The organism is Shewanella pneumatophori (assembly GCF_023283895.1).
GTDB lineage: Bacteria > Pseudomonadota > Gammaproteobacteria > Enterobacterales > Shewanellaceae > Shewanella > Shewanella pneumatophori.
The window spans coordinates 1-57,671 of sequence record NZ_JAKILB010000011.1; the positions used below are offsets into that span (position 1 = coordinate 1).

Genomic DNA, 57,671 nt, shown 5'->3' on the forward strand with positions numbered 1-57,671 from the left:
TTCCTATTAGTGTAACTTTCATATTGGACACCTTTTGTTAGTTATTGAACGCACAAATTCAATATGGCGCAAATGACGCCGGTTTAACAAGAGGTGTCCATCCCATCATCCTTGTAAGCTCGGCCATGACGTCCATGTCATGGACGGTCACGGCCGCATCTACACTGAGTTAGCCAAGCATCATCCTGATGATTCTGAGTAATGGCTATAAGATTAGTTCACTATCCTTATCTGTCGCTAATTCGCTCCTATCCCTTTTATGTACTTTATGTATGTTGACCCCTTTATGTATGTTCAAAACCTGCCTCGGAATTATCATTTAGGCTGGAGCCTAGTGACTTTCCTTCCTGCGTGAACATTGCACTTTATGCAATTTTGAAGGTTCTTTGTTTCACTCAGGCAAAGAAACAAGGAATCTGTTCTCTCCATGTTGTAACTAATTGTTAACAAGCTAGTTTGCTGTTAGTCTTGAGTGATTAAAGTATTGGCGACCTGTTCTTATTAAGACCGTTCTTATTCGGAATTCAGCCGAATATACTGTTATGTACACAAGGAAGGTTATGTATTCTTATTTACCAAATGTAAATTTGTCCGATTCACCAATATCAAGCCAATTTAAGCTTAAAGGAGTATCAACTTTCCACGAAGCCTGTGATTTTATTTGGAGATTGCCTTACGGTCGCACTAACCACCAAGATTTGATAGCAGTCTTGAGTGAACGGAAAGGAACATGTAGCTCAAAGCACAGGCTACTAAAAGCATTGGTGGATGAACTGGATATTGAAGGTGTTGAGCTAAAAGTCGGGATTTACCTGATGCATGAGAGTAATACGCCTGGTGTCGGTTCTGTTTTGAACTTAAGTGAGTTTGATTCAATTCCAGAGGCACACTGTTATTTATATTATGATAATCGCCGAATTGATTTAACGAGAAGCGATGCGGTTGCATCGGAATCTATAAGTAATTTCCTTGTAGAAGTGACAGTTGAAGCAGAGACTCTGCCGGAATTTAAAGAGCCGTTTCATTATCAGTATATTGTCGATAAGTATGGTGATGAGCGAGCTAAAGCGGTTTGGGCTTGTCGGGAGCAATGTATTGCTGCACTTGGAACATAACAAGCCTATGAATCAAGATTCACCATGGCTGTCACGCCATTTGCTGAGCAAATCGCCCGCCAGCACATGGTTCACTTATTAGCAGGGCATTAAATGCCGGAAGGAATTCGAGTGATTTCTAAGAAATGCCTATCAGAGAGTTTTGGTTGTAACGAATATCTTTCTGAATTCGAAGGCGGATATTTTCATGAGGATAGTTGCTTACAACTGATACTGCCTCTATCAATGGCAACAGTTAATCCAGAATTCCAGCATCTTGTAATTGGGCATGCTGGTACAGATGGCATTGAGTTTTGTTATAGAGCACATTTCCCAGATATTTGGGCATTTTATCCAAGCGAATCAGCTTATCAAAAGGTGGCATCTAGCATCGGTCAACTAATTCAAGGCTGGGTAAATGGGTCAATTAGCGTATAGGCATTTAACAAGGCGCAGCAACGGACTGTCAAACCTGTTACTTTTTGTGCAGCTGCGCAGCACAAAAACCGCCAAGTTCGCCTGCCGCAGTGCGCGGCGTTATGTAAATTTGAAAACTAAGGGATTAATCATATGTTTGGTTGGGGACTGAGTGTTTTTAGTGCTATTGTGCTTTTTTTTGCGTTAGCCGCCGTCATAAAAATGGAAGGTAATAGACCTAAATTCTATGCTGGACTTTCTTTAATTGCATTTGGGCTGCTAATGTCAGGATTTTCAGCTGTATATGTGGGTATTATATTTGGAAACTCAGACCCAGATGTTTATAGTTTTCGCGTTACGTTTTTAAGTAATACTTATCTAATTGTGGCATCAATAGGTGCCAATTTATTTGCTACTGCAGTGTGTACTAAGCATTCGACAGATAGCTTTCGCTTGTTTAGGCGATAGATTTGCATAACAAGTAATTTAAGAGGGATTCCAACGCTCGGCATTTTTGCTTCTACTTCAAATTTAGTATTTATGGCACAATGCTTTAGATTTGGGCGGAGGGGTTGTTCCCCCCTTAATTGGGCGTTATGTATCTAAGGAAAGATTTGGTGAAACCCGACTATCAATCTTATTCGCTCGAAGAGCTATATGATGTGGAAGCAAATATCGATAAGGAAGCTTACCCTGAAAGATATAGAGAATTACTACATGAGTTAAAGCTAAGAGAAGATGCCAAGCCACAAGTTGAAGTTAAGGAAGAGACTAAAAAGCCTAAACGTAAACGCACTAATAAAGAGAAAATCACCACATCTTCTTTGATTCTAGCTGCCGCAACAACATGCCTGTATTACGGACATATCCCCGGAAAGAATGGTGGTTTATCTATGGAAGAAGATCCTTATTTCTTTTGGGGAACTTTACTATTTTGTGTCGGAATGGCTGTAAATCAATTGCTGACATTAAAATATACTAAAAAACAATGTGATAACGATACATAACAAGCGTATTAAGCATGGGACGCAAAACACTTGGTTTGCGCTGTCTTTAGTTATCACATCAAAAGCCGGATTACATTGCAGGCTAACAGAAAACACTTATTCCCCATCGAAGTTGCCGAAGTACGCAGGTAAAAGTGCCGTAGAACCATCATGGATGATGGTTCAGGCTCGGGGGGATATGGATGTCCCATCTGAGCCGTTAGGCGATTTTTATTGGAGTACGAGGGGCAACAACTTCGTCTGGGGCGTCATGGTGGATGCAAGGAGGATAAGGACGAGCAGTCCTCCTTGCCCGGGTGTGGGATGAAATCCCACGACTTTAGTTGTTAGACGAAGTCTAACTTAGAAGTCAGGCGTAGCCTGATTGCTTTTAGCTAAATTTGTTAAACCTAGTTTAACTGAACCTCAAGCGTCAGCTTCTGTACAAGCAACAGAAGCTAGCAATTCCGTTAGCTCAACGGAAGTCAAAGGTCGCATACAACCCTCTGGCAAATCTCCTAACTGTAAACTCTGAATCGACACGCGTTTAAGATCGATAACTTTAAAGCCTAAGGCTTGCGACATGCGCCTGATCTGACGATTAAGCCCTTGAGTCAAAGTAATCTCATACTTATCAGCGTCCAAACGGCTCATCACACAAGGTAAAGTGGTGACATCTTTATAACTCACCCCCGCGGCCATGTTGGCAAGAAAAGCATCATCAAACGGTCGGTCTACTTGTACATGGTAGGTTTTAGCATGACCAAAATCTGGGTGCATTAGCTTATGGGTTAATTCACCATCGTTAGTTAATATCAATAAACCTCGGCTGTCTTTATCAAGACGGCCAATAGGGTAAAGCCTTGGTGAGGCGGGTAATAAGTGCAATAAACTACAAGATAAGTCGGCTAATAAGCGACTATCGGTGCCGACGGCTTTGTGAAACAACCAATAGGCCTTAGCTTCAATTTCGCTGACTAGCTCGCCGTTGACATAGATTTTATCTGTACATTGCAGGCCTGCTTCAGTGTGGATAAGGCTAACCGTGTCGACATGAGTGGCTAAACGGTCGTTGATTCGAACTAAGCCGTCACGGATTAAACGGGTAGCGGCGCGGCGTGAACAGCAGCCGGTTAAAGCAAGATATTTTGCGAGTCTCATAATGTGAGTCATTACTCTGTAGCGAAATAGCGCTGGGAAAGCTCTAAATGATTCTTAATGGCCATCTGGCGAATGCTCCATGCATGACCAAGGCACCATAACATCACTATGTTAGTTTGTGCCCACAAAGTTATGGTCATTAAACAGTAATGACCCCATAGATGGTGTTGCTCACATGGATCAAAATCTAAGGTTTGCCAGTTTAACTGAAAAATCAGCCCAGACGATGCAATGAAGCCAAAAACACTGATAATAAACACTGGCCAACTGCAGGCTGAGTTATGGTTAAACCTATCGCTAATACACAAAAAGTACATCACTACGGTAGCGACTAAAAAGCTAGTGGAGACTAGTCGGTGCGGCCATAGGTAGTTGATTGGGAATATGCCCATTAAGATCACACACAGGCCGACAAAAATGCCGATACAGGCTAAGTAGTGGCTAAAATAGCCCAGCTTTAACAGTAATAAACTGACCATGGACAACATGATACATAAGCCTGCCACCATCAAAGATATGTTGTAGATAAAGGCGTAGCGAGTGTAAGTGTAGTCACCTAAAAAGTCGGTGCGCAGATTAATGACCTGCCAGCCAATATTTTGATATTCAAGCCAAACAGAGGTCGATACGCCAACGGCTGCTATCAAACCGCCGAGAAAAATTAACACGACTATCAAGCGGTGATGATCATTGCGCATTGATTGATTTTGCAGTGTTTCGTCCATGAGATCCCTTGCTATTGCGTTAAACAAAAAAGGAGTACACCTTGATGTACCCCTTTAACGTTTTATGGTGATTTAAACCATATAGCCAAACCTGCCTGATTAATGGCGTTTACGCAAGATCACAATCGCAATAGCCACAACCGCTAAGATCATGCAGTACCAAGCATGGGTTACAACCGTTAGTGGCGATATAGCAAAGGTTGAAGCAACCAGTAATGCTTGTGCACCGTAAGGGATTAGACCTTGAATGATACAAGAGAAAATATCCAGAATACTTGCTGCACGCTTTGGTGTTACACCGTGCTTCTGTGCCAGATCTTTAGCAATGTCACCGGTAACCACAATCGATACTGTGTTATTAGCCACACAGGTATTGGTGGTTGCAACAATGGCTGCCATACCTAACTCTGATGCGCGGCAAGATGCTTCGCCTTTAGCTTTAGAGAAACGGCTGATTAGCTTTTCAATCTGCTGGCTCACAAATGCTAGCCCACCTTGCTGCTGCATTAGCGCTGCTAAGCCGCCCACTAGCATAGATAAGATGAAGATTTCTTGCATGCTACCAAAGCCTGCGTAGATGTCTTTACCAAACTGAATCAGGCCGTAATCCATAGTCGCTAGACCAGTAACACCTGCTAGCAAGATACCAATGGTCAGAACAACGAAAACGTTAAGACCTGCAACGGCTAAGAATAGAATTGTTAGGTATGGAATTACCTTTACAAAGTCGACTTCTTGCGCCGCCACATCAGCTTGGCCTTGGCCTGCTAAAGTGAAAATCACTAAGGTAATAATTGAAGCTGGGATGGCGAAAATCAGGTTCTCTCTGAACTTGTCTTTCATTTCACAGCCTTGAGTACGGGTTGCTGCAATGGTGGTGTCAGAGATGATTGATAAGTTATCACCAAATAGTGCACCTGAGATCACGGCGCCAGCCATAATGGCTAAGTCTATTTGAGCTTCGTTAGCAACGCCCAGTGCAATTGGTGCTACCGCAGCAATTGTGCCCATAGAGGTACCCATTGCGGTTGCGATAAACGCGGCAATAACGAAAAAGCCTGGTAGTAATAAGCTTGATGGCACTAAAGACAAGCCTAGGGCTACAGTGGCATCCACACCGCCAGTTGCTTTAGCTACTGAAGCAAATGCACCCGCCAACAAATAAATCATACACATTGCGATGATATTTGAATGGCCAATGCCGTTTAAGAAAGTTTCTATTGATTGGTTAAGCTTTTGCTTCGAAATCAAAATAGCAAAGATAATGGCAGGTAGAATCGCCACAACACTTGGTAATTGATAAAAGGCAAAGTCTACACCTTGGCTTTGAAAGTAAACGCCAGCACCAATAAATAGGGCTAAAAACAAAAATAGCGGGGTAAGAGCTAAAAATGATGGCGTAGTGCTTGGGGTCGCGCTTTGCGCTTCTGGGGCATTATTGGAAGTCGTCAATGTGATCTCTCTTATCTTCAATCAGTCTTTGAACCATTGTTCCCATTGCCCTCCTAGCTGGAACAAACTACTTATTAGCTGCTGCTAAATCATAGAATGGTACATCTCAATAGTTGAGAGGATATGAGATTGAAAGACGTCTGTCAATTTAGACGTCTAGATGTTTTTACTGCTAACTCAAAATATAACCAAAGTTGTGACCTATATCGGCTATGCCTTGTTGAGCTTTGGCTTATGTTAGCTTGGTAAGTTGCCACGATTATATGTCGATTACCACTTTGCTAACGGTGAGTATTCGCTTTTTACATACGGTTTTTCATCTAGGCTTTATTAATCAATGATAAGCTTGTGTAAGCGAGTGTATTACTAACGATAAATTAATGAGATGTGTTATGCAGTTAATGGACATTGATAAACAAACCTATCGCAAAAATACCAACTTAGTGATTATGGGGTTTGTAGCCAGTTTAGCGATTTTAGCTTTAGTTTTTGGTGCAATTCTCATTCACTTTTTTGGCGCTCCAGCTAGTGCCAGTGGCGAGTCTACCGGTAACTTCCACCTTAATGTGATGGGTGTGGTTTTAGCGCTGGGTTTGTGCAGTGCAGTATTAAACAGCCAAAAGCAAAAGCCTTTTCTTAAAGAGGTGTATTACGTCTGGCAATTAAAACAACTGCATAATCAGATTTACCGTAAGCTGGCAAAAATAAAACAGGCAGCGGATAACAACGAGCCAAAGGCTTTTATTATTCTTAGTTTTTACTTTGCTAGCTTAAAGCAGGTTTATACCCTAGACGATAACACGTTAACTTTGGCTACCGTTGAAAGCGATCTAAACCAGCTCAATGACAAAATCGCGGCACTTGGACTGACGATTACGCCTGAGCAGTTTGAGCCGCAAATGCTGGAGCAAATCTAAAAGAGTGATACCAAAGCATGCTCCCAAACGTGGGAGCTGCTAGTGGCTTATATTAATTGGTATTAGGCCATTCCTTTCTGTTTTATCCCTCAACTTTCAATTCGACTATCCTGCTGTTATTGACTGAAGTTATATATTCTTTGCTCGGCATTATCACTTTCACTCAAAGCTGACGGCTTAATGCCTATTTACCTTTAGTTCAAGGCTGCTTACCTTTAGTTCAGGAGTGCTTACTGCTTATGTTGAGCTCAGGGCTGCTTACCTTTAGCTCAAGGCTGTTGGCTGCCACGACTTGTATTAAGTCAGTTGTTTGCTATGTTTTTGTTTAGTGATGACTGAATTTAATGATGAAGCTGATAATGACTCGTTCTGCTCAAACAAGTTGAGCCGATAAATTTATAAAACGGAATGATGAATTGATACCCAAGGTTGGAGATCCCATGAAAAAAGCGCTAGCACTGGTTCCTTTCACGGCATTGGCTTTTACACCAGCCAGCAATGCAGTAGAAGTGTTTAAAGACGATAAAAATGTGTTTGAGATTGGCGGTTACGTTGATGCTCGAGTTATCGACACTCAAGGAGTAACTGAGGTGGTCAACGGTAGCTCACGTATTAACTTTGCCTTTACCCGCGATATGTCCAATGACTGGAAAACCTATGTCAAATTGGAGTGGGGGGTAAACCCATTTGGTAATAGTACCATTTCCTATAGTAGTGAAAGTAATTTTGAAACTAAAAGCGGCGACTTTCTTAATAATCGTCTCGGTTATGTTGGTTTAAGCCACGACGATTACGGTTCTGTATCGATTGGTAAGCAGTGGGGTGCATGGTATGACGTGGTGTATAACACCAACTACGGCATGGTCTGGGACGGTAATGCCTCGGGGACTTACACCTATAACAAGTCTGATGGTGCCATTAATGGTGTCGGTCGCGGTGATAAAGTAATCCAATATCGTAATAGCTTTGGTGACTTGAGTGTGGCGATACAAATGCAGCTTAAAAATAGCGTAGCCGATATCCCTGATGACGGTTCAACCAATCCTAATCGCTTAGTCCAAACGGAATATGATAACACTTACGGTATTGGCTTAACGTATCAAGCGACGGATATGTTGGTGTTAACCCTTGGTGGTAATACAGGTGAGCCTATGGCGACAACCGCTAGTGGTAGAGTCCTTAAAGAAACTGACTACATTTATGGTGCAGGCATAAGCTGGGGCGGCTGGGATCAATATGGTTTTTACGCCGCTGCTAACGTCAATGCCAATGAATATCACGATACCGATAATTTAGGCCGCTTCTTGCAAGATGCGGTTGGACTTGAGTCATTAGTGTCTTACTACTTTGATAACAACGTAAAGATCTTAGCTTCGTACAATATTTTAGAGGCGGGTGATGAGTACGAAAAAGTACACCAAGGCGATGTATTTAAGCGCCAATTTGCGTTTGCAGGCGTGCATTATTACTGGGATAACAGCGTGGTGATGTATCTTGAAGCGCGCAAAGACTTCAGCGATTTTTCTAGTCGCGATCCTGCTAAGGAAGCTGCGCAGCAATTAACTGAAGATGATGGTGTGGCCATTGGCGTACGCTATATTTTATAGTGACTGCTTGTGAGCGCACAGGCTGTATCTTTTGTGTTATCAACAATAAAGGCTTACCTTCGGTGGGTAAGCCTTTGTTGATTTTAGGCTGCGACTATCTGGTGATTAGCCTTGCAAACGGGCAAGGCTACAAACTGCTAATCCTTCAAACGATAAGTGACTTCAACTCTGTCTTGGATCATCACTTGCCCTTGCTGGTAACTTTGACCTGCATCGAAGCTTTTGGCTTCTGAATTCATTCTTAGCATAACTGGCTGGATTGGGCGCTGTTCAAAGTAGCTTATCTCCCATACACCATCTATTTCTTCACCAAAGCCAGCGGCTAAAGTTTTGGCTTTTTGTTGGGCATCTTTAATCGCTGCCATTCTTGCTTGCTCGACATACTCAGCTTCTTTACTCGACTTAAGTGCAATGTTATTGATGCGGTTAATTCCTTGCTCAAGTGCTGAGTCTAGGATGTTATTTAGCTTAGCTAAGTCCATTACCGTGACTTTAATACGGCGATTAGCACTGTAACCGATTAGCTGGTTTGGCTTGTTCTTTTCGTAATGGTATTGCGGCTGTAAATTGATATTAGCGCTTTGAATAAGTGATTTATCAACGCCGGCTTTTTCAAGGCGGGCTAAAAAGCTAGCGACAGCTTTATCTGATTCACGCTTTGCTTCTTGTGCTGTTTTAGCTTTAATTACTACTTCAACGTTCACTTCAGCCATATCGGCTTTAACTGCAATTTCACTGGTGCCTATGGTATTGAGATGAGGGAAGTCGACGTCTGCGGCTTGGGCGCTAGCAACTAAAGAAGTTGATGCAATAACAGTAGAGATAACGGCTGCGATAATTGATGATTTCATAAAAGCTCCAAACAATGAGTAGATGACTAAGCTATTTGCTTGTCTTGTTTGGTATAAACGCAGCCGTTTTGAAAAAGGGTTTTATTTTTTTAATTTTTTTATTCAGCTGGTTTAAAGCTGTTTTGAAACACCACATCTTGCTTATGCTTTTGTTGCTCCCAGCCAGCGGTTTTCAGCTCTGGCTCATCTAAGAACTCATCGACATAGCCGATACACAAATAACCAATTAGCTCGCTGCTAGCTGGTGCATTCACCGCTTGTTTGACTGCTTCAGGGTCCACAATACTTACCCAGCCCACACCAATATTGAGTGAGCGCGCCATAAGCCATAGGTTTTGAATGGCGCACACTACGCTAAAACGGCCCATATCTGGCATGCTGGTTTGCCCAAGTACCGGCGTTGCTTGGTTTTGATAAAACACAGCAAGGTTAACGGGAGCTTCGAGTATGCCTTCAAGCTTAAGCTTGCTGTATTGCTGTTGTTTGTCAGTGCTAAATTGCGCTTTACCTGCGCTGTTGGCGGCGGTAAAGGACTGATGAACTTGCTGCTTAATCGCCTCATCGCGCACCACTACAAACTGCCAAGGCTGCGAATAACCTACCGAAGGAGCGTGTAGGGCAGCTTCAAGCAGTTTATCTAACACGCTGTCATCAACGGGAGTCGCTAAAAAGTGATTACCGCGAACGTCGCGGCGCAGCCGCATAATATCCATTAGCAACTGGCTATCGTTTAATGAAAATGGCTGACTCATTGGGTTCTCATTAGAAAATAAACAATAAAAAGGCGCCATATTGGCGCCCAATACTGTACCGCTATTTAACCGTTAAAGCAGCTATAACAGCGGTGAAATGGCAAGTTAATTAATCATCATTGAAATAGCGTAACCGACAACCGTAGCTGTGATGACGCCAATAAAGCCCGGCATAATAAAGCTGTGATTAACTATGTACTTACCAATATGGGTGGTGCCTGTTCTGTCAAAGCTAATGGCCGCTAGGTCACTTGGGTAGAACGGAAAGAAGAAGTAGGCATAACAGGCCGGTAGCACACCGATTAATACAGGGGCCGGAATGCCTAGCGAAAAGCCCAGTGGCAGCATAATGGTTAAGGTTGCTGCTTGGCTTTTTAGAAATACCGATGCGGTAAACATGGCAATGGCAAATGACCAAGGGTGCGCGTGGACAATATCGCTCACAGATTCAATCAAGTAGCTCTTGTGGTGACCAATAATGGTGTCACTAAGCCACGCGATACCAAAGATAATAATCACCGCCGTCATACCGGCAATAAATACATTGCTGTGGACGATTTTCTTCGGGTCAATCTTGGTTGCTAATAAGATAATTGCGCCCACAGATAGCATCATAAACTGAATCGCGACCGACATCTTCACGCCTTCTGGTAGCAGTTTATCGCCAAACATAGCCAGCGCAATCACCGACAAAATACCCAGTAAGAAGATGCTTAAGCCTTTCTTGGCTGTACTGTCGTTTTTAGCGGTGTCAGTGCTGTCAGATTCAGTATCAATCAGGCTATTTCTAAAATCTTCATCTTGTAAGCGCGCTTGAAACTCTGGGTCTTTATCGAGATCTTTACCGCGATTAAGGCTCCAGGCTGAGGCGACAAGGACACCGATTAGAGTCGATGGAATGGTGACGAGCAGTACATCGATAAGGCTGATATCGAGATTGTTTTCCATTGAGCAGGCAATAACCACAGCCGCCGCAGCAGCAATTGGGCTGGCGGTAATACCCATTTGCGATGCAACGGTGGCAATGGCCAGTGGGCGCTCAGGGCGGATGCCTTTTTTGTAGGCTACATCATAAATCACTGGTAGTAGTGGATAAACTGAGTGGCCAGTACCTACAAGTACCGTTAACGAGTAAGTACAAAGTGGGCCAAGAAATACGATTTGGTTTGGGTGCTTACGCAGCAGTTTTTCGGCGTAGCGTACTAACAGTTTTAAACCGCCAGTGGCTTCTAGGGTGGCTGAGGCTGCAACCACTGCCAGAATAATCAACATCACGTTGATAGGCGGATTACCCGGCGCAATACCAAACACAAAAGCAAGAATCGATACACCTAAACCACCAAGTAGACCAAAGGCCACACCACCGTGGCGGATCCCCACAAAAATAACAGTTAACAACAAGAGCATATGTATGAAAAACATAGCGGGGTGTCCTTTTAGGCATTCTCAGTTAGTCAGCCAGTTTTAGCTGAAGCACTACCAGCGTGGTAGCCTTTTCAGGGCAGTTATACCGTATGTGACTGATTGCTTAAATAGTGAGTGTTGCACAAGGTGATAACACGCATTTATTTGTCAAACTTTTACTAAAAAGTGTGAACTGGATTGAGTTAGGTTTATCGGTATATCGGTGCACTTAAACAGACAGTATGGCGGTGGCCTTAGCCGATGTTTTCACTTTACTGAGAGCTTTTTGCAGTTAATTGCTAGGTTTTTGTGTGACTCAGGTTGTTTTATGTACTGGCTGATGATGTTAGAGTAGGCGCACCTATTATCTAGAGGATTTACATCAACGTGTTAATTACGCCGCCCTAACGTTTTGCCCCTCCTATAGCTTTCATTGCTAACTTAAGCACCTTGCTTATTCCTGTGCGCATATAAATTCGTTGTCGAATTCTTACGACTGTTTTCTGCGCCAAAATTTTATCAAAGAAGCACGCTTAATACGCCAGCCTAATCTCTGGTGCGTACTGCCGTGCAAAAAACTGAGATGTTCATGCTTAAAAATTTTAAAAATGATTGGTTGTCCAATGTTCGCGGCGACTTGCTTGCGGGTATTGTCGTTGCTTTGGCTTTGATCCCGGAGGCTATCGCATTTTCTATTATTGCTGGAGTTGACCCTAAAGTTGGTTTGTATGCCTCCTTTAGTATTTCAGTAGTGATAGCATTTACCGGCGGCCGCTCCGGTATGATTTCTGCTGCAACCGGTGCCATGGCGCTGCTGATGATTACGCTAGTGAAAGAGCACGGTTTGCAGTATCTCTTGGCGGCAACGGTATTAACCGGTGTGCTGCAAGTATTAGCTGGCTATTTGAAGCTTGGTAATCTGATGCGTTTTGTGTCGCGCTCAGTGGTTACTGGTTTTGTTAATGCGCTGGCAATATTAATTTTCATGGCTCAATTGCCAGAGCTGACTAATGTCACTTGGCATGTGTACGCTATGACAGTTGCAGGTCTTGCCATTATCTATCTTTTCCCGCTTATTCCGCGAATAGGTAAGCTTATCCCTTCGCCATTAATTTGTATTCTTGTGCTCACCGCAGTGGCAGTTATGTTTAATCTTGAGGTACGCACAGTCGGTGATATGGGAGATCTGCCGGATACCTTACCTATCTTCTTGTGGCCGGACGTGCCGTTGAATATGCAAACCTTACTCATTGTACTACCTTACTCTGCGGCGCTTGCTGTGGTTGGTTTGTTAGAGTCGATGATGACGGCAACCATAGTTGATGATCTTACCGATACTAAAAGTGATAAAAATCGCGAATGCAAAGGGCAAGGTGTAGCTAATATTTCTACTGGGTTACTGGGGGGAATGGCTGGCTGTGCCATGATTGGTCAGTCGATGATCAATATTAAATCTGGTGGTAGGGGACGATTATCGAGTTTTGCTGCCGGTATATATTTGCTGATTATGGTGGTGTTTCTTGGACCTTGGCTAAAACAGATCCCGATGGCAGCGTTAGTTGCTGTGATGATCATGGTGGCGATAGGTACCTTCTCTTGGCGCTCTATTACTGATTTAAAGCAGCATCCTTTGTCGACAAATATTGTGATGCTAGCCACTGTGGTGATTGTTGTACTGACCCACAACCTTGCGCTTGGTGTATTTGTAGGGGTGTTACTGGCCTCACTGTTTTTCGCAAATAAAATTAGCCGCATGATGGTAGTTAAAAGACGCAATGCAGTCAGTGAAAGTTGCGAATATCGGGTCATAGGTCAGGTGTTTTTTGCCTCGGCTGATAAGTTTATCGACTCGTTTGATTTTAAAGAGGTGCTAGAGTCGGTAACCATTGATTTATCGTCAGCGCACTTTTGGGATGTCACAGCTGTATCTGCACTCGATAAAGTGGTGATTAAGTTTCGCCGCGAAGGTGCTAACGTCGAGTTAATCGGCATGAATCAGGCTACTCGTACGCTAGTGGATAAATTTGGCGTACACGACAAGCCGGAAGAAGTTGAAAAGTTAATGGCTGGGCACTAAGAGGATGACTAACATGAAGAATATCGTAGCTTGTATCGATGGCTCTAAATTGACTCTAGCCACTTGTGAAGCAAGTGCCTGGGGAGCGCAAAAAATCCAGTCACCTCTTACCTTACTGCATGTGTTGGATAAACCTATGCAGCCGGTAGCCAGTGAATTGTCGGGACAAATAGGTTTAGGAACGCAAGAAGAGCTGCTTAATGAACTGATTGAGCTTGATGAACTGCGCAGTAAAGTGGCCCTTAAGCATGGCAAGCAGTTACTCGATAACGCTAAAGAGCTGGCAATAATGCGCGGCGTTGATGATGTTACCCTATTGCAGCGCCATGGCAATTTATTGGATACCTTAGCAGATTTAGAAAGTGAGTTAAGTTTGTTAGTTATGGGGAGGTCAGGTGAAGATCATTGCGCTGAAAAATCCCCGAGTGAACACGGCTCTACTGCCAAAGCTCGAATTAGTCAGGCTATTGGTTCGCAACTTGAGAATATCATTCGCTCAATTAAGTCAGACATTTTGGTGGTTAACGAGCAGTTTAACTGGCCAAGAGCTTATATGATCGCTTTTGATGGTAGCGAAGCCAGTAGTAATTTAATCGAAAAGATACTGAATACTCAGCTGCTTACAGGTTTAGAATGTCATCTGGTAATGGTTCACGCCGACGCTGTTAAAACCTCGGCATTTACCAATGCTGCTGCACGGCTTATGCAAGCTGGCTTACCTGTTACTCAACGCGTGTTAACTGGGAATGTTGATGCAGCGCTGCTTAATTATCAGCAGCAACAGCAACTCGATTTAATCGTGATGGGGGCATACAGTCATACGCGGTTACGTCAGTATTTTGTTGGCAGTAATACAACTCAAGTGCTTGCCACAAGTGTTGTGCCAGTGCTGCTAATTCGCTAATCGTTTAATAACCTGTTCGTTAATTTAATCCTATGCAACCACCTACTGCAGTAGGTGGTGATTAGAAGTTTTCCCGCTAATTTAATTCGTGGCGAGGCTTTATCAATTTAACTGAATAATTAAACTCGAGTTAACTGACAATATTGTGCGGAATTGGTTAGAATTAGGCAGATTTTTCATTCATCAGAGTGACGGTATGCACGTACATATTTTAGGAATTTGTGGCACTTTCATGGGCGGCTTAGCTTTACTGGCTAGAGCTGAAGGGCACAAGGTTACGGGCAGTGATGCCAATGTTTATCCGCCAATGAGCACTCAGCTTGAAGAGCAGGGTATTGAGCTTATTCAAGGGTTTGACCCATCTCAATTAGGCACAAGTGAAGATGATGCACCTGACTTGGTAGTGATAGGTAATGCCATGAGTCGCGGTAATCCTTGTGTCGAAGCGGTATTAAATCGCGGCCTAAAATATACCTCTGGTCCACAGTTTTTAGCTGAGCATATTTTGCCGCAGCGTTGGGTGTTAGCGGTATCGGGTACTCATGGCAAAACCTCAACTTCCAGTATGTTGGCATGGATCTTAGAAGATTGTGGCTATGAGCCTGGATTTTTGATTGGTGGCGTACCGCAAAACTTTGGGGTATCGGCCCGTCTCGGAGGCTCTCCTTTCTTTGTGGTTGAAGCAGATGAATACGACAGTGCATTTTTTGATAAGCGCTCTAAGTTTGTCCATTACCAGCCACGCACCTTAGTGATAAATAACTTAGAGTTTGACCACGCTGATATCTTTGATGATTTAAAAGCGATCCAACGTCAGTTTAATCACGTAATACGTACCGTGCCGGGTGAAGGTAAAATCATTTGGCCTGCCGATGCGAGCAGTGTGCAGCAAGTGATTGATATGGGCTGCTGGAGTGAGCAAGAGCAATATCATTTATCTGCCAATCAAAATGGCTGGTACGCAGCGAATTTAACTGACGATGGCCATAAGTTTGAGGTCTTCTTCGATGGTGAATCGCAAGGCATTTTAGATTGGCAGTTAATCGGCCAGCACAATATTGAAAACGCAGTCATAGCGATTGCCGCTGCGCGCCATGTTGGGGTTAAACCTCAAGCGGCTATTGAAGCGCTAAGCCAATTTGCACCGCCAAAGCGCCGTATGGAGCTACTGGATACGATTGCTGATGTTGAGGTGTATGACGACTTTGCTCATCACCCAACTGCCATAGCGACCTCGCTAAATGGCATGCGAGCACGAGTCGGTAGCGGAAAAATTACTGTGATTTTAGAGCCGCGCTCTAACACCATGAAAAGCGGTGTGCATAAAGACACTTTAGCTAATTCGTTAAGCTTAGCGAGTCAGGCGTTTTTGTATCAAGCAGGCAATATTGATTGGGACATTCAGTCGGCAATGGCGGGCGCGTCAATTCCGGTTGAAGTGCGCTATGACATAGACGAGATAGTTGACCTCGTTGCGGCTCAAGCTGAGCCCGGAGAGACTATTATTGTTATGAGTAACGGTGGCTTTGGTGGTTTGCATCAAAAACTGCTGAGTAAGTTACGTAGTCAGCAAGGTAAATAATTAACCATGAGCGTTAAATATCGTAAAGCAGAGAAGTCGATAAGCTTAGCTTGGACCGGTGCATCTGGTGCGCCTTATGGCCTTAGACTGCTGGAAATATTATTGAAAAGCGATTATCAGGTATTTCTGATGATCTCTTCTGCTGCTCGTGTCGTGTTGGCGACCGAGCAAGGCTTACAATTAAGTGGCAACGCTGACAAAGCCAAAGAGCAGTTGCTTGCTCAATTTGGTGAAGTCGCTGGTGAGCTTATTGTACTGGGCAAAGAAGAGTGGTTTTCACCGCCAGCATCAGGCTCTGCAGCGCCTAAGCAGATGGTGATTTGCCCGTGTAGTACAGGTACCTTAGCGGCTGTTGCCACAGGCATGAGTAATAATTTACTCGAAAGAGCTGCTGATGTGGTAATAAAAGAGCGCGGCCAATTAATCTTGGTTCCTCGCGAAACTCCTTTTAGTGCCATACACTTAGAGCATATGTTGTCGCTTTCTAAGTTAGGCGCCACCATCATGCCTGCAGCACCAGGCTTTTATCATAATCCCAAATCGGTTGAAGATCTGGTAGACTTCATGGTCGCTCGAATTCTTGACCATCTGGGCGTTAACCATGCACTAACGAATCGTTGGGGTTATGACAAGCATAACGTTAGCGACATCGACTACTGAGAGTTATATGAAACACACCACTGAAGTGATGATCACTGCTGAAGAGATCGATCAAAAATTGGATATTTTGGCTGAGCAAATCAATGCTCATTATGCCGATAGCGACCGCCTATTAATGGTAGGTCTGTTAAAAGGTTCTGTTGTATTTATGGCAGATCTTTGCAGACGTATTAAAGGTCATGTTGAAATCGACTTTATGTCGGTATCAAGCTATGGCAACGCTATGACTAGCAGCCGTGACGTAAAAATCCTTAAAGACGTACAGTCTGAAATTCAGGGGCGTGACGTACTGATTGTTGAAGATCTTATTGACTCAGGCAATACCTTGAACAAAGTGCGTGACATGCTGTTACTACGTGAACCAAAGAGCCTTGCGCTTTGTACGCTTTTAGATAAGCCAGAGCGCCGTGAAGTTGACGTACCAGTTGATTTTATTGGCTTTACTATTCCTGACGAGTTTATCGTAGGTTATGGTATCGACTATGCGGAGCAGTATCGTAATCTGCCTTATATCGCTAAAGTTGTTCCATTAGAGGACTAATTACCATCTAAATTGAGCATTAAAAGAGGAGAGTTTAGCTTACCTCGTTTTAGTGCTTATTTTAATGCGTAATGACCTTATCGACTCCCGCTATAGCGGGAGTTTTTTATATCTTTCAGACGGATTGAAATAACCATGGCAAATTCTCAAGCAGCCCTTGTTATTGACTCGCTTAAAAAGACCTACAAAGGTGGAGTTGAAGCGGTTAAAGGCATTAGTTTAACGGTCAATAAAGGTGACTTTTTCGCTCTTTTAGGCCCTAACGGTGCAGGTAAGTCGACCACAATTGGCGTGATTAGCTCGTTAGTGCAAAAGAGCTCTGGCAAGGTTTCTGTTTTTGAGCATGACATAGACACAGAGTTAGAGTTAGCCAAGCTGTGTATTGGATTAGTGCCGCAAGAGTTTAACTTCAATCAGTTTGAAACAGTGCAGCAGATTGTGTTGAACCAAGCAGGTTACTACGGCGTTAAGCGTGACGTAGCCCTTGAACGCGCTGAGAAGTATTTATCACAACTCGACTTATGGGAAAAGCGTAATAGCCCAGCACGTGAGCTGTCAGGCGGCATGAAGCGCCGTTTGATGATTGCCCGCGCATTAATGCATGAGCCAAAGCTATTAATCCTTGATGAGCCAACGGCGGGAGTAGATATTGAGCTGCGTCGCTCGATGTGGACCTTCTTAACAGATCTTAATCAGCAAGGCGTGACGATTATTCTTACCACCCACTATCTCGAAGAAGCCGAAATGCTGTGCCGCAATATCGGTATTATCGATAAAGGTGTGCTGGTGGAATGTACTAGCATGAAGTCACTCTTAAGCCGCTTAAATATTGAAACTTTTGTGCTGGATCTAAAAGATGATTTAGCCGCAGTGCCTGTGCTTAACGGTGTTGAATGTCGCTTAACTGACGGCCACACCTTGGAAGTTGACGTGGCGAAAGAGCAAGGCCTTAACAGTGTATTTGTTCAGCTTAATGAGCAAGGCGTACAAGTACTGTCGATGCGTAATAAAGCAAACCGCTTAGAAGAGCTGTTTGTTGAATTAGTTGAAAAAGGTAAGCAAACCGGAGATGTGAAATGAACATGAGAGCGCTGTATTTCACAGCTTTTAAAAGTATTTTAAATAAAGAGGTTAACCGCTTTACCCGTATTTGGGTGCAAACCCTAGTGCCGCCAGCGATTAGTATGACCTTATACTTCCTTATTTTTGGTAACTTGGTCGGCAAGCGCATTGGTGAGATGGGCGGTGTATCTTACATGGAGTTTATTGCACCGGGCTTGATCATGATGGCGGTGATCACTAGTTCATACTCTAATGTGGTGTCATCTTTCTTCAGTGCTAAATTTCAGCGTAACCTTGAAGAGTTGATTGTGGCGCCTGTACCCCATTATGTGATTATTGCTGGTTATGTGGGTGGTGGTGTTGCACGTGGTCTTTGTGTGGGCACGATTGTGACTTTAGTGGCGCTATTTTTTGTCGACATTAGTGTGCATCACTTAGGGCTGGTGGCGTTAACAGTACTGCTGACATCGATTTTGTTTTCGCTAGGCGGCTTAATTAATGCCGTATTTGCTAAAAGTTACGATGATATCAGCATAGTTCCTACGTTTGTGTTAACGCCGCTGACCTATTTAGGTGGGGTGTTTTACTCGCTATCGTTATTGCCTGAGTTTTGGCAGGGCGTGTCGGCGTTAAACCCAATCGTGTATATGATTAACGTATTCCGTTACGGCTTCTTAGGTTACGCAGACATGAGCGTACCCTTATCTATCGGTGTGATGGTAGGCTTTTGCGCAACGCTTTGGGCGGTAGCTTACTACCTGATTTCTCGTGGTATTGGTTTGAGAAGCTAATTGCTAAAACTTGCCGAGGCCTGAGCACTCAACAAAAAGCCAACCATTGCGGTTGGCTTTTTAGTTTTCGCTGTTTTTTGAGACTGAAGGCTAGTCTGCGATTAAAGCTCACCATCCTCAATAAATTCCAGTATGGCAAACAGTTGCTGAATATCATTGGCTGCGAGTTTGCTGGTACAGCAATGGCCTGCTTGACTGGCGTGAAGTCGCACCCATTCGATTAGTTGCTCCATCGATGGTTGCGGCGTTGATAAATGTAATTGCCAAGCTGCTGCAGCATTGTCTATCTGATAGCTGTATCCTTGACTATCGATAATAGTGAGCTCATCGAGGCTACCAAGCATAGGCAGTTGTTCGGTTAACTCAGCTAACTCAGTTAGGTAAACGAGTTCTTCTTGCTGAAGATGTTTAACTGCAATTGGCCATTGGAGTGAGGCTAAAGAAAGAGTTGGCAATAGAAGCTCCTGCAGAAGATAGTGCAGTACAGCTTACACCTAATTTGCTTTTGCGGCTTCTTCTTCGATGAGCTGTTTTCTAGCAATTAATACATCAATGGCACCTGCGTTGGCGGTAACAAGCTGATCAAAGTGCTGATTCATTTCATCAAGAGACTCTAAATATTGCGGGTCGTTTTTTTCTTTTTTCTGCCAATAGCGGTTACGCTCAAGCTTTTGTAATTCACTGGCTCTGAGTATTTCGTAATAACTATTTTCTTGGCGTAAGCGATACACTTCACTGTCTAGCAGCTGCAATAAGCGCTCTTTTGAAATGGTTTTTTTATTGAGTAACGCTTGCAGTGGATCTTCAGTCTTAATGCGTTTATCTGAATCGGTTTCTGTGGTGATCCCGAGTTGATATTCAATCTTATGCTGGCGAAATTCAGTCGGGCACGAATGCTGACTAAAGACGATTTTATTGTCTTTAGTGCACTTGAAAATACTGCTCTTTGCATGAGCAGAACTTGCGACTGCAAGGCAAATTATTGTGAAAATAATTTTCGCCATCGGGTTAACTGTCCTTATTGACCTGAGTGCTGTATTGACTGAATCTGACGTCGTATTGTTATAGAGTAACTGCCAAGAATTAATGCTCAAAAGTTAACAAGTAGGCATTACCTTTAACAATCTTTCATACTATGGCTGAAGTTGACTAATAACTCCAGTTTTTTGACACTAAATTATTTGAGGTTAAAGCGACGATTTAATCAGTCTTTAAGCGTATTTTAGCTGAAATTATTTATATAAATTCAATATATTGACGGCTATGTTGCTATTACTTAATGGCGAAGAACTCAGTTACTGACTGCTACCATTGAGCTGATTATTTCAGGCGGGTTTAGTCAGGTTTGTGAGTATAAATCGCCAATAAAAAACGGCGCTATTTAGCGCCGTTAATTGATTTGTCATGCAAGTTACTTAAATCGATACCAAGATATTATCGATTAAGCGGGTTGTGCCCATGTAAGCCGCGACTAAAATCACTAGCTCTTTATCTGTACTGTTAGCAATAGCGAAAGTCTTAGCGCTACGGACATCGAGGTAGTCATGTTTAAAGCCTGCTTGGCTCAGCTCGTTTTGAGCTTGCTCGATAACTGCATCGATATTTCCACCCGCTTTTAGCGAAGCTGCCATAGCATCTAAGCTACGTTTAATTTGCGCTGCTTGCTGTTTTTGCTCGGCAGTTAAGTAGCCATTGCGCGAACTCATCGCAAGGCCAGATGCTTCACGTATGGTATCAACCCCAACAATCTCAATTGGCATTGATAGATCTTCAACCATAGTGCGAATAACAAGTAGTTGTTGAAAGTCCTTTTGGCCAAATACGGCAATATCAGGCTGCACGATATTAAATAGCTTACAGACAATAGTTGCCACGCCTCTAAAGTGGCCTGGGCGGCTTGCACCGCAAAGCTCATCAGAAATCGCAGGGACTTCAACAAAGGTTTGCGCATCCATACCTTTTGGATAGATGATGTCGGGTGTTGGCGTGAACAGTAATTCTGCGCCTGCGGCCACAAGGGCTGCTTGATCATCAGCTAAAGTGCGTGGGTATGAATCAAGATCTTCGTTTTGACCGAATTGCATCGGGTTCACAAAAATCGAGGCAACCACATGGTCTGCACGTAGTTTGGCTTCTTTCACTAAGGTGATATGGCCTAAGTGTAAGTTGCCCATTGTTGGTACAAATGCAACGGTTTCGCCTTGTTGGTGCCAAGCTTTTACTTGAGCGCGGATTTCAGCGATTGATTGAGTTGTGATCATGACTTTACTGCTCTGATAGCAAAATAAAATACGCTCAACTAGGCAGTTGAGCGCTGATAATTAGTTAAATGTGTGCTCGTCACCTGGGAATACTCCCTCAGCAACTTCACTGATGTATGCACGAACGGCAGCGCGGATCTCGCCAGTTTGCTTAAGATAGTTCTTAGAAAAACGTGGAATGTAGCCACTAGAGATCCCAAGTACATCGTGCATCACTAAAATTTGACCATCGGTATCTTTACCTGCACCAATACCAATCACTGGAATAGTCAAAGCTTCGGTAATCGCTTTTGCAAGTGCAGCAGGAATACATTCAACCACTAATAGCTGTGCGCCAGCCGCTTCTAGTGCAATGGCTTCATCAAGAATACGTTGCGCGTTGTCAGCGTCGCGGCCTTGAACCTTAAAACCACCAAATACGTGTACAGATTGTGGCGTTAGGCCTAAGTGAGCACATACTGGAATACCACGTTCAGTTAGCATAGATACGCTTTCAAGTAGCCATTTGCCACCCTCAACTTTAACCATGCTAGCACCAGCTTGCATTAGCTTAGTGGCATTGGTCATGGTCTGCTCAGGCGTGGCATAGCTCATAAATGGCATATCTGCGATAAGCAAAGCACGCTCAATACCACGGCGCACACAGCGCGTGTGGTAAGCAATATCGTCAACGGTAACAGGTAAAGTGTCACTGTGGCCTTGAAGTACCATTCCCATAGAATCACCCACTAGGAGTACTTCTACGCCTTCGCTATCAAATGCACCAGCAAAGCTAGCGTCATACGCGGTTAGTGCAGTGAATTTTTTACCTTCTTGTTTAAAGGTACGCAGTGTTGAACTTGTAATTTTGGACATAATGGTAATTTTAAAACTCAATTTGTGAAGTTGTTACAGGCCAACAAAGGGTTGACTTCAATGAACTTGATGTTGAATTTTTTCAAAATAGACGCGGCCATACTAGCAGAAAAAACTAATTAAGCAGAATGCTATTACACAGCGATTAAAGCGTCGGCTAAGACTAGCTCTGCCTTCAGGGAGTCATTGATGAGGCTTGCTAATGCTGTACCGTCAGGCAAGATAAGTTCTGGTGCGATATAACTTAAAGGCACCAATACAAAACTACGCTCGCGCATACCGTAATGTGGCACAACTAGGCGCGGAATATCGATACACTGATCATCATATAGCAATAAATCTAAATCTAGCGTTCGTGGGCCCCAGCGCAGCTCGCGTATACGGCCTTGCTGATTTTCTATTGCTTGTAATGCATCGAGTAATTCAATAGGGCTGAGATCGGTACTAAAGCCAGCAACCGCATTGACATAGTCAGGCTGCTCAACATCGCCCATAGGCGCAGAGCGATAAAATGGAGATACACGAAGAGAGTCGGCATTAGCCAAACTTAATAGTGCTTCACAAGCACAATTAAGCTGGCCAATAGGGTCGGCTAAGTTAGCACCAAGTGCGACGTAAACTTGAGCCATTATTCAGCAGATTTAGGCGCCGATTTTGCACTAGGCTTACGACGGCGACGTTGATTAGAGTTACGGTTGCGACCACCTTTATTGGCAGAGCGAGCAATCACATTGCGCTGATCTTCGCTGCCTTCAACGAAGCTCTTCCACCATGCAGCACTCTTAGCAACTGTGCCGCCTTCAGCGTGAGCGCGTAACAATAATAAATCGTATGCAGCTCTAAACTTTGGATGCTCAATGAATCTAAAGGCCTTAGTGCCTTTATTGCGGTCAAACCTAAGCTGTAACTGCCAAATATCTTTGGTTACTGTGCTAAAGCGGCGTGGAATGCTAATGGTGCGGCATTGCTGCTCCATTACATCACCCATAGCGGCATTGTAAGCATCATAAGAGCTTAGGCCACTTTCTAAGGCGATATCATCAGCACGCTGGCTCAATGGATACCAAAGTAGTGCGGCATAGAAAAATGCTGGCGTTACCGGCTTATCTTGCGCAACGCGCTCATCGGTGTTGGCCATCATCTCTTGCATTAATTTAGCGGTTTCACCGTTTGGGTATTCTTTTAGTAGTGTTTCTACTAATGGGAATAATGGCTCAAATAGACCAAATTCACGCATCATATTGAAGTTTTGCTGTGCTTTACCTGCAAAGAATAGTTTCAGCACTTCTTCATACATACGCGCTGCAGGAATATCTTTGAGTAAACGTGCTAAGCCTTTGATTGGCTCTGCAGCTTTGGCCTCAATCTCCATATCAAGCTTAGTGGCAAAACGAACTGCACGTAACATGCGCACAGGGTCTTCACGGTAGCGAGTTTGTGGATCGCCAATCAAGCGAATAGTGCGAGACTCTAAGTCTTGTAATCCACCGCCATAGCTATGGATTGAGAAATCGCTAATATCGTAATACAAGGCGTTAATGGTGAAGTCACGGCGTTCAGCGTCTTCATCAATACTACCGTATACGTTGTCACGTAATAGACGACCAGATTCATTGGTTTTTGAGATCTTTTCGCCGCTGTCTACGTGGTGGCCACGTAAGGTTGCCACTTCAATAACATCGCGTCCGAAAACGATATGTGCAAGACGGAATCTACGGCCGACTAGACGACAGTTACGAAATAGTCGTTTGATCTCTTCCGGCGTGGCATTGGTAACAACGTCGAAATCTTTCGGTTGTAGACCCAATAAAATATCGCGTACGCCGCCGCCGACTAAGTAAGCTTTAAAGCCTGACTTGTGCAGTCTGTAGAGTACTTTGATCGCATTATCGCTGATTTGTCTGCGAGAAATGGCATGTGCATTCCTAGGCACGACCTCTAAACTAAGACCTGTCTGCGTTTGTTCTTCAGCTTTTGGAGTATCTTCAAACAGCTGTTTACAGAATTGACTAATACGGCGAAAAATGGGACACCTCTGATTTGGATCTTAATTTGGGTAAAAACAAGTGGGCTATGATAACTCAATTAAAGCTTAATGAGTATACGATTGATCTCACGTATCAAGCAGTATTTCTGATTGCTTAGGCACTAATGCCAAATCAAATTGCTCAACTGCTTGCGCTATCATAGTGCTGACTTGAGATTCTGTGGTTACTGGCGATTGACCTAAAAAGGCTAATGCCGCGTTAATACTGGCTTGTGGGTGTAGATTATCTATCGCTGGCGCATGATTTTGCTTAGACAGTTTTCTACCTTTTTCAGCACAAGCTAGTGGTAGATGTAGCCATTTTGGTACAGGCGATTGTAAAATCTGATATAAGCTTTCTTGACGACATGTTGGCTCAAGTAGGTCACAACCACGCACCACTTCAGTAATATTTTGATGAATATCATCTAACACCACCGCCAGTTGGTAGGCGTATAAACCGTCGCTTCTTTTGATAATAAAATCTTCAGCAGCAAAGGCTTCATCAACGCTGACTTGTCCCATATGCTGGTCGACAAAGTGCGCAACAGCATAAGGGTTACGTACTCGAATTGCACCTTGGGTCAATGCTTGTGGCAATTGGCCACAACGGCCATCGTAACTGCCGCCCATAGCTTGAATTTGCTTACGGGTGCATTGGCAATAATAAGCTTGGTTATCTTGTAACAACTGCTCGATTCTTGCTTGATATATATCGAGGCGTTGGCTTTGGTAGAGCACCTCTTCATCCCACTCAAGACCATAGGCTTCGAGGGTATTTAATATGGCGCTGCTTGCTCCTGCTATTTCTCTTGGCGGGTCGATATCTTCGATACGCACTAGCCATTTTCCCCCCATAGAGCGGGCACGCAAATAGCTGCCGAGGGCAGCAATTAATGAACCAAAATGAAGAGGACCAGAAGGAGAGGGCGCAAAGCGGCCTATATAAGAAGTCGTATTAACCATTTATAGCAGTCGTAAAACAAAAGAGCGGAGCTAAAAGCTCCGCACTTATTAGGTAGGTATTAACCTGCCATTTGCTTTTCTTTGATCTCAGCAAGCGTTTTACAATCGATACACTGATCGGCTGTTGGACGTGCTTCTAATCGACGAATCCCGATTTCGATGCCACAAGATTCACAGAAGCCAAAATCGTCTTCTTCAATCTTTTGCATTGTCTTTTCGATCTTCTTAATTAGCTTACGTTCTCTATCACGAGCACGTAACTCTAAGCTGAACTCTTCTTCTTGAGCAGCGCGGTCGACAGGATCTGGGAAATTAGCCGCTTCATCTTGCATGTGATTAAGAGTGCGATCAACTTCTTCGCGCAATTGGTTACGCCATGCTTCAAGAATCTTCTTAAAGTGACCCAATTGAGCCTCGTTCATGTACTCCTCACCTGGTTTTTCCTGGTAAGGATCTACACCTGCGATAGCGAGCACGCCAAGTTTTCTAGTGCCTTCAGGCATAACGCATCTCCTGTTAATCATTTGCGTTGTTGGGCGTCTTTAAATAACGGCCGCTATCTATACCAGAAAGCTTTTCACTAGGCAAATAATTTATGTTTATTGGGGGCCATTCTTTGACTATGTCCGCTATTCAGAACAATTTCAACTGTATCTGCTGAATTAAAGCTTAACCGGACAGGATTTAACCAAACTTGCCTCTGAGGGCGATAACTCCGCACTATAGGCGATAATCTCGACACCTTTTTTGTGAGCCTCAGCAAGTAATTTGGCGTAATCCGGGTCAATATGTGCTGCTGCTTTAACACTCTTTATGCCCGTATGCTGAACAACAAAAAGCAGTATTGCACGGTAGCCCTGTTCGACCATTTCCATCAGTTCTCGTAGGTGTTTTTGCCCACGAGTTGTTACTGCATCAGGGAAATATCCTTGTCCTTCATCTAGTAATGTACAACTTTTGACTTCTATATAGCAGTTTGGCCTATCAAAATCTTCAAGCAGAATATCAATGCGGCTATTTTCATTGCCATATTTCACTTCTCGGCGCAGTGATTGATAACCTTGCAACTCAGTTATTACCCCATTTTTAATCGCTTCTTCGGCTAAAGCGTTTGCTCGCCCTGTGTTGATGCCAATCATGTGGCCAGCAGACGTTTGAGCAAGCTCCCAAGTGCGACTGTATTTGCGCTTCGGGTTGTCAGAAACTGAGAACCAAACTTTCTCACCTTCAAATAAACAGTTTTTCATCGAGCCGGTGTTTGGGCAGTGAATGGTGACCGTTTCACCATCTTCGAGGCTAATATCAGTCAAAAATCGTTTATAGCGTTTAATCAATACGCCACTATCGAAACTAGGATCAAATTTCATGGTGAGCTCAATTTGTAGTTAATTGGCTGTAGGTTAACAGAAACTCAAGTAAGAGTGGCTTGGCAAGTTTGCTGTTTTAATTGCTGGTTCGGCTCAGACCGCTAGCTGAGCGCTGATAAACCCTGCGACTAAGCTTTAGAATTGCAAATGGATGCAGTAGACTGCTTGCACTAAAAATAGGCTGGTTGCTGATAATTAGGTCAAAACCTAGGTTATCTCAACATCGATTTATATAATAAGGACCTACAAATGACGGAATTTATGCAAGTAACTTTGAGCCATGAAGCCGCTGCAGCTCATTGGGGCAGAGCGGATGTTACTTTTCAGGCTGATTCGGCCACTATTCATTTATCTGCAGGCGACAACTTACTGCAAGTGCAGCAAGCTGCGCGCAAGTTAGAGCTGCAAGGCGTTACTCAAGTCGCATTAACGGGTGAGTTGTGGAGCCTTGATCTGCAATGGGCTTTTGCACAGGGCTTTGCGACAGCATTAGCTGCGCCAGTCATTAAGTGGACTGGCGATGAAGCAACACAAGCATTGCTGACAAGCCGTCTTGAAAGTGCCACTTTTGCTCGTCAGCTTATCAATGAAACTCCTGAAAACTTGTCACCAGTGGTACTTGCTAGCCAAGCTGCCAAGTGGCTAACTGAAATTGGTGGCGACAAGGTAAGCTATCGCATTATTGAAGGTGAAGAGCTGCTTGAGAAAAAGTGGATTGGTATTCACGCAGTTGGTCGTGGCAGTGAACGTCCGCCAGCTTTACTAGAGCTCGATTTTAATCCTTTAGCCGCTGATGCCGATGTGTCTGTCGCCCTAGTGGGTAAAGGGATTACATTTGACTCAGGCGGTTACAGCATTAAAGGCTCGGAAGGCATGCTGGGCATGAAGTGTGATATGGGCGGCGCGGCAACCGTTACTGCAGCGCTAGGCCTTGCAATTAAATCAGGTCTGAATAAGCGTGTGAAACTGTTTTTATGCTGCGCTGAAAACCTGATCAGTGGTCATGCATACAAGCTTGGTGACATTTTAAAATATAAAAATGGCGTGACTGTAGAAGTGGTTAACACTGACGCAGAAGGTCGTTTAGTGCTGGCTGATGGCCTGCAAGCAGCATCAGAAACTGGCGCACCACTAATTATTGATGCCGCTACACTTACTGGCGCTGCAGTTATGGCAGTTGGTACTAACTACAACGCTATTTTCTCGCCAAAAGCTGAAGTGTTAGCTTTAGCACAACAGAAAGCCTTGGCTGTAGGTGAGCGTGTATGGCCGCTACCGCTAGACCCATGGCATAAAGATAACTGTCCAAGCCCTTATGCTGATACGGCTAATAGCCGTCCAATGAAAGGCGGTGGCGCGGGTGGTGCATCAAACGCTGCGGGCTTCTTGTGGCGCTTTGTCGCGCCAGAGGCAAACTGGTTACACATTGACTTAGCATCGGCGTTTTCTGATACCGGTGATCATTTATGGTCAGCGGGTGCTACCACTCATGGCGTATTAACCATTGCTGGTTTGCTAGAAGATTAACCCTTAACGTTAATAAAAGACTTAACATGCCTCGCTGTTGCGGGGCATTTTTATTTGCAGCTGAACAGCTTTTGACTTTGATTATCCATATAACCATTTTTGCGTAATTCGCATTTATGTTGCAATATTGTAATTACCGTTTAGGCGCTGCAAAGCAAAGGCTTTTGTTATGACGCTAAGCTTTAAAGAATTTTCTGTCGATAGCGCAGCACTAGAACTGCACGTAGGCGAGCATGTTGTCGCTATTGATGAACGTCATATCTTATTGCTGCGACTTTTAGCTGAAAATTTTCCTGAGCACTGCTGCAAGCAGCAATGCTTAGGGTATATCTGGCCTGATACTGTGGTGTCAGATATGTCTTTGTCTAAACTGGTATCCGATACGCGCAAAATCTTTGTTAATGCAGGCTATGATGGCCCGCTTATTCAAACCGTACATGGTCGCGGTTACCGGCTCGAACATGCATTAGGTAAGCAAATCGCTGCTCAGCAAGAAGCGCAAAGAGCCAATCAGGCACAGCTGTTAGCTGCAGAGAATCAGCCTAACCAATCGTCTATATTCAGCCCAGCGCAAACTGCGACTCATACAGAACAAGTTTTTAGTGAAAGCGAGCAAACCTCTGGTCACAGCGAGCAAGCCTTTAGTCAGAATGAACAAGCTTCTAAACGCAGTCACGACAGCGCGAGCATTGCTACTGAGCAGTCTTTGCTTGACTCTAACTCTAACTCTAACTCTAACTCTAACCTGCAACCTCTGGATAAGCAGCAGAGTAAACATTCACAAGTAGCCGCTCCATTAGTTAATTGGTGGGAGATTTTTGCCAAGGTGCTTATTGCTGTGCTTTTGGTGCTGGGGTTGTTGTTTCAGTTTTGGCAGGGCGGGTTTAATACTGAGCCGAGTAAGCAATTAGCTTACAGTGAGCCTAATGGAGCTATTGGCCGCATACTTTGGGTTGACGATAATCCACAGAATAACCTAGTTGAAAAAGCCTTTTTTGAACAAAAAAATATTGGTGTTTATAACACTGTGACCTCAGAAGAAGCTTTGATGTTATTGACCATGTATAACTATCAAGCGGTTATTTCAGACATGGGGCGCCATGGTGATTCTTTAGCTGGACTTAAGTTATTGCAGGCTATTCGAGCTAATGGTCATAAAACACCGTTTTACCTCTATACCTACGTGGAATCGGCAGGGGTTATTGATGCCATTCAAGAAAGTGGTGGTCAAGCTGTGGTTGTTGACTCTGAATCTTTGTACCTTAAAGTGCTAACTCACTTTGAAGTTGAATGAGCTATTACTCATTGGCTTTTAAACCTCCTCACTATCACAGATTTAATTCAGCTAAATCTTGGCACTTCTAGCACTGGAGTTGTTTGCGCTTATCGCCCTAATTCTAGTGTAAATAGCATTTGCTAATACCCTAGTTTTAGCGGTTAACTCGCTGCTTTCAAAACTTTTCAAACAATTTCAAATTAAATCAATAAGGCATGTTACGAGGTTGTGATATTACTAAATGCAATCGCGATTGCTGTTACCACTGTGATGGGGGCTAAAGCCGCATTTTCTTAAGTCTTAAAGTAATAGCTTTAAAGTTCGAGTTTGAAAGTAAACGTTTTAAAGTGGGTTTGTTTTAAAGCGAAAACCAAAGCCATGGCTGGATATGGCTGGAGTGAAAACGATTTTTTAGAGGCGCAATTTTTTAAACGCAAATAGAACGACAACAATAACAGAGATTGTCTTGAACCGTCTTCGATTAGCCACCTAGCGAGAGGTGGCATTTTTTTGCCTGACTTTCAGCAATCTCAATAACTTTATTAATCGTTAAAGCCGTCTTGAATAAATAGATGCTTAGTTTGGTTAAACGTACTTTCGCTACAGTTAACAAAATCAATTGCATACTGAGCATTGTCGAGTCTGAACTTATCTGTTTTAGCAATTTCATACTCGTTCATTACGATATTCATCGCTTCTTGAGTCCACTCTGCTTCACCTGTACCGATTTTCACTTCTGGTGGATCGTAATGGGTGATCATCCAATTTTGCACGGCTTCGGCGTCAATTTCGCCTTGCTTCCAAGATGTGAGTAGCGCGATAAGTTGGGCTTTAGTAATTTCGGTGGTTTCCATGATTATCTCATTAGCAGGAACTGAATGACGCATAGGTTAGCCCAGATTAGGTTAACCACAAACAATTATACTAATCGCTGCTCGAATTAGGTTAATTGCCAACTATGCAGCGTCGGGTATTCAACGCCATTTTTGCCCGGATAAGATTCAAATAAACATAGCTTGCTAGGCTGCAACGTTATCGGCTGATAATCCACTGCTTCGACATTCTGCTTGGCTTTGCGAGATAGCGTAACATGTGGGTTGTAGCTGTATTCGCTGCAATGCAGTTGTAGCTCTGCGGCAATAGATTGGGCATCGGCAGCAAGTTTTAGCAAGTTAACATTAGTGGCTGTGCCGTTTAGGCATAAAATTTTCGGCTTGTGCCAATGAGCAATTTTATCAAGCGTCACACTAAACTGGCGCTTATTAAGCTTATCGACACGCTCGATTAACGCTTGCATTTGTACTGGTGTGGCGCCACCTAAAAAAGCTAAGGTCATATGCAAATTCGCGGCCGGTACTAAGCGCACATTAGCTGGTAGTTGCTGCTGAATTGCAACGACAGAGGTGGTTTGCAGTTGGTTTAGCCTAAAGCCTAAAAAAATGCGTTTAGTTTTTAGTGTCATAGTCTGTAGGCCTGAAAATACCAAATATAATAGGCGTTAATCACGTTGCTCACTTTACTCATGGCTAGCTGTTTAGTCTAACGCCCCTTTTAGAGTACACTAGCCCTATTCGACCCGCCTTTCAATGCATGCTGTTACCAACAGTTAAGGCATTGACCTAGTTCATTATGGTAGATAAACCACCCGTGACCTCATTACCTATTCATGCCTTACTTACGCCACTTAGAGATGCATTTAAGTGCCAGAATCAAGTGATCCTTGAAGCACCAACCGGTGCCGGTAAATCAACGGCTTTGCCACTGGATATGCTTGATTGGTCAGAGATAAAAGGCAAAATTTTAATGCTTGAGCCACGTCGAGTAGCAGCGCGTAATGTGGCGCATTTTATTGCCAAGCAGCGTGGTTGCGAGCTCGGCACGGAAGTGGGATATCGGGTCAAAGGCGACTCAAAAGTATCGCAGCAAACTAGATTAGAGATTGTCACCGAAGGCGTACTAACGCGGATGATCCAGCACGATCCTGAGCTTAGCGGCATCGACATGGTGATATTCGATGAAATTCATGAGCGTCACTTAACAACTGACTTAGGCTTGGCACTTGCGCTTGAGATCCAAACAAGCTTTCGCGAAGACTTAAAAATTCTGGCCATGTCGGCAACCTTATCAGGCTTGCCGCTGAGTGATGTGATGCCTGACGCCAAACTGCTTAAAAGTGAAGGGCGCAGTTTTCCTGTTGAGCATAGCTACAGCGCGGTGAACAATCAAAGCCATTGGCTCGAACATATGGCAAAGGTGATTATTGCCAGCCTCAATGAGCATGCCACAGGCTCATTACTGGCATTTCTCCCTGGGCAAGGTGAGATCAATCGCTTACATGGCATATTGAACGCGAGGCTAGATAGCAGTGCTTATATGATCTGCCCGTTATACGGCAGCTTAAGTGCTAAAGCGCAAGATCAAGCGATTGCACCAGCGCCAGAAGGCATACGTAAAGTCGTGTTATCGACGAACGTGGCTGAATCGAGTTTAACCATCGACGGCATTACCCAAGTTATTGATTCAGGCTATAAACGCCAAGCTCGTTTCAACCCCAAAACTGGGGTAACTCGGTTATCTCTAAAGCGCATTAGCCAAGCATCGGCGGCGCAACGAGCAGGCCGTGCCGGCCGCTTAATGGCTGGCTTTTGTACGCGCTTATGGAGCCAGGAAGAACATGGCCGATTAACTCAAGCCGATGAGCCAGAGATCTTACACACAGATTTACTGTCTATGGTGCTAGACGGGGCATTTTGGGGAGTGAAGTCATTAGCCGAGTTGCCAATGCTAACCCCGCCATCTGTGGCAAATGAGCAAGTGAGTTGGCAATTGCTGCAAACGATGGCCATGGTCAATGATGCACGTTTAATTACTCCCCACGGTCGCGCTGCACACATGCTAGGTTGTAACCCAAGGCTTGCACATATGCTATTGATGGCCAAGCAGGTTGCAAGCGACAATAGCGATGTTAATTTTGCTGCACTGGCATGTATTCTCGCGGGCACGCTTGAGTCAAGGATCCGTAGTCGTCAAGGTGCGGACATCAGCCGCTATTTAACTGAAGCCCTGCAAGGCGAGTCGCAAAAGCAGATCCGTAACTGGGTTAATACGCTTGAGTTATCGGCCTTAGGTCGAGTCGATTTAAACCAAGTTGCACGACAAGCGAGCCGAGATGAAATCGCCATTTTGCTGGCTTATGCTTATCCTGACCGGATAGCTAAAGCGCGCGGTGTAACCGGTTACCAACTTGCCAACGGCAGTGGCGTGGAATTGCTAGCAGAAGATACACTATCTGGTTCATCTTGGTTAGTGGTTGCTGACTTTCAAGAAACAGCAGGGCGTTCACAAGGCAAAGTTTATTTGGCTGCTGAGTTAGACCCGCAGCTGTTTACTGCAGAATTAGAGCCTTTAGTAACCTCTCTAGAACACGGCGGTTGGGATGATGTTAAAGGGCGTTTTTTTGCTGAAAAACAGCAAAAAGTTGGCCAGATTTTATTAAGCCAAACCCCAATAAAAAATATCGATCAAGACTTAATCAAGCAGGCCATTGAAGAGCAAATCCGCCTAAAAGGCCTGTCATTAATGAACTTTAATGAAGCTTGTCAGCAACTACAGTATCGAGTCAGTCTGGCAAGGCAGTACTGCCCAGAGTATGACTGGCCTGCACTTGATAACGAAACCTTGTTAGATACTTTGGCTGATTGGCTTAGACCTTACCTAGATCAAGTTAGAAGTCTTGCACAATTGCAGCAATTAGATTGTTATACTCTGCTGCTTAATCTTTTGCCGTGGGATTTACAGCAAAAGCTAGACAGTTTACTGCCCAAGAAATGGCCACTGGCCACAGGCAGTAACGTCACCATTGAATATGATGATTTAGGTCGGGCTTTGTTAAGCGTTAGGTTGCAAGAGGCCTTAGGTATGCAACAAAGCCCGCTGTTAGCTCAAGGCAAGTTAGTGGTCACTATGGAGCTATTATCGCCAGCTCATAGGCCGCTTGCACTCACCGCAGATTTAGCCAGTTTTTGGCAAGGGCCTTATGAGCATGTGAAGAAAGAGATGAAGGGACGGTACCCTAGACACCTTTGGCCAGATGACCCAGCCAATACCCAGCCGACCAAATTTACTAAAAAGAAAACGCTTAGCTCGCAATAAGCGCTAAACGTTACGGAAGTACAATGACAGATAAAGCGACACCTAAAGCGGCAGCTAAAAAAGCACCAGCGAAAAAGAAGCCTGCAGCGAGAAAACCGAGAGCAACCAAAAAATCTAGCGCTAAAAAGGCTGGCCCAGGTTGGGGCAGAAAACTATGGTCTATCTGTTGGAAGCTTGGCTTAATTTTAGTTGTTGTGATTGCCTCCTACGGGATCTATTTAGACCAGATTATTGCCCGCAAGTTTGAAGGGCAGAAATGGCATCTTCCGGCACAAGTTTTTAGTCGCTCAATGGCGCTGTATCCTGGCGCGGCGGTGAGCCATGGTCAGTTGATGGCAGAGCTTAAGTTACTTGGTTATCGTAAGGTGGCGAATCCGCGTCAGGTGGGCGAGTTTTCTGCATCCAAGACTAAAATCGATTTGTGGCGTCGACCGTTTTTGCACCCTCAAGGGGATCAGGTTGAACAAAGAGTGATGATCACCTTTGACAGTAACGGTGTGGTATCAGTTGCCCGTAATAGCGATAAGCGTCAGTTAGCGGTATTTCACTTAGAGCCTGTATTGCTCGACCGTATCATCACTGGCGATGGCGAAGACCGTTTATTTGTGGCAACCGACAAGCTACCTAAACACTTAGTTGAGGCGTTGATTTTAGTCGAAGATCGCAGTTTCTATGAGCATCACGGTGTCAATCCATTTGCGATTTTACGTGCCGCTATGGTTAACATTAGCGCTGGGCGCACTGTGCAGGGCGGCTCAACTTTAACTCAGCAGTTAGCAAAGAACTTCTTTTTATCGAGCGAGCGCTCTCTTACCCGTAAGATCCGTGAAGCCTTAATGGCGATTATTATCGATTTTCGCTATGAAAAAAATGAGATTTTAGAGGCTTACTTAAACGAAGTGTATATGGGGCAAGATAAAGCTCGCGGCGTGCACGGTATGGGGCTAGCCTCGCAGTTTTATTTTGGTCGACCCATTGCTGAACTTACTGTCGCGCAACAAGCGTTTTTGGTGGCAGTGATTAAAGGGCCATCTTATTACAACCCATGGCGTTATCCTGAGCGTGCACAAGACCGACGAGATTTGGTGCTGCGCTTGTTGATGGAAGCGGGTGAACTTAATAATGCACAGTATCAAGCAGCTGCAGAGTCACCACTAGGCTTACGTAAAGCGAATCGCTCTGTACACCAAAAGCTGCCGGCGTTTTTCTCAGTGGTTAAGCATGAGTTAGCCAATCGATATGGGGATGCTTTGTTACAGCAATCGGGCATTAAGGTATACACCACGCTTGATCCTATGGCGCAAGAGGCGGCAGAAAAAGCGGTAGAGCAAACTCTAAAACAATTGGGTAAAAACGATGAAAGCTTGCAAGTGGGTATGGTGCTTACCGACAAATATTCGGCAGGTATTGCCGCTATGGTGGGCGATAAAGTACCGAGTTACAAAGGCTTTAACCGTGCAGTAGAAATTCGTCGTCCAATTGGTTCATTGATTAAGCCTTTTGTTTATGCCACCGCGCTTAATCAAGGTGATAAATATAATTTAGCCTCGCCGCTAAAAGATCAGCCTATCACTCTGAAAAATGGTCAAGGTAAAACCTGGTCGCCACAAAACGTGGATAAGCAGTTCCGCGGCCAAGTGCCGTTATTAACTGCGTTTAAGAAGTCGATGAACGTACCAACAGTGAATCTGGGTATGGCGATTGGCGTGAGTGATGTCGCGACCACACTCGATAAAGCCGGCTGGCGCGAGAAAATCCCTGAGTATCCATCTATGTTGTTAGGGGCGGTTAACGGCTCGCCATTAATGGTGGCGCAGGTGTTCCAAACCATTGCCGATGATGGGCGTTATCGTCATCTAAATTCGGTGACGACAGTATTGAATGCGCAAAACCAGCCTCTGGCAGCATCAAGACCACAGGCATCACAAGCGATACCGGCAGCGAGTAACTTTTTGGTTAAGTATGCTATGACCCAAGTGGTTGAGTCGGGCACGGCTAAGCGTTTGGGCAACAACTTCCCTTATGTCACGCTTGCGGGCAAGACAGGCACCAGTAATGATTCGCGTGACTCATGGTTTGCCGGTTTTGATGAGCGAAACGTGGCCGCGATTTGGGTTGGCCGCGACGATAACGGTAAAACAGGGCTTTATGGCAGTAGCGGTGCGATGGCGGTGTATCAAGCTTTCTTAAATAACCGTGCCCCATTGAGCTTACGTATGGCGCCTGTTGATGGTGTGGTGCAAGGTTATTTTGAGCGTAACAGCGGCGTGGCTAAGCAAGCCGATTGTGATGGCGTAGTAAAAGTACCAGCGCTAAGAGAGAGCTATCAGCCAGTTGCAAACTGCGGCGAGCCTTTGCCATGGTGGAAGAAGATGATTGGCGGTTAGCAGCTAATTGTAACTTGAGCATATAAAAAAGCAGCCTATAAATTGGCTGCTTTTTTTAGCTCGTTAAAATAACTGACTTTTTAGCTATTCAAAATAACCGACTCGGCTAGTGTGCTCGCCAGAGCGTGAACGAATTTGCATCGCACCTGACTGCTCTACAGGCTCGCTATATTCCTGCCAATTTACACCGTTATCTAGGCTGTACTCTATGGTTAAGCCTGGTAGCTGGTTAATGATATGTACCTGATTATCAATGACCTTTGCACCAGGAATTGGTAGGTAGAAACGGATCCCCGCTTCTGCAAGTTTTGGATATTCTTTTTGCGCTAACACACTGGCAAATTCTGCCCACTGACGCGCTTTTTGCTGTTGCTCGCTAGCTGGCACGGTATTGCGGTGCCATGCGCGCTCAGCTAAAGCAATAATACGCGGGAACACCATCTCGCCTAGTTGTTCTGGAGTACGGATAGTTTCACTCCATACCTGACCTTGAATACCGGCAATATTCTCAGGCTTGTTAAGTTGCGGCAACGCGCGACCCACTAGATCTTCTAGATTGGTAATTGGCTCACCAGAGCGAGTGAAGTCGGCATTGGCGTAAACATCCTCAGGGATAAAATTAAATACCTTTTCGACATCGGTATAGCGTGCAGCCCAGTATAGGCCGCGCTCAGTTGGATCTGGCTCTTGTGGGTGGTCAAAGTACAAGTGCGTGCCCATTGAAAGAATCGAGTGGTAGCCTTCATTGGCGAGTCGATAGGCGCGATCTGATACGCCCCATTCCCAAATATTATCCCACGCGTGCACAAAGACTTTATCGTTAGGGAATTGCTCGATAGGGAAAGGCGTGATTCTGTCGTACATAATGCCATCTTCCCAAGCTGAAATATTCAGACCGCGAGCAGCTAGTACTTCCGCCGCTCGGCGAGTGAAATAGGCTTTTAGATCTGCTGGGCCTTTTACGCCGTTGCCTGCAGTTTGGTAAAGCTCATTACAAATTGGTGAAGCAGTCCAAGAGCCGACACCTACTTCATCGCCACCAATGTGGACATTGTTGAGTTTTAAGCCAGCCTGGCGGTACATCTGCTGTAGCTCGTAGGCAACTTTATCGATAAAGTTGTAGGTTGAATCCATACATACATTGATGGAGTTATCGGTAAAGTATTGCATCGTTGAATATACAGACGCATCGTTCGGATCTGACAGTAAATAGGCGTTTGCCGCTGCTTTATTGCCAGCTTTAAGTAATTTATCTTGCCTTAGTTCCATCGCTTTAATTGCAGCGCGAGCATGGCCCGGCATATCAATCTCTGGGATCACTTCAATATGACGCTCTTTGGCGTATTTAAGAATATCGACAAACTCTTCTTTGCTATAAAAACCATTGGTTTGTGACGTTTTAAAAGGTCCTGAACCGCGTGTTGGCAACATACATTCAGTTTCTGATAAATCAAAACAGCGCTGACTACCTAAATCTGTTAACTCTGGTAGCCCTTCAATCTCTATTCGCCAAGATTCATCTTCGGTTAAGTGCAGGTGCAACTTGTTGAGCTTGTAGTGCGCCATTTGGTCGATAAGTTTTTTGGTGATCTCTACGCCGTGGAAGTTACGGCTCATGTCGTACATAAAGCCGCGCCATTCGTATTGCGGCGCATCATTGGCGCTTAGGCGAGGTAATTCAATTTGGCTATGAGTGCCGCTTGGTGTCAGGCTTAACAAACTTTGAATCGCGTAAAATACGCCAGCGTTATCAGCACCAATAATTTCAATACGATTCTTTTCAATTTCTAAGCTGTAGCTTTCAGCTGCCCAGTCTTCATCGCCATCATAAATCGCTAATGAAATGAGTTTTTTATCTTGAACAGGTAAGTTGTTTGGTGTGACTTTTAGCGAACCATTTAGCTTGCTATCTAAGGTATCTCCCAGCAAGTTTGCTTCTGACTTAAGACTTCCTTGGTAGGAGATCTGCCAGTCTGCAGTTAGCTGTGTACTTGAGCTACGATATTTAACCTGGTTGGGTGTGGGGATGATGACTCGCTTGGCTGCTTCTTCTGATAGCGCATACTCTTGGGTTGCGCTGTAACGATCATATCGCCAAGCGCTAGTGGGTCTTTCCCAGTGATCTTTAGGGCTGCTGTAACGCTGGTATTGCTCAGGTTTATCCAGTGGCTTGATATATTGGCTGCTATCTTCGGTATCGGTTGAGCTAAAAATAGCTGGAGTGAGTGAGTTTTGGGTGATAAAGCTTCTAGGCATAAAGTCGCTATAAGAGGATGCCCAGCTCTCGCCTTCAAACGCTATGGTAAGCTTTTCACCCGCTTTAAGGCCTTTGAAGTTTGCCGTTGGAGTGATTTTATAAAGATCGCCTTGGACAAACTGAAAAGCTAAACCTTCAGACTCTTTAGTTAGAATTGGACGGATCACATTGGTATAGATCACCCAGTCGGCAGTACCCGCAGGTAAATCAACATTAGACTGGTTGATTAGTTCGATATTAGCAAGGTGCGACTTATCACCATTATGGTAGTTATCGACGACTTGCCATGACCAGCTCGTTTTATCTGCGAACTCGTTAAGCTCCGCTTGGCTAAAATCTGCCGACGCGTTTAGGCTCGATAGTGCAACCGTTAAAGGTAGCAATCCTTTTAAAATATTCACTTACACTCCTAAATCCTGAAATTAACTATTGGCTAATTGATTGTGGCTCTAACAGCTAGCGGCGCTGATATAAGCGATAGCTCCAGTCCAGTTTATTAGCTGTCGAAATAGAGTTAGCTTTTGTAAGTGACGAGCCATACTGCATATGATTGCTCATTATTTAGAACCATCAATGACTAGGCTTATCCTTGCTTCACCGAGTGTTAACGCTATCTGTTGCTAGCTAACATCATAATTACTCGTTAGTGGTAATCGTATAAATCTATATGTCGGTGCCGCGCTTATTAAAAGCTCCGTCTTTTAACAAAAATGTAATCTTGGCTAGATATACGTCAAAGTGACAGCGCTGTCAATTTGTTGTTAATGCAGTGTAAGTGGGTATTCTTAAACTGGAATTAATTCCATAGTTGCTGTGTTTTGTAGGCGAAAAACCGATACATAATTGCCAGTATTTAGTAAATAGTTTTCAGAGAATAAGTGACAAGTTTTGATGGGGAAGTGACTTTTAGTTAGTCGCTTAACCTCTGGTTTTAAGGCGTTTGAATAAAGTTTTCAATTTTATTTCGTCTTTTTAGAAAGCGGCTCGTCTTAAGGGAGTAATCAATAACAGATGACTCATTCGGAGAGCCTAAATGATCAAACTAATTAGCTTTAAAAACTGCCCATTTGTCCAGCGTGTTATGGGGGCGCTAGTGATGAAAAATGTCCCATTTGAAATCGAATATATTGAACTGAATAATAAGCCGCAGTGGTTTTTAAATATTGCGCCTAATGGCCAAGTACCAGTGCTAGTGACTGAAGATAAAACTGTACTGTTTGAGTCTGATGCTATTGTTGAGTACTTAGATGATAAATATGCGCCAATTGAGCAAGTGTCGGCTGAGCAAAAAGCGTTAGACCGAGCTTGGTCGTATCAGGCGAGTAAGCACTATATGCCACAATGCGGCACTATGGGCAGTAAAGACCAACAGACATTTGAAACTCGACTCGCGAATTTGGCCAAAGCCTTTGCTAAAGCTGAAAATCAATTAAGCGAAAGTATGTTCTTTAAAGGCGATTATATCTCCAATGTTGATATTGCCTGGCTGCCGTTACTGCATCGCGCTGCGGTGATCCGTAATTGTTCTGGCTTTGATATGTTAGCGGGTTACCCGAAAGTACAAAAGTGGCAAGCGGCACTGATTGATTCGGGGTTAGCCGATAAAACTGTACCGGAAAACTTTGTCGAAACCTTTAGCAGTTTTTACCTAAACAATACCTATCTTGCGAGCCTAATGAATGGCACTGAAGCCGTGGCATCATCAAATGGCTGCGCATCAAGTTCTTGCTGCGGTTAAAGGTTTCATCAAAAAGGCGATGCTCTTATGAGCATCGCCTTTATTGTTTTCGGATTTGCTGAGTTTAATAGTGGGCTTTTATATTAGTGGGCTTTTACAAGCTCAGCGCGTCTGGCTTTGAGCAAACAAAGTAATGGAATAATTGCAATGATAACGATTAATGCTGCCCAATTACTGTTTTGAATCACCCCAAATCTGGCAGCAATAATACTGCCAATTAATGCGCCACTGCCTATGCCTACGTTGAAGAGACCTGAGTAAATCGCCATGGCGACATCGGTGGCATCTGGTGCGAGTTTTAAGCCTTTTGACTGCAGTGATAAGCACATTAGCATCATGCCGGTACCCCATAAAATACACAGCGGCAGCAACAACCACATATAACTGGCAATAAAAGGTAAAATCGCCATACAGCTACCTAAAATCGTGATGGCAATCATCAACAATTGCTGAGCATATTGACCTTGATAGCGGCTAAATAGCGCACTACCAATTAGGCCTGCAGCACCAAAGATTAATAAAATCATGGTAGTAATATTGGCGGAATAGCCAAAATGTTCTTGCAGCAATGGTTCTAAATAGGTGTAAACGCTATAGTGAGCCGTGACGAGTACCATAGTTAATACGTAAAGCCAGAGTAAGGCTTTATTGCGCGCCAGTGCAGGCAAACTGCGCCAGCTACCACCGTGAGTTGCAGGTAAGTTCGGTAGTCCGCGCCAAAGCAGTAGCATCATGATTAGGGTTAGCACAGCGATTAAACCAAAGATGCTACGCCAACCCACCAATTGGCCTATCACGCGTCCAAGAGGAATGCCGAGTACCAGTGCGAGCACGCAGCCGGTAGCAAAAATGCTTAAAGCTTTTGCGCCTTGCCCTTCAGGTGCTAGACGTACCACTAGGGCAGGGGCTATCGCCCAGAAGAGTGCATGGGTAAGGGCGATACCAACACGGCCAGATAGCAAGATGTCGTAGCTAGGTGCCCACACACATATGCCATGGCTAATAATAAATACTGACATTAGCCCTAGCAGTAGCTTTTTACGTTCAAAGCGAGCAAACAGCAGCACTGCAGGCAGTGAAGCTAGTGCAACAACAGCGGCATACACGGTCAGCATAGGACCTACGGCAACGGTGCTCATATTAAAGCTTTGCCCAAGCGCAGCCAAAATACCTACAGGTACAAATTCAGTTGACACAAATACAAAGGCGGTAAGTGCCAATAACCATACTGGTGCCCAAGTGATAAGGCGCTGTTTCATTCGATCTAACATCCAAAATTGAAAGGGCGGCAAGTCTACGCCCTATTGCTGACTAAGGCGATAAGCTTGACGGTAAAATGTGCAATTTGTGAAGGTGGCGGTATTTTTTAAGCGGTGAACAAACCTGAGTCCAAATAGGCTAATTATCGCTGTTTGCGATTCCAAGTGTGTTGAGCGTATTGAGCGTATCAATAGTGCTTCAACAAAAAATAACGCGCAGGACTTTTACTGGTGGCTGGCACAGTACCGATAATCTCAAAGCCTAGTTTTTGATAAAACAGCGGTGCTTGGAAAGATAAGGTATCGACTTGTGCCATAATGCAACCGCGATTTTTAGCCTCAGTCTCAGCATATTGCATTAGTTTCTTACCTATCCCAGAGCCTCTTTGTTGCTCATCGACCCACAAAACATTATACCAATCAGTATAAAGATTTGATCGCTCAGCGAGAGTTTAGCGGTTCTGAGGCAAGGCAACGAGTGAAGAGCATAGTTATCCTACGTTTAAGCTTGTTAACGCAGTATCAGAGCCGCTAAAACTCGCCATTCTGGAGCGTTTTTGGCTGCCTACTTCTGCGTTGAATAACTTCAAAAGGGAGCAACCATTCTTTCAGCTATTCGCCTTGAATTAGTTTGCCAAAAACGCTCTGAGTAGATCAACTTCTTATACTGATTGGTATTCTCAAGAAGTTGTCATAGATGGTGCATCCGGCTATGCCAGCGATTAACTTTCCGCTTTTGTCATGGGCTACGACTGACAATGGCTGAGAGGTTTCTGGCCCCATGTGTTCAACATTGAACTGGCGCACTCCAGCAATTAATGCATTAACGTTTGCAGTGTTGTCATCATCCATGACTGTTATTTTCATCTTACATCCCCAGTAATTAATCTCGTAGCTGGTATCTAGTGACTCGTATTGAGCCCCTCTAACTAGCACTATAAATGTCTACTATTGCAGCCCTAGTTAGAACCAACTTTGCTCGATCGCCGTTGAAAAGGTAACAGAGTAATGAGACAAAATTGCACTGTGACCTGCAGTAAACATCTTAAATGATGCATCTGTAGGTACAGTGACAGAACTACTCGTTACATTGAGGATTAGCTCTGGAAACAAGATGGAGCTGGCAGCATTGACCAAATCTTGCGCTTCACTCAGTGGGTAATCTGTATTAGTTAGTGATGCGGTTGAAATAGCCGATAGTTTTGAGTCTGACACTTCAGTTGTCACCGAGTTATTTGTTAGCTCTGCTATTGCTTCGTTTTGATTGTTGACCAATATAGCTACTGCAAAATTAGCAGGTTGGTCAGCGGTGTATTGATAACCCTCTTCGAACTCAATATCTCGGCTGTTTTCAAAAGTGAAGTTGGCGATTGCACTATCTGCTGGCAGATTGAAGATGATTCGTGATGTTGTCGTGCTTTTGGCGTAATCATTTTTGTGCAGCACATCATTGTACGCGTACTCAACTCTCACTTCTTGCTGATTGGTTTCGTCATTTAACCGGCTTATACATTTTACACTGATCTTGTCTGTCGCAGTGCATAAACGAGTAATAATAGTGTCAGATAGGCCTACTTGTTGCGCGGCACTTCTGAATTGGTCATCGACGATTACTTCATCATCGTCATCATCAGGGTGCAAGATGTTATCGATATATTCACAGCCACTGATATTTAGGCATAACAAACTGACAGCTAGTATTTTGAATTTAGTATTCATAAATCGACAACTCTCTATATAAAAATAGATAAAAACCAATATTGACGTCAATTTAGCATTGTTTGCATTGGGGGGAATAGCGATTTTTTTAAACAGATTGTTGTCAGCATAAGTGTAAATTTTGGCGCATAGACTTGACAGCTATTTTGCGTCGATTCGTCAACTTTGACTTGTAGTTTGTCCGCCCCCAATAAACCTAAAATTATTGAGTTTTTAGCGTAACTGAGCATAGTCAGTCGACTGATTTACAGTTTATTTACGCAGTTTTATAACGAGTTAAAATATTTTGTTTGAGTTCCAATACCCGCCGAATAGTTAGCAGATCTGCAATCAATAGTAGGTTTTGTTACGGTTTAACTAATTAAGAGGCCATTAAACTTCGTCAATCTTCGATTTATATCCCTACAAACTGTCCGGCATCTTTACATCAGTTCTATTACCGCCTATGAGAAATACAATATCATTTATGTAAATGGGATGTATTATCATTTGCATTCGTGTAGCATAAATGTAAATCACAATTGTTAACATTCATTGGTAGCTAAATTTTTAGCAATATTAAGGTATTTGTATGCAACTGAAAAAATCGATTTTGGCAACGACAATAGCACTTTCTATGGGGCTATTAACGGCTTGTGGTGGTTCTGACTCAAATGATTCTCCTGCGCCGGAACCAGCACCAGCAAATAATGCACCGACAGATGTTGTGTTATCCGATGTCACCGTTGATGAAAATACGGCTAACGCAGTTGTAGGCACGTTATCTGCAGTTGATGCTGATAGCGGTGATACGCATACATTTACAGTAGCCGGTGATCAGTTTGTTATTGTTGATAACACTCTACAGCTTGCAGATGGCGTGGTACTTGATGCTGACGGTGCAGAGTCTTTAGAGCTTGAAGCAGAGCTAACGGTAACCGACAACAACAATGCTAGCTTTACCAAAACAGTGACTATAACTATCAACGATGTGATGGACCGCTACACATTTGATAGTAAGCTAATTGATAGCGAGTCAAGTGTGGCTTATACCGGGCAAACAGGTCGTCATGTATTAATTGCCGAACTGAATAACTACATCAAAAATCAGCTAGAAGCTGATGTGGATGCTGGTGACTTAGCAGATAAAGCTGCGGTTCTTGCAAAGCTTAACTACTTCTATAACCCAGACAAAGACACTGAGTACGATGATATTGCTATCACTTTCATCGATAACTCAAAAGATGGTCTGTTATCAGATATCACTGGTTATAAGAGCATTAAAGAGAAAGTTGCTGGTAACGATACTGGTGGTCAGCATGAAGACTGGAACAATGGTGCATTTGCTGGTTGGGGCGCAAAAGGTTCAACCACACCTACAGATTTAGTAGCAGCTTTGTTTGATCGTTTAGCTGATAACGCAGTTGCAAAAATTAACGGCGGCGTGCGTAAAGATGTTTTGGGCGACGATATTGCAAAGATTTACATTGATGATAACGGTGTTGATTTAGCACAGTTAATTCAAAAGTTCCTACTTATGTCAGTGGCTTACTCACAATCATCTGACGACTACTTTGGTGTCGATACCGATGGTAAGGGCCTAACAACCGATAACACTGGACCTGCTAAAGGTGATGCAAGCAAGCCATATACTAACCTTGAGCATCAGTTCGATGAAGGTTTTGGCTACTTTGGCGCTGCGGTTAACTACTTAGAATATAGCGATGTAGAAATCGCGGGTAAGGTTACTGACGGTAATGGTCGTAGCGATTGGAATGGTTCACACGATACCGACGGCGACGGCAAGATTGACCTACGTAGCGAGTACAACTTTGGTCAGTCAGTCAATGCCGCTAAGCGTGACTTAGGCACAGCCGATAACGCAGCTGCAACCGATTACACTACTCAAGCTATGACCGCCTTTATTGCTGGACGTAAACTGATCAACGATAACGTTCCACAAGCACTAACTGATGCACAACTTGAAGAACTAGAAGGTTTTGCAAAGGTTGGTCTTGATGCTTGGGAGCGTGCCATTGTAGCTACAGTTGTGCACTACATTAATGATGTGAATGCCGATCTTGCACCGCTAGCAACTGGCGGTGACACTGCAGATTTCGACTATGCAACATTAGCTAAGCATTATTCTGAAATGAAAGGTTTTGCATTAGGTTTGCAGTTTAGCGAATACGCAGGGATCAGTGACGCAGACTTTGTGAAACTTCACGAGTTGATGGGTGAACAGCCTGTGTTAACTGGTGATGTGGATGCTTATATTGCAGAGTTGACCGAAGCGCGCGATATCTTGCAAGCAAGCTATGAGCTTGACGCAGACAATGTTGTTAACTGGTAATCCACCACCGTTAACCAACACCTTTTAAGGTAAAAAGCTTGGCATCGTAAGGTGCCGAGCTTTTGTTGTTTTTGTACTTTTATTTAATTACTTTCTAAAGTACTAAGGGAAAACTATGACAAGCCACCCCCGCTATTCAGTGTTAAGTGTTGCCTTGATGGGCATATTACTTAGCGGCTGTAATGAAAGCACTAGCAGTGACGCCGGTGCAGACTACGGCAATCAAGACAATACCACCTCAGATTTTGACCAAAAAGCACTCATCGTTAATCTAGTTGACGGTGTCATCACTCCTACTTTTGAGCAATTTGTTAGCGTCAGTAATCAGCAAATCAGTGACATTAGTGCTTATTGTTCTGCAGCAACAGCTTTTGAGCAAGACCCTAGCGATAATACCGAGTTAAGCCAAACTTCAGCCACTGCGCAGCAAAGTTGGCGTAATACTATGTCGGTATGGCAACAAGCTGAAATGATGCAACTCGGCCCGCTGACATTTGATGATGGCGCACTGCGCAATAAAATCTATTCTTGGCCGGTAACCAGTCGTTGTGGTGTCGACTTAGACGTAGTGTCATTTGAAAACAATGACATCAACGGTTCACCTTACGATATCGCATCGCGCACACCTGCACGTAAAGGCTTAGTTGCGCTTGAATATTTACTGTTTAATCCAAGCCTAGAACATAGCTGTACAGGTAATTCAACGCCAGCAGGCTGGGATAATCGTACCGATAATGATCGTCGAGTCGCCCGCTGCGAGTTTGCTGTAGAGGCTGCAAAAGATATCAACAATAACGCTCAGCAGTTACTTATCGAGTGGAGTGGTGATAACGGTTATGGTGCCAGCTTAAAGCAAGCAGGTGAGGCGGGTAGTAGCTTTGCTACAGTACATGAAGCTGTTAATAAACTTTCTGACGCATTGTTTTATATCGACAGTGTGACTAAAGATGGCAAGTTGGCGGTACCGCTCGGCATATTTGCCAACAACTGTGGCAGCAGTGTTTGCCCACAAGAAGTTGAGTCTCCACTAGCAAACCATTCAATTGAAAATATCAGCAGTAATCTCGAAGCGCTTGATGCGCTGTTTTCTGGTAATGAAGGTTTAGGTTTTGATGATTACTTGATTGATGAAAATGATGCCGATACCGCAACCGAGCTGCGTGAACGTATCGCTACTGCGCTTGCCAATAGCCGCAGTTATCAAGCAAGCCTAGCTGATACCTTAGTTAATGATGAAGACAAGGTGACTTCGACCCATAACGATGTCAAAGCAGTAACTGATAAGCTCAAAAATGAATTTATCAACTCACTTGCATTAGAGCTGCCACAAACTTCTGCCGGAGATAACGACTAATGAATAATCTTGCAATAGGGAAAAAACTTAGTCTGGTTATTGCCATTCAACTGGCGTTAGTTAGCCAAGTGTCTGCGGCAGAAAAAGACGCCAACACTGACGCGGCTTCTGAGCAAGCCAGCGTGAATGATAGCTATATCGAAAAGATGCAGATTATTGGTCACGATGCGCGCTTAAGTAAGCAAACTGGTTCAGCGACCTTGATTGATGAGCTAGAACTTGAGCAGTTTAAGTTTGATGATATTAACCGGGTGCTATACAGCGTACCTGGGGTGAATATTCGTGAAGAAGACGGTTATGGCTTGCGCCCTAACATCGGCTTTCGCGGCGCAACCCCTGAGCGTAGTAAAAAAATTAATATCATGGAAGATGGCGTACTAGTTGGCCCGGCGCCCTATTCTGCAGCGTCGGCATATTATTTCCCAATGACCTCAAAAATGACCGCCATTGAAGTCTTTAAAGGCCCAGCAGCGATTAAGTACGGCCCAAATACGGTGGCAGGCTCGCTGAACATGGTAACCCGCGCGGTACCGCAAAGCAGCGAAGGCTTAGTGGATGTATCTGGTGGCAGCGACGGTTTTGCTAAGGCGCATGCATATTACGGTAATACTATCGACAACTTTGGTTTTTTACTTGAAGGCGTACATATGCGCGCTGATGGTTTTAAAGAGCTTGATGGTGGCGGTGATACTGGCTTTGAGAAAAACGATATCATGGCTAAGCTGCGTTATGATTTAGCGGGTGATGCGTTTGATCAAGTATTCGAGTTAAAACTGGCTTATGCCGATGAGACATCTGATGAAACCTATTTAGGTCTTACCGATGCTGATTTCGCTGCTAATCCAAACCGACGTTATGTTGCAAGTCAGCTTGATAATATGGACTGGACTCACTCACAGGTGCAGTTTAATCACTTTTTAGAGGGTGATAACTTTGATGTCACCACTCGTGTATACCGTAACGATTTTGAGCGTGCTTGGTACAAAATCAACGGCTTTAAAGGTGGGCTAGTTAATCGCAGCTTACAAGAGATCTTGGCCGATCCAGATAAAGATGAAGTGAATAGCCGCTTTTATAACATTCTTACCGGCAGTGAAGATTCTGTCGCTGAATATGAAAAGCTAATATTAGGTAATAACGACCGTACTTACTACTCGCAAGGTATTCAGTCTGACCTGAACTTGCAGTTGGAACTATTTGGCCTAGAACATCAGTTCGCAACGGGTGTACGTTTTCATCAAGACCAAATTGAGCGTAACCACACCACAGATGCTTACCTAATGCGTCAAGCTAACTTGGTAAGCGATGGCAGCGATACTCAAGCGGCCACAACCGACCGTGAAAAGACTGATGCTTGGTCTGTTTATTTACAAGACACTATCAGCATTAGTGCCCTAGATATTACTGCGGGTGTACGTGGTGAATTTATTGATGCTCACTATCAAAACCGTGCACCAGGCAGCGAGCAAGACTACCTCAATAAGACCACTCGTATCTGGCTACCTAGTTTCAGTGCGTTTTATACCTTGTCAGATAATGCTGGTTTGTTGTTTGGTGTGCATGAAGGCTTTTTGCCTACCAGCCCTAAGCAAGATCCAAGTCTTGAAGTTGAGAGCAGCATTAACTACGAGTTAGGCGGCCGCTATAACGATGGTAACTTTAACTTAGAACTTATTGGTTTCTTTAACGACATCAGTAATCTTAAAGAAGGCTGCCAGTTCTCAAGTTGTGGTAGCGATGATGATACTGAGTTCAACGGCGGGGAAGTTGATGTGTTGGGTCTTGAGCTAACTTCAGGTTATAGCATTAAACTTACCGACGACTTAGACCTACCTATGTCTCTGTCATACACCTACACAGAGTCTGAATTTAAAACCAGCTTTGAGTCAGGTTTTGATATGTGGGGCAAGGTTACCGCAGGTGATGAACTGCCTTATTTGCCTGAGAATCAGTTAGCGCTCAACATAGGTCTTGTTAGCGATCAATGGGACGTTAACATGATAGTGCGTTACATCGGTGAGATGAAAGAGGCAGCTGGTGAAGGCGTCGTGCTTTCAGGTAGCACAACCGAAGCGCTTACTGTCGTTGATATGTCAGCAAGTTATGACTTTAACCAATACGGACTGGTATATGTCAAAGCTGATAACTTGTTAGATACTCAAGAGATTGTCAGTCGCCGCCCATACGGGGCAAGACCAAGCAAGCCACAGCAATTTCAAGTGGGTTATCAATACCGCTTTTAAGCAGTCAGCGGTGGCTTAATTAAGCCACCGCCAGTTTGGTACTGGAGTATCGTATCGACACTATTATTACGTTTTTTAATACCAATTTAGGCGATCTGCTGAATTATCCTTTTGATAGCAGTAAGCGGATCTTTATCGGCTATTTAATTGGAGCGGTAGTATTAGCACTGCCAGTATATTTTGCAGCGACCAAAGCTGATGGCATAGCAACAAGAGGCATTAAAGGCTTTACAGCATTTTTACTGCCTAAGGAAGTATTTTTAGCTGCTTCAGCCAAACTTGATTATCAACTGTTTGTGCTGAATAAACTGATTAAAGCTGTGTTATTTGCACCGTTAATGCTCACTATGGTGCCTGTAGCATTAAGTGTGTCATCGGCATTAGAGTCACTATTTGGTGGTGCATTAATGTTAGATGTTGCGCCATGGTTGGTGATGAGTCTGTTCACCATATTGCTGTTTATTCTTGATGATTTCAGCCGCTTTTTACTGCATTACTTGCTGCATAAAGTGCCGTGGCTGTGGCAATTTCATAAGGTGCATCACTCGGCGACTGTGCTGACCCCGTTTACGATTTACCGCACTCACCCTGTTGAAAGTTATCTTTATGGTTGCCGAATGGCGCTATCACAAGGTGTTGTAGTGGGGATAGGTTACGCCATATTTGGCCCAACACTGAAAATGTACGACGTACTTGGCGCTAATGTATTTGTGTTCGCCTTTAATGTACTTGGTGCTAATTTGCGTCATAGTCATATTTGGCTTAGCTGGGGGGATAAGCTAGAAAACTGGTTTATTAGCCCAGCTCAACATCAAGTTCACCATAGTTCTGCCATAGAGCATCGCGATACAAACCTCGGCTCGGCGCTGGCTATTTGGGATCGCGCTTTAGGGTGTTTGATTAAAGCGAGCAGTGTCAGCAAGTTGACCTTAGGTGTAGGCAAGTTCAATGGCCACAATAGTTTATGGGGGATTTATAGCGACCCATTTAAACAGATTTTCAGCCGTTGCCGTCAATTAATTTGCCGCATTTGGCAACGAGTCCACACACCTTAGCAATTTACAGCCAGCTCATCGGGTGAGTCAAAAGCAAAACTTGGTATACACTGGCGCACTATTTTTAATGGCTAATGAATAATTTGAGTGAATATGTTTTTAAGTACTTATTTTAAAAAAGAAAACCAGTCAGTTACTATCACTCCGACCCAGGCCAGTGATTTTGCTAAAAGCATTGCTCAAGATTTCAACCCTATCCACGATGTGGCGGCAAAGCGTTTTTGTGTACCCGGTGATTTGTTATTTGCCTTAGTCCTTAATCAATACGGCTTAAGCCAGAAAATGACGTTTAACTTCGCTGGTATGGTTGGCGATGGTGTGCAGTTACAGTTTCCTGATGATGTAGCTGAAGACTTTGATATTCGTGACAATAAAGACAAGTGCTACCTTGAAGTTCATCGTAGCGGTGATGTGCGGTATTGTGAAACACAAATCGAGTCGTTTATCCGCAAATATGTGGCGTTTTCAGGGCTTAACTTTATGCATATTTTGGTGCCTATGATGAAGCAGCACCAAATGATGATTAACCCTGCTCGCCCGCTAGTGATCTACGAGAGTATGTCATTTGACTTAACCACTTTAGATTTTACTGAAGTAAACCTAAAGCTGGTGGAGCAAGAGCTACAAATCGAAGGTAAGCGTGGCGATGTGACGTTAACTTTTGAATTACTCAGTGGTGACACTGTTGTTGGCACAGGTGTGAAAACATTAGTAATGAGTGGACTGCGCCCTTATGAAGAAGAGTCTGCTCAGCAAATGTGTGATGCCTATGAAAGCCGCAGAGTTGCATTTAGTTAAGATCGCAAATTGTTAATTTGTACATTGAAAGCCGTATAAGCATTAGCTTAAGCGGCTTTTTAGCACTTAGTACATCGCGATTGCCCAAAATGTTTCTGTGTGTATTAAATTTGCGCAATTAAACAGTTACTTCTCTTATTAAGCTAAAAAGTGTGACTTAAACCACTTGAGTCATATTCTGATAAAGCGCATTCTACTCGTCCCTATCGCTTACTAGCCCTAATGGTTAGCTAAGGTTGGGGATCCGTTCGGATGAAGGTAGCAGGAGAGTGGGGAGTAACCCCACACCGACGAGGCAACTTTGTTACGGCGTTAAGCCAAACAAAGCACTCTTTCAGGTGCCACATAGTGGTGAGGACTGTTACTGGACGAGCCTCTGGAGAGACTGTGAGCAATTAAGTGTTCGAAAGCTTAATCGTCACACAGCGCCGAAGGCGAAAGTGTTAACCCCTGTGGTTAACGCGAAACGCTCAGGCAAAAGGACAGAGGAGAGGATGACTGTGTTAGTTATATATTTCAATATAGCTACATTGAGGTCACTGTCGTTTGTCGCTGCGCCTTTTCTACTTAGGTTAACATTCGTTAGCTTAGGTCGACTCATTCGCTCGTTGCACTCGTTAGTGATCAGCAACAGGCATTTCTTTTCCTCCTCCGATTATTAATAACTCTAATTAAAGAGTTTTGTTGTTTAATACTCGAGGAATACCATGAATTTTCAAGCGCTTTTAGCCGATATCAATGCCATTGTCTGGGGACCTATTACCCTGTGCTTATTGGTTGGAACCGGTCTTTACCTGACTTTACGACTCAAACTTATTCAAGTGTTTAAATTGCCAATGGCATTAGGTTTATTGTTTAAACCAAACCAGGGAAAGGGCGATCTTTCATCTTTTGCTGCGCTATGTACTGCGCTATCGGCAACAATTGGTACTGGTAATATTGTTGGTGTTGCCACCGCCATTAAAATCGGTGGTCCGGGGGCACTATTTTGGATGTGGTTGGCGGCCTTTTTTGGTATGGCGACCAAGTATGCCGAATGTATGTTAGCGGTAAAATATCGCACCACTGACGCTAAAGGTAATATTGCTGGTGGCCCAATGTATTACATTGAGCGCGGTTTAGGGCTTAAGTGGCTAGCTAAAATCTTTGCAGTGTTTGGCGTAGGTGTAGCATTTTTTGGTATCGGTACTTTCGCTCAAGTCAACGCGATTAGCGATGCAATGACGATTGCTTTTGAGATCCCATCTTGGGTCACCGCGGTGATGCTCACTTTGATGGTTGCTGCTGTAACATTAGGTGGTGTTAAGCGTATTGCTAACGTGGCACAAAAGTTAGTACCGACTATGGCATTAGGTTATGTGCTTGCGTGTTTGTGGGTGTTATTTGTGTTTAGCGACCAAATCATTCCTGCATTTGAGCTGGTTATTCACTCTGCCTTTACGCCAATCTCTGCGGCTGGTGGTTTCTTAGGTGCAACGGTTGCACAGGCGCTACAAATTGGTATTGCACGTGGTGTATTCTCAAACGAATCAGGCCTAGGTAGTGCGCCAATTGCCGCAGCTGCCGCTAAGACTAATGAGCCTGTAGAGCAAGGTCTTGTCAGCATGACTGGTACCTTCTTCGATACGATTTTAATCTGCACCATGACTGGTCTAGTGTTAATCATCACAGGTGTATGGAGCGGCGATACCGCAGGTGCAGCAATGACTAGCGCCGCGTTTGCTGCTAGCGGCTCAGCGGTGATTGGCCAATATGTAGTAACCATTGCCCTTGTTTGTTTTGCCTTTACCACCATTTTAGGTTGGCACTATTACGGTGAGCGCTGCTGGTATTACCTAACAGGTGCACGCTTAGGCGACAACGGCATTAAAATTTACCAATGTGTGTTTTTAGGCTTAATTGCCGGTGGTGCGTTTATTCAGTTGGATGTGATTTGGATGCTAGCCGATACCGTAAACGGTTTAATGGCAATCCCTAACCTGATAGCAATAATCGGTCTAAGACACATCATCTTAAAAGAGACTCGCAAGTACTTTGCTAAGCAACAAGCGTTGCAGACTCAAAGCTCATTAGCCTAAGTACTTGAGCTAACACAGATGCAGTAAGTATCTTTGATTAAATAGAGCCCGCCTCATTAGCAATGACGCGGGCTTTTTCTTGGGCAGCTTTTTGTTGGAGTTAGCTAAAGTTTTTAGTTGCCAGCGTCGCTTGTTAACTGCTTATTGATTGAGCATTAAAATACGTCAAAATCGCGTATGATCTCGCTCTATTAAATTGGTCCTAAAAACTGCCCCAATAGCGCTTTGGCACAATTGCCAAGAGTGGCAGTTTCCTTTAATTTAGAGACCATCGCCATATATTATAGATCTAACACTAGACCTAAAATTAGACCTGACTTTTTAGCTTAACGTGAGCCTATATGCAGCACGTTACGGCTCTGTTTGGATTAAGGAATGCAATGCCAAGCTTAAATCGCATCATACTTATCGACACTCACCTACCGGGAGTGGTTGAACTGGCTCTGGATGGCCACACCAATATTTGCGGAACTAACGCATCGGGTAAAACCACCTTGCAGCGTTTGGTACCGGTTTTTTATGGTGAATACCCAAGCCGAGTGGTGCCATCAACTCGTGATAGTTTTGAGCGCTGGTATTTACCCCATGATTCAAGCTTTATCATCTACGAATACATCAAGTCAGACGGCCTAGCTTATCAGGCTGTGTTGGCATCGGCAGGTGACGGTAAAGGCGTAAACTATCGCTTTATTGCTAAAGGCTTTGAGCTTGATGATTACATTAAGACCAAGCAAGGCGACAGTATTCAGTGTTACACCATGGCGGAACTTGGCCGTGAGATGAAACGCGCAGGCGTTGCTGTGACGAACTTGCTCAATACTCGCGAGTTTAGAGCGATTATCCAAAACGATCGCGCGCTATTAAGCACAGGTAGCAACCGCACCGAGCTACGTAATTACGCTCGCCAATTCTCACTGTGTGAAGCTGAGCATTCACTGCGCCACATTGAAAAACTAGCGAAAGCAGTGCACTCGAAAGAGGGGAAAATGGAAACGATCAAATCGATGATTGCTGCCATTTTAGAAGAAGACGGAGTTAATCCACCAAGCTCACGTTTAAACCCACAGCGTGTAGAAGCGTGGATCCGCGAAAGTCAGTTGATTCAAGGTTTCGAGCAAATTCGCCCGGAGTTTGAAAAGCTAGAGCAAGAGTTTGACCAACTGCTAAGTACCGAACAGCGCCTTGCGAGTTTACGCCGTGGTTACAGTAAAGATGAAACCACAGAAATTGAGCGTCAAGAACACCATCAAGATCTATCTAAAGCTTTCAACGCTCAGTTACGTCAGCTTGATGAAGACTGGAAAGAGCAGCGCGATGAGTTAAGCCTTGATCTGTCTGCCGCCAAAGGTGATGTGGCCAAATGTGAGCATGAGCTAGATGCGATTGAAGATCAGCATGCCAGTTTCCAAGATGCTGACATCGAGCAAGCTAAAGCTGATTTAGAGCAATTGCCTAGCTGGCGTGGCAGTTTAGAGAACTTAACTGAACGTCATAAGTTACAAACGGAAAAGCATCAAGACATTGAAGCGGCTTACAACGCTCGCCGTAGCAAAATTGGCGAAGGCCTAAACCGCGAATTAGAAACCTTGCATCAAGAGCAAGATAGCTTGCGTGAATCTCGCGACAAGCAAAGAGAAGTTGGCCGCGGTGAACTGGCAGAGCTTGAGCAACAATGGCGTGAGTCGACCGAAAAGGGTCAGGCGCAATTTAGCGAGCAAGCTTACCAGCTCAAAGTCAATGCCGCTGAGCTTAAAGTGCGTGTCGATAGCGTCACTTATTCTGAAGAAGAAAAGCTGGCTTTAGCGGTATTCGATGAGCGCATATCCGGCGCCGATGAAGAGCAAGAAGCTTGTAACGCTAAAGTCGATCGCCTATCGAGCGAGGAGCGCAAACTTAGAGCCAAACGCGATCAAGCCAATGAAAGCTTGCGCGTTGCGGGCATTCGAGTAACCGAGCGTCAAAGTGAGCTTGAAGAACTGCAACATATTCTGTTTCCGCAGTCGCACACTTTACTTGAGTTTTTACGTAAAGAAGCCAGCGGCTGGGAAAACACCTTAGGTAAGGTGATTAACTCAGAACTGCTACATCGCAGCGACCTGCACCCAAGCATTAGTGGCGACAGCCTTGATGCATTGTACGGTATCGCATTGGATTTAAAAGCGATTGAAGCGCCAGAGTATGCCGCCTCAGAGCAAGAGTTAAGAGTGAAGCATGCCGCAGCCGAAGAAGCATTATCTAGCGCCAAAGAGTTGCAAGCAGAAGCTGAAGATCAGTTAGTTGCTGCTAATACTGAGCTAGATAAATTGCTGCGTGAACTGACGTTTGCGCGCACCGCTTACAAAAATAGCCGTGATGATTTACGCCGTTTGTTTGACGATAAACGTGCGGAACAAGAAAAGATTAACCAAGCGCTGAACGAGCGTAAAGCGGCTTCGCAAAAGCAACTTGCGCGCATTGATAGTGATATCAAGCAGCTACAAGGTCAGCAACAAGAGTGGCTCGAAGAGCAAAAAGAGCAAGCGTTAGAAGCGCGCATGGAAAAGAATGCTTACTGGCAAGAAGTGGTTGGCGCATTAGACAATCAGCTTGGCCAAGTCAAAGGCAATATTCAAAACCGCCGTGACCACGCCGCAAGTGAGCAAAAAGCCTGTGAGCAGTGGTACAAAAACGAGCTTAAATCTCGCGGCGTCGACGAAGCTAAAATCGTGGCGCTTAAAGCAGAAATTCGCACCCTTGAAAGTAATATTTCCAAGGCTGAGCAGCGCCGCAGTGAAGTACTGCGTTATGACGACTGGTATCAGCACACTTGGCTACAACGTAAGCCAAAGCTGCAATCAGAGCTGAGCAAGGTTAAGCATGCAAGTCTTGATTTAGAGCAGCAGCTCAAATCTAAGTCTAACGAAATCAAAACCAAGCGTAATGAGCTTGAAGCCGAGCGTAAGCAGTCAGATGCGGTGCAAATTGAAGCGTCTGAAAACCTCACTAAGCTGCGCAGCGTAATGCGTAAACTTAGCGAGCTTAAACTGCCGCCGAACAATGAAGATGCGCAAGGCAGCTTAACTGAGCGTTTACGCCAAGGTGAAGACCAGCTATTGAAGCGTGATTCGTTAATGGGCTCAGTAAAGCAATATGTAGAGCACTTTGACTCTGTGATTGCTAGCAAGTCAGGTTCAGGTTTATCTGAAACCTGGGAGCGCGCCCGTGAGGAATCAAGCTTTGTAAATGATAAAGGCATTCGTATCTTAGATTACCGCAAGCTAGTGCCACAGCTTGAGCAGCTGCTGAACGTGATGGTGCCACAATCGGTAATGGCGCTGCGTGAGCAAGGACGGATCTTCGGTGTCGACTTAACCGCGTTTTATGATGTACTTGCGGATATCGACCGCCGTATCGCCTCACAAAGTGCGCGTATTACCCGTGAAGTGGGTGAAGAGCTGTTCCTTGATGGCGTATCAGAATCAGCTGTTAAAATTCGTTCTCGCATTAGCGAGTTAGAATTCTGGCCTGAGCTAGAGCTATTTGTAAAAGCCTTTAAGCGCTGGAAAGCCGATGGCTTTAACGACTTGCCAGGTGAGGATTACACCAACAGCATGCGCCGCGCATTGGATATTATTGGCCGCGCGGCACTGTCTGGTGGTATTGCCAAGCTACTTGAAATCGAGCTACGCCTGAAAGAAGGTAACAGTGACTTAGTTATTCGTACCGACAGACAGTTAAACGAGTCATCGAGCCATGGTATGGCGTACCTGATCCTATGTAAGTTCCTATTGGCCTTTACCCGCTTATTACGTGGCCGTGCAGAAGTCACCATTCATTGGCCGATTGATGAATTAGGTACACTGCATCACGGTAACGTGAAGAAGATATTTGATGCCTGTGAAAACAACAATATTTCAGTATTGGGTGCATTCCCTAACCCTGAATCAGAAGTACTGAACCTGTTTGCTAATCGCTACATCATTAATAAACAAACTAAAAAACTGCAGGTGGTTAAGCCTCAAGTTAATCCTATCGCCGATAAACTGAATCAGCGACGTGCACAGGAGGCCGTGTAATGAGCCAAACAACCGAAACCACCATCGTAGGTACTAGCGCCCTAATCGAGCGTTTGCTTAAAGGTCAGTTTATTTGTCGCACGACCGACGAAGATGGCTGGCGTGCACTAAAAAGCCCGTCAACCCGTGACCATGTTGAGCAGTATTTAAATCAGATTAACCGCACCATAGGCTCTGCCGGCGAAGGCGAAGTGTTTTTCTGTGGCTATCAGCAAATTGGCGATGGCGAGCGTAAGGTGATTTCATCGCAGTTTAAAGATATCTGTAATGCGCTTATTCCGCTGGTAGAGTGGTTAGTGTTAGTGCAAGAGGGCAGCGGCCAAGATGCACCGCTATCTGAAGGTGTTGCGGTACGTTTAACTGAGCTGCAAACTCGCATTGAAGACACTCCAGCCTTTCGTGAGCAATTGGCTAAAATCAGCCATTACCGCCTGTTTGGCTCAACCAGTACTAACGTTGATGCACAAATCAAACTGGTGTTTAAGCGCTTAGTTGAGCTGGGCTATTTGACTCGTCCTAACAGTGAAAAGCAGATTTACATTGCCACTGGTAAGTTAGATTACTTGTACGAAGTGATCCGCTTTATCGACGAAACCGAAGGCTTAAGTCTCGAAGCACAAGCTGAAACCGCGACCCAAAGGGATTTGGTTTAATATGAGCAGTAACTTACACCAAGCGGGTGTTAAGCTGCTAAAACAGCTTGGACGCCACGCAGAACTGGTGATGGACGTATATTTATCGGGCTCAGTGTCGGTGGATGAGAGTAACGCCTCAGCCATCGATAAGCTGCAAAAGAGCGATATTTTATGGCGACCAGCGCCGGAGCAAGAACTCCGCTTAAAACGTTCAGTACGTGCTTTGCTAGAAGAAGCCTTGAGCGATGAGCGTAACCGTCAAATCGACTCTAATGTTGGCTCGTCATTGGCCACCATTAAAACGTTGGCCGACCACTACAAAGAAGCGCGCCACAATGTGGATTTCAG

49 protein-coding genes and 1 riboswitch (1 of these 50 running past the window's edge) are annotated in these 57,671 nt (G+C 44.3%); of the genes, 27 read left to right on the plus strand and 22 right to left on the minus strand.

The window, feature by feature from the left end; translation table 11 throughout:
- The first annotated feature begins 560 nt into the window (after nt 1–560).
- From L2740_RS15790 to L2740_RS15805, 4 genes are all read left to right on the plus strand, one after another.
- Nucleotides 561–1,115: a hypothetical protein gene (locus L2740_RS15790; RefSeq protein WP_248951082.1), complete on the plus strand. Its 555-nt coding sequence runs from the start codon at nt 561–563 to the stop codon at nt 1,113–1,115.
- Between the two features lie 93 nt (nt 1,116–1,208).
- A complete protein-coding gene (locus L2740_RS15795; protein ID WP_248951083.1) occupies nt 1,209–1,532 on the plus strand; it encodes a hypothetical protein in 324 nt (107 codons plus the stop codon).
- Nucleotides 1,533–1,664: 132 nt separating this feature from the next.
- On the plus strand, nt 1,665–1,979 hold the full coding sequence (locus L2740_RS15800; protein WP_248951084.1) for a hypothetical protein: 315 nt from the start codon (nt 1,665–1,667) through the stop codon (nt 1,977–1,979).
- Nucleotides 1,980–2,128: 149 nt separating this feature from the next.
- Nucleotides 2,129–2,518, plus strand: a complete 390-nt coding sequence (locus L2740_RS15805) for a hypothetical protein (RefSeq protein WP_248951085.1) — start codon at nt 2,129–2,131, stop codon at nt 2,516–2,518.
- Nucleotides 2,519–2,923: 405 nt separating this feature from the next.
- On the opposite strand, the gene L2740_RS15810 is transcribed toward L2740_RS15805, so the two are convergent.
- The 3 genes from L2740_RS15810 to L2740_RS15820 form a co-directional block, all read right to left on the minus strand.
- A complete protein-coding gene (locus L2740_RS15810) occupies nt 2,924–3,658 on the minus strand; it encodes a pseudouridine synthase (RefSeq protein ID WP_248951086.1) in 735 nt (244 codons plus the stop codon).
- 11 nt (nt 3,659–3,669) lie between these two features.
- Complete coding sequence (locus tag L2740_RS15815; protein WP_248951087.1) at nt 3,670–4,383, minus strand: DUF998 domain-containing protein; 714 nt, start codon at nt 4,381–4,383, stop codon at nt 3,670–3,672.
- 99 nt (nt 4,384–4,482) lie between these two features.
- Complete coding sequence (locus L2740_RS15820; RefSeq protein WP_248951088.1) at nt 4,483–5,835, minus strand: Na+/H+ antiporter NhaC family protein; 1,353 nt, start codon at nt 5,833–5,835, stop codon at nt 4,483–4,485.
- 392 nt (nt 5,836–6,227) lie between these two features.
- Here L2740_RS15820 and L2740_RS15825 point away from each other — a divergent pair, with 392 nt between their 5' ends.
- Both L2740_RS15825 and L2740_RS15830 read left to right on the plus strand, forming a co-directional pair.
- Complete coding sequence (locus tag L2740_RS15825; protein WP_248951089.1) at nt 6,228–6,752, plus strand: DUF3087 domain-containing protein; 525 nt, start codon at nt 6,228–6,230, stop codon at nt 6,750–6,752.
- Between the two features lie 440 nt (nt 6,753–7,192).
- Complete coding sequence (locus L2740_RS15830) at nt 7,193–8,359, plus strand: porin (protein ID WP_248951090.1); 1,167 nt, start codon at nt 7,193–7,195, stop codon at nt 8,357–8,359.
- 137 nt (nt 8,360–8,496) lie between these two features.
- Here L2740_RS15830 and L2740_RS15835 read toward each other — a convergent pair whose 3' ends face one another.
- From L2740_RS15835 to L2740_RS15845, 3 genes are all read right to left on the minus strand, one after another.
- Nucleotides 8,497–9,210 (minus strand): oxidative stress defense protein, encoded by a 714-nt coding sequence (locus L2740_RS15835; RefSeq protein ID WP_248951091.1) that lies wholly within the window; start codon nt 9,208–9,210, stop codon nt 8,497–8,499.
- Nucleotides 9,211–9,308: 98 nt separating this feature from the next.
- A complete protein-coding gene (bluB, locus tag L2740_RS15840) occupies nt 9,309–9,962 on the minus strand; it encodes a 5,6-dimethylbenzimidazole synthase (RefSeq protein ID WP_248951092.1) in 654 nt (217 codons plus the stop codon).
- Nucleotides 9,963–10,067: 105 nt separating this feature from the next.
- Nucleotides 10,068–11,384, minus strand: a complete 1,317-nt coding sequence (locus L2740_RS15845; protein WP_248951093.1) for an anaerobic C4-dicarboxylate transporter — start codon at nt 11,382–11,384, stop codon at nt 10,068–10,070.
- 571 nt (nt 11,385–11,955) lie between these two features.
- Here L2740_RS15845 and L2740_RS15850 point away from each other — a divergent pair.
- From L2740_RS15850 to L2740_RS15880, 7 genes are all read left to right on the plus strand, one after another.
- Nucleotides 11,956–13,443 carry a SulP family inorganic anion transporter gene (locus tag L2740_RS15850; protein ID WP_248951094.1) on the plus strand — a complete coding sequence of 496 codons (1,488 nt, stop codon included), beginning with the start codon at nt 11,956–11,958 and terminating at the stop codon, nt 13,441–13,443.
- A 13-nt stretch (nt 13,444–13,456) separates the two neighbouring features.
- Nucleotides 13,457–14,347, plus strand: coding sequence for a universal stress protein (locus tag L2740_RS15855; protein WP_248951095.1), 891 nt, complete (start codon nt 13,457–13,459; stop codon nt 14,345–14,347).
- Between the two features lie 196 nt (nt 14,348–14,543).
- A complete protein-coding gene (gene mpl / locus L2740_RS15860) occupies nt 14,544–15,929 on the plus strand; it encodes a UDP-N-acetylmuramate:L-alanyl-gamma-D-glutamyl-meso-diaminopimelate ligase (protein ID WP_248951096.1) in 1,386 nt (461 codons plus the stop codon).
- Nucleotides 15,930–15,935: 6 nt separating this feature from the next.
- Nucleotides 15,936–16,589, plus strand: a complete 654-nt coding sequence (locus L2740_RS15865; protein ID WP_248951097.1) for a flavin prenyltransferase UbiX — start codon at nt 15,936–15,938, stop codon at nt 16,587–16,589.
- 7 nt (nt 16,590–16,596) lie between these two features.
- Nucleotides 16,597–17,130: a hypoxanthine phosphoribosyltransferase gene (gene hpt / locus L2740_RS15870; RefSeq protein ID WP_248470083.1), complete on the plus strand. Its 534-nt coding sequence runs from the start codon at nt 16,597–16,599 to the stop codon at nt 17,128–17,130.
- Nucleotides 17,131–17,265: 135 nt separating this feature from the next.
- Nucleotides 17,266–18,210 (plus strand): ABC transporter ATP-binding protein, encoded by a 945-nt coding sequence (locus tag L2740_RS15875; protein ID WP_248951098.1) that lies wholly within the window; start codon nt 17,266–17,268, stop codon nt 18,208–18,210.
- A gap of 2 nt (nt 18,211–18,212) precedes the next feature.
- Complete coding sequence (locus L2740_RS15880; protein WP_248951182.1) at nt 18,213–18,983, plus strand: ABC transporter permease; 771 nt, start codon at nt 18,213–18,215, stop codon at nt 18,981–18,983.
- 101 nt (nt 18,984–19,084) lie between these two features.
- Here L2740_RS15880 and L2740_RS15885 read toward each other — a convergent pair whose 3' ends face one another.
- The 9 genes from L2740_RS15885 to sfsA all read right to left on the minus strand — a co-directional run bounded on the left by L2740_RS15885 (nt 19,085) and on the right by sfsA (nt 26,458).
- Nucleotides 19,085–19,438: a DUF4144 domain-containing protein gene (locus tag L2740_RS15885; RefSeq protein ID WP_248951099.1), complete on the minus strand. Its 354-nt coding sequence runs from the start codon at nt 19,436–19,438 to the stop codon at nt 19,085–19,087.
- A 39-nt stretch (nt 19,439–19,477) separates the two neighbouring features.
- Nucleotides 19,478–19,987, minus strand: a complete 510-nt coding sequence (locus tag L2740_RS15890; RefSeq protein ID WP_248951100.1) for a DUF4124 domain-containing protein — start codon at nt 19,985–19,987, stop codon at nt 19,478–19,480.
- 411 nt (nt 19,988–20,398) lie between these two features.
- Complete coding sequence (panC, locus tag L2740_RS15895) at nt 20,399–21,244, minus strand: pantoate--beta-alanine ligase (protein WP_248951101.1); 846 nt, start codon at nt 21,242–21,244, stop codon at nt 20,399–20,401.
- 60 nt (nt 21,245–21,304) lie between these two features.
- A complete protein-coding gene (gene panB / locus L2740_RS15900; RefSeq protein WP_248951102.1) occupies nt 21,305–22,099 on the minus strand; it encodes a 3-methyl-2-oxobutanoate hydroxymethyltransferase in 795 nt (264 codons plus the stop codon).
- A 134-nt stretch (nt 22,100–22,233) separates the two neighbouring features.
- Nucleotides 22,234–22,728, minus strand: coding sequence for a 2-amino-4-hydroxy-6-hydroxymethyldihydropteridine diphosphokinase (gene folK, locus L2740_RS15905; RefSeq protein WP_248951103.1), 495 nt, complete (start codon nt 22,726–22,728; stop codon nt 22,234–22,236).
- Nucleotides 22,728–24,032: a polynucleotide adenylyltransferase PcnB gene (gene pcnB / locus L2740_RS15910; protein WP_248470075.1), complete on the minus strand. Its 1,305-nt coding sequence runs from the start codon at nt 24,030–24,032 to the stop codon at nt 22,728–22,730. The genes folK and pcnB overlap by 1 nt, the downstream gene beginning before the upstream one ends.
- Nucleotides 24,033–24,212: 180 nt before the next feature.
- The gene (gluQRS, locus tag L2740_RS15915; RefSeq protein ID WP_248951104.1) at nt 24,213–25,091 is read right to left on the minus strand and encodes a tRNA glutamyl-Q(34) synthetase GluQRS; all 879 of its coding nucleotides are present in this window, start codon (nt 25,089–25,091) and stop codon (nt 24,213–24,215) included.
- Between the two features lie 59 nt (nt 25,092–25,150).
- A complete protein-coding gene (dksA, locus tag L2740_RS15920; RefSeq protein ID WP_220759072.1) occupies nt 25,151–25,594 on the minus strand; it encodes an RNA polymerase-binding protein DksA in 444 nt (147 codons plus the stop codon).
- A 159-nt stretch (nt 25,595–25,753) separates the two neighbouring features.
- Complete coding sequence (gene sfsA, locus L2740_RS15925; protein WP_248951105.1) at nt 25,754–26,458, minus strand: DNA/RNA nuclease SfsA; 705 nt, start codon at nt 26,456–26,458, stop codon at nt 25,754–25,756.
- A gap of 249 nt (nt 26,459–26,707) precedes the next feature.
- Between sfsA and pepB the strand changes: the two genes are divergently transcribed.
- Both pepB and L2740_RS15935 read left to right on the plus strand, forming a co-directional pair.
- Nucleotides 26,708–27,985 carry an aminopeptidase PepB gene (pepB, locus tag L2740_RS15930; protein ID WP_248951106.1) on the plus strand — a complete coding sequence of 426 codons (1,278 nt, stop codon included), beginning with the start codon at nt 26,708–26,710 and terminating at the stop codon, nt 27,983–27,985.
- Between the two features lie 169 nt (nt 27,986–28,154).
- Complete coding sequence (locus L2740_RS15935; RefSeq protein WP_248951107.1) at nt 28,155–29,279, plus strand: winged helix-turn-helix domain-containing protein; 1,125 nt, start codon at nt 28,155–28,157, stop codon at nt 29,277–29,279.
- Nucleotides 29,280–29,803: 524 nt separating this feature from the next.
- Here the strand turns inward: L2740_RS15935 and L2740_RS15940 are convergent.
- Both L2740_RS15940 and thpR read right to left on the minus strand, forming a co-directional pair.
- Entirely contained in the window at nt 29,804–30,115 is a 312-nt protein-coding gene (locus L2740_RS15940; RefSeq protein ID WP_248951183.1) for a hypothetical protein, read from the minus strand.
- A gap of 86 nt (nt 30,116–30,201) precedes the next feature.
- Nucleotides 30,202–30,723 carry an RNA 2',3'-cyclic phosphodiesterase gene (gene thpR, locus L2740_RS15945; protein ID WP_248951108.1) on the minus strand — a complete coding sequence of 174 codons (522 nt, stop codon included), beginning with the start codon at nt 30,721–30,723 and terminating at the stop codon, nt 30,202–30,204.
- A gap of 167 nt (nt 30,724–30,890) precedes the next feature.
- On the opposite strand from thpR, the gene hrpB reads away from it, so the two are divergent.
- Nucleotides 30,891–33,413: an ATP-dependent helicase HrpB gene (gene hrpB / locus L2740_RS15950; RefSeq protein WP_248951109.1), complete on the plus strand. Its 2,523-nt coding sequence runs from the start codon at nt 30,891–30,893 to the stop codon at nt 33,411–33,413.
- Nucleotides 33,414–33,436: 23 nt separating this feature from the next.
- Nucleotides 33,437–35,800, plus strand: coding sequence for a penicillin-binding protein 1B (gene mrcB / locus L2740_RS15955; RefSeq protein WP_248951110.1), 2,364 nt, complete (start codon nt 33,437–33,439; stop codon nt 35,798–35,800).
- Between the two features lie 84 nt (nt 35,801–35,884).
- Here mrcB and L2740_RS15960 read toward each other — a convergent pair whose 3' ends face one another.
- On the minus strand, nt 35,885–38,458 hold the full coding sequence (locus L2740_RS15960) for a family 20 glycosylhydrolase (protein ID WP_248951111.1): 2,574 nt from the start codon (nt 38,456–38,458) through the stop codon (nt 35,885–35,887).
- Nucleotides 38,459–39,090: 632 nt separating this feature from the next.
- Between L2740_RS15960 and L2740_RS15965 the strand changes: the two genes are divergently transcribed.
- Nucleotides 39,091–39,795 carry a glutathione S-transferase family protein gene (locus L2740_RS15965; RefSeq protein ID WP_248951112.1) on the plus strand — a complete coding sequence of 235 codons (705 nt, stop codon included), beginning with the start codon at nt 39,091–39,093 and terminating at the stop codon, nt 39,793–39,795.
- Nucleotides 39,796–39,878: 83 nt separating this feature from the next.
- Here the strand turns inward: L2740_RS15965 and L2740_RS15970 are convergent, their stop codons facing one another.
- The 4 genes from L2740_RS15970 to L2740_RS15985 all read right to left on the minus strand — a co-directional run bounded on the left by L2740_RS15970 (nt 39,879) and on the right by L2740_RS15985 (nt 42,773).
- A complete protein-coding gene (locus L2740_RS15970; protein WP_248951113.1) occupies nt 39,879–41,054 on the minus strand; it encodes a sugar transporter in 1,176 nt (391 codons plus the stop codon).
- Nucleotides 41,055–41,242: 188 nt separating this feature from the next.
- The gene (locus tag L2740_RS15975) at nt 41,243–41,461 is read right to left on the minus strand and encodes a GNAT family N-acetyltransferase (protein ID WP_420833539.1); all 219 of its coding nucleotides are present in this window, start codon (nt 41,459–41,461) and stop codon (nt 41,243–41,245) included.
- Nucleotides 41,462–41,708: 247 nt separating this feature from the next.
- Nucleotides 41,709–41,921 carry a hypothetical protein gene (locus L2740_RS15980; protein WP_248951115.1) on the minus strand — a complete coding sequence of 71 codons (213 nt, stop codon included), beginning with the start codon at nt 41,919–41,921 and terminating at the stop codon, nt 41,709–41,711.
- Between the two features lie 96 nt (nt 41,922–42,017).
- Nucleotides 42,018–42,773 carry a hypothetical protein gene (locus tag L2740_RS15985; protein ID WP_248951116.1) on the minus strand — a complete coding sequence of 252 codons (756 nt, stop codon included), beginning with the start codon at nt 42,771–42,773 and terminating at the stop codon, nt 42,018–42,020.
- Between the two features lie 571 nt (nt 42,774–43,344).
- Between L2740_RS15985 and L2740_RS15990 the strand changes: the two genes are divergently transcribed.
- The 9 genes from L2740_RS15990 to L2740_RS16030 all read left to right on the plus strand — a co-directional run.
- Nucleotides 43,345–45,105, plus strand: a complete 1,761-nt coding sequence (locus L2740_RS15990) for a DUF4856 domain-containing protein (RefSeq protein WP_248951117.1) — start codon at nt 43,345–43,347, stop codon at nt 45,103–45,105.
- Nucleotides 45,106–45,220: 115 nt separating this feature from the next.
- Nucleotides 45,221–46,459: an imelysin family protein gene (locus L2740_RS15995; protein ID WP_248951118.1), complete on the plus strand. Its 1,239-nt coding sequence runs from the start codon at nt 45,221–45,223 to the stop codon at nt 46,457–46,459.
- Nucleotides 46,459–48,702 (plus strand): TonB-dependent receptor family protein, encoded by a 2,244-nt coding sequence (locus L2740_RS16000; protein WP_248951119.1) that lies wholly within the window; start codon nt 46,459–46,461, stop codon nt 48,700–48,702. Before L2740_RS15995 ends, L2740_RS16000 begins: the two co-directional genes overlap by 1 nt.
- Nucleotides 48,703–48,737: 35 nt before the next feature.
- A complete protein-coding gene (locus L2740_RS16005) occupies nt 48,738–49,757 on the plus strand; it encodes a sterol desaturase family protein (RefSeq protein ID WP_275974314.1) in 1,020 nt (339 codons plus the stop codon).
- Between the two features lie 93 nt (nt 49,758–49,850).
- Nucleotides 49,851–50,555 carry a DUF3581 domain-containing protein gene (locus L2740_RS16010; RefSeq protein WP_248951120.1) on the plus strand — a complete coding sequence of 235 codons (705 nt, stop codon included), beginning with the start codon at nt 49,851–49,853 and terminating at the stop codon, nt 50,553–50,555.
- A gap of 366 nt (nt 50,556–50,921) precedes the next feature.
- A riboswitch (glycine riboswitch) is annotated at nt 50,922–51,051 on the plus strand.
- Nucleotides 51,052–51,262: 211 nt separating this feature from the next.
- On the plus strand, nt 51,263–52,633 hold the full coding sequence (locus L2740_RS16015; RefSeq protein ID WP_248951121.1) for an alanine/glycine:cation symporter family protein: 1,371 nt from the start codon (nt 51,263–51,265) through the stop codon (nt 52,631–52,633).
- 380 nt (nt 52,634–53,013) lie between these two features.
- Entirely contained in the window at nt 53,014–56,688 is a 3,675-nt protein-coding gene (locus L2740_RS16020; protein ID WP_248951122.1) for an ATP-binding protein, read from the plus strand.
- Entirely contained in the window at nt 56,688–57,341 is a 654-nt protein-coding gene (locus L2740_RS16025) for a condensin complex protein MksE (protein ID WP_248951123.1), read from the plus strand. The genes L2740_RS16020 and L2740_RS16025 overlap by 1 nt, the downstream gene beginning before the upstream one ends.
- A gap of 1 nt (nt 57,342) precedes the next feature.
- Nucleotides 57,343–57,671, plus strand: the 5' end (the start) of a protein-coding gene (locus L2740_RS16030) for a phosphoenolpyruvate carboxylase (protein WP_248951124.1). 892 nt of this gene lie beyond the right edge of the window; 329 of the gene's 1,221 nt are visible here — the first part of the coding sequence; it begins with the start codon at nt 57,343–57,345; its stop codon lies off the right edge, out of view.

Bases quoted from the DNA above. Each gene is read 5' to 3' on its own strand.
- panB (WP_248951102.1), bottom strand. From the start codon at position 22,099: ATGTCCAAAATTACAAGTTCAACACTGCGTACCTTTAAACAAGAAGGT.
- L2740_RS15835 (WP_248951091.1), bottom strand. From the start codon at position 9,210: ATGAAATCATCAATTATCGCAGCCGTTATCTCTACTGTTATTGCATCA.
- L2740_RS15810 (WP_248951086.1), bottom strand. From the start codon at position 3,658: ATGAGACTCGCAAAATATCTTGCTTTAACCGGCTGCTGTTCACGCCGC.
- L2740_RS15795 (WP_248951083.1), top strand. From the start codon at position 1,209: ATGCCGGAAGGAATTCGAGTGATTTCTAAGAAATGCCTATCAGAGAGT.
- L2740_RS15970 (WP_248951113.1), bottom strand. From the start codon at position 41,054: ATGAAACAGCGCCTTATCACTTGGGCACCAGTATGGTTATTGGCACTT.
- mpl (WP_248951096.1), top strand. From the start codon at position 14,544: ATGCACGTACATATTTTAGGAATTTGTGGCACTTTCATGGGCGGCTTA.
- L2740_RS15790 (WP_248951082.1), top strand. From the start codon at position 561: ATGTATTCTTATTTACCAAATGTAAATTTGTCCGATTCACCAATATCA.
- L2740_RS15940 (WP_248951183.1), bottom strand. From the start codon at position 30,115: ATGGAAACCACCGAAATTACTAAAGCCCAACTTATCGCGCTACTCACA.
- L2740_RS16015 (WP_248951121.1), top strand. From the start codon at position 51,263: ATGAATTTTCAAGCGCTTTTAGCCGATATCAATGCCATTGTCTGGGGA.
- L2740_RS15985 (WP_248951116.1), bottom strand. From the start codon at position 42,773: ATGAATACTAAATTCAAAATACTAGCTGTCAGTTTGTTATGCCTAAAT.
- L2740_RS16010 (WP_248951120.1), top strand. From the start codon at position 49,851: ATGTTTTTAAGTACTTATTTTAAAAAAGAAAACCAGTCAGTTACTATC.
- L2740_RS15995 (WP_248951118.1), top strand. From the start codon at position 45,221: ATGACAAGCCACCCCCGCTATTCAGTGTTAAGTGTTGCCTTGATGGGC.
- L2740_RS15830 (WP_248951090.1), top strand. From the start codon at position 7,193: ATGAAAAAAGCGCTAGCACTGGTTCCTTTCACGGCATTGGCTTTTACA.
- L2740_RS15845 (WP_248951093.1), bottom strand. From the start codon at position 11,384: ATGTTTTTCATACATATGCTCTTGTTGTTAACTGTTATTTTTGTGGGG.
- gluQRS (WP_248951104.1), bottom strand. From the start codon at position 25,091: ATGGTTAATACGACTTCTTATATAGGCCGCTTTGCGCCCTCTCCTTCT.
- bluB (WP_248951092.1), bottom strand. From the start codon at position 9,962: ATGAGTCAGCCATTTTCATTAAACGATAGCCAGTTGCTAATGGATATT.
- L2740_RS15850 (WP_248951094.1), top strand. From the start codon at position 11,956: ATGCTTAAAAATTTTAAAAATGATTGGTTGTCCAATGTTCGCGGCGAC.
- hrpB (WP_248951109.1), top strand. From the start codon at position 30,891: ATGGTAGATAAACCACCCGTGACCTCATTACCTATTCATGCCTTACTT.
- L2740_RS15875 (WP_248951098.1), top strand. From the start codon at position 17,266: ATGGCAAATTCTCAAGCAGCCCTTGTTATTGACTCGCTTAAAAAGACC.
- hpt (WP_248470083.1), top strand. From the start codon at position 16,597: ATGAAACACACCACTGAAGTGATGATCACTGCTGAAGAGATCGATCAA.
- folK (WP_248951103.1), bottom strand. From the start codon at position 22,728: ATGGCTCAAGTTTACGTCGCACTTGGTGCTAACTTAGCCGACCCTATT.
- mrcB (WP_248951110.1), top strand. From the start codon at position 33,437: ATGACAGATAAAGCGACACCTAAAGCGGCAGCTAAAAAAGCACCAGCG.
- L2740_RS16025 (WP_248951123.1), top strand. From the start codon at position 56,688: ATGAGCCAAACAACCGAAACCACCATCGTAGGTACTAGCGCCCTAATC.
- L2740_RS15865 (WP_248951097.1), top strand. From the start codon at position 15,936: ATGAGCGTTAAATATCGTAAAGCAGAGAAGTCGATAAGCTTAGCTTGG.
- L2740_RS15855 (WP_248951095.1), top strand. From the start codon at position 13,457: ATGAAGAATATCGTAGCTTGTATCGATGGCTCTAAATTGACTCTAGCC.
- L2740_RS15990 (WP_248951117.1), top strand. From the start codon at position 43,345: ATGCAACTGAAAAAATCGATTTTGGCAACGACAATAGCACTTTCTATG.
- sfsA (WP_248951105.1), bottom strand. From the start codon at position 26,458: ATGAAATTTGATCCTAGTTTCGATAGTGGCGTATTGATTAAACGCTAT.
- L2740_RS16020 (WP_248951122.1), top strand. From the start codon at position 53,014: ATGCCAAGCTTAAATCGCATCATACTTATCGACACTCACCTACCGGGA.
- L2740_RS15890 (WP_248951100.1), bottom strand. From the start codon at position 19,987: ATGGCGAAAATTATTTTCACAATAATTTGCCTTGCAGTCGCAAGTTCT.
- L2740_RS16000 (WP_248951119.1), top strand. From the start codon at position 46,459: ATGAATAATCTTGCAATAGGGAAAAAACTTAGTCTGGTTATTGCCATT.
- L2740_RS15935 (WP_248951107.1), top strand. From the start codon at position 28,155: ATGACGCTAAGCTTTAAAGAATTTTCTGTCGATAGCGCAGCACTAGAA.
- dksA (WP_220759072.1), bottom strand. From the start codon at position 25,594: ATGCCTGAAGGCACTAGAAAACTTGGCGTGCTCGCTATCGCAGGTGTA.
- thpR (WP_248951108.1), bottom strand. From the start codon at position 30,723: ATGACACTAAAAACTAAACGCATTTTTTTAGGCTTTAGGCTAAACCAA.
- L2740_RS15800 (WP_248951084.1), top strand. From the start codon at position 1,665: ATGTTTGGTTGGGGACTGAGTGTTTTTAGTGCTATTGTGCTTTTTTTT.
- L2740_RS15825 (WP_248951089.1), top strand. From the start codon at position 6,228: ATGCAGTTAATGGACATTGATAAACAAACCTATCGCAAAAATACCAAC.
- L2740_RS15880 (WP_248951182.1), top strand. From the start codon at position 18,213: ATGAGAGCGCTGTATTTCACAGCTTTTAAAAGTATTTTAAATAAAGAG.
- pepB (WP_248951106.1), top strand. From the start codon at position 26,708: ATGACGGAATTTATGCAAGTAACTTTGAGCCATGAAGCCGCTGCAGCT.
- L2740_RS15815 (WP_248951087.1), bottom strand. From the start codon at position 4,383: ATGGACGAAACACTGCAAAATCAATCAATGCGCAATGATCATCACCGC.
- L2740_RS15980 (WP_248951115.1), bottom strand. From the start codon at position 41,921: ATGAAAATAACAGTCATGGATGATGACAACACTGCAAACGTTAATGCA.
- panC (WP_248951101.1), bottom strand. From the start codon at position 21,244: ATGATCACAACTCAATCAATCGCTGAAATCCGCGCTCAAGTAAAAGCT.
- L2740_RS15965 (WP_248951112.1), top strand. From the start codon at position 39,091: ATGATCAAACTAATTAGCTTTAAAAACTGCCCATTTGTCCAGCGTGTT.